Source organism: Streptosporangium fragile, assembly GCF_039534445.1.
Taxonomy (GTDB): domain Bacteria; phylum Actinomycetota; class Actinomycetes; order Streptosporangiales; family Streptosporangiaceae; genus Streptosporangium; species Streptosporangium fragile.
This window is the reverse complement of the sequence record NZ_BAAAVI010000026.1, coordinates 56704-111050: the sequence shown is the minus strand read 5'-3', so window position 1 is coordinate 111050 and position 54347 is coordinate 56704. Positions and strand designations below refer to the sequence as shown.

At 72.4% G+C, this 54347-nt stretch carries 51 protein-coding genes (1 of these 51 running past the window's edge); 29 read left to right on the top strand and 22 right to left on the bottom strand.

What is annotated here, in order from left to right:
• Positions 1 to 1582 (top strand): LuxR C-terminal-related transcriptional regulator (locus tag ABD841_RS19350; protein ID WP_344973366.1); only part of this gene is annotated, 1582 nt, incomplete at its 5' end.
• Between the two features lie 232 nt (positions 1583 to 1814).
• Positions 1815 to 2732 carry a bis(hydroxyethyl) terephthalate hydrolase gene (bdeA, locus tag ABD841_RS19345; protein ID WP_425582005.1) on the top strand — a complete coding sequence of 306 codons (918 nt, stop codon included), beginning with the start codon at positions 1815 to 1817 and terminating at the stop codon, positions 2730 to 2732.
• A gap of 125 nt (positions 2733 to 2857) precedes the next feature.
• Here bdeA and ABD841_RS19340 read toward each other — a convergent pair whose 3' ends face one another.
• Positions 2858 to 3898 (bottom strand): class I SAM-dependent methyltransferase, encoded by a 1041-nt coding sequence (locus ABD841_RS19340; protein WP_344973363.1) that lies wholly within the window; start codon positions 3896 to 3898, stop codon positions 2858 to 2860.
• A 258-nt stretch (positions 3899 to 4156) separates the two neighbouring features.
• Here ABD841_RS19340 and ABD841_RS19335 point away from each other — a divergent pair, with 258 nt between their 5' ends.
• Positions 4157 to 5029, top strand: a complete 873-nt coding sequence (locus ABD841_RS19335; RefSeq protein WP_344973361.1) for a DUF3152 domain-containing protein — start codon at positions 4157 to 4159, stop codon at positions 5027 to 5029.
• A gap of 153 nt (positions 5030 to 5182) precedes the next feature.
• Here ABD841_RS19335 and ABD841_RS19330 read toward each other — a convergent pair whose 3' ends face one another.
• The 3 genes from ABD841_RS19330 to ybiA form a co-directional block, all read right to left on the bottom strand.
• Entirely contained in the window at positions 5183 to 5749 is a 567-nt protein-coding gene (locus ABD841_RS19330; protein WP_344973358.1) for a hypothetical protein, read from the bottom strand.
• 79 nt (positions 5750 to 5828) lie between these two features.
• The gene (locus ABD841_RS19325; RefSeq protein WP_344973355.1) at positions 5829 to 6371 is read right to left on the bottom strand and encodes a hypothetical protein; all 543 of its coding nucleotides are present in this window, start codon (positions 6369 to 6371) and stop codon (positions 5829 to 5831) included.
• Between the two features lie 78 nt (positions 6372 to 6449).
• Complete coding sequence (gene ybiA / locus ABD841_RS19320) at positions 6450 to 7034, bottom strand: riboflavin biosynthesis intermediates N-glycosidase (RefSeq protein ID WP_344973381.1); 585 nt, start codon at positions 7032 to 7034, stop codon at positions 6450 to 6452.
• Positions 7035 to 7301: 267 nt separating this feature from the next.
• Here ybiA and ABD841_RS19315 point away from each other — a divergent pair, with 267 nt between their 5' ends.
• The 4 genes from ABD841_RS19315 (at position 7302) to ABD841_RS19300 (ending at position 10162) form a co-directional block, all read left to right on the top strand.
• A complete protein-coding gene (locus ABD841_RS19315; protein WP_344973352.1) occupies positions 7302 to 7655 on the top strand; it encodes a hypothetical protein in 354 nt (117 codons plus the stop codon).
• Complete coding sequence (locus ABD841_RS19310) at positions 7652 to 8419, top strand: alpha/beta hydrolase (protein WP_344973349.1); 768 nt, start codon at positions 7652 to 7654, stop codon at positions 8417 to 8419. The genes ABD841_RS19315 and ABD841_RS19310 overlap by 4 nt, the downstream gene beginning before the upstream one ends.
• 176 nt (positions 8420 to 8595) lie before the next feature.
• The gene (locus tag ABD841_RS19305) at positions 8596 to 9645 is read left to right on the top strand and encodes an NAD-dependent epimerase/dehydratase family protein (RefSeq protein WP_344973345.1); all 1050 of its coding nucleotides are present in this window, start codon (positions 8596 to 8598) and stop codon (positions 9643 to 9645) included.
• Positions 9646 to 9715: 70 nt separating this feature from the next.
• Positions 9716 to 10162 (top strand): FAD-dependent oxidoreductase, encoded by a 447-nt coding sequence (locus ABD841_RS19300; protein WP_344973342.1) that lies wholly within the window; start codon positions 9716 to 9718, stop codon positions 10160 to 10162.
• 100 nt (positions 10163 to 10262) lie between these two features.
• On the opposite strand, the gene ABD841_RS19295 is transcribed toward ABD841_RS19300, so the two are convergent.
• Positions 10263 to 11954 carry a DEAD/DEAH box helicase gene (locus ABD841_RS19295; RefSeq protein WP_344973339.1) on the bottom strand — a complete coding sequence of 564 codons (1692 nt, stop codon included), beginning with the start codon at positions 11952 to 11954 and terminating at the stop codon, positions 10263 to 10265.
• Between the two features lie 1063 nt (positions 11955 to 13017).
• Here ABD841_RS19295 and ABD841_RS19290 point away from each other — a divergent pair.
• Positions 13018 to 13923, top strand: a complete 906-nt coding sequence (locus tag ABD841_RS19290; RefSeq protein ID WP_344973335.1) for a DUF72 domain-containing protein — start codon at positions 13018 to 13020, stop codon at positions 13921 to 13923.
• Here ABD841_RS19290 and ABD841_RS19285 read toward each other — a convergent pair.
• The 7 genes from ABD841_RS19285 to ABD841_RS19255 all read right to left on the bottom strand — a co-directional run bounded on the left by ABD841_RS19285 (position 13916) and on the right by ABD841_RS19255 (position 20500).
• Positions 13916 to 14188, bottom strand: coding sequence for a WhiB family transcriptional regulator (locus ABD841_RS19285; RefSeq protein ID WP_344973333.1), 273 nt, complete (start codon positions 14186 to 14188; stop codon positions 13916 to 13918). The two genes, ABD841_RS19290 and ABD841_RS19285, sit on opposite strands and share 8 nt — an antisense overlap.
• A 223-nt stretch (positions 14189 to 14411) precedes the next feature.
• Positions 14412 to 14960: a cysteine hydrolase family protein gene (locus ABD841_RS19280; protein ID WP_344973331.1), complete on the bottom strand. Its 549-nt coding sequence runs from the start codon at positions 14958 to 14960 to the stop codon at positions 14412 to 14414.
• A gap of 89 nt (positions 14961 to 15049) precedes the next feature.
• Positions 15050 to 16708, bottom strand: a complete 1659-nt coding sequence (locus ABD841_RS19275; RefSeq protein ID WP_344973329.1) for a catalase — start codon at positions 16706 to 16708, stop codon at positions 15050 to 15052.
• 250 nt (positions 16709 to 16958) lie between these two features.
• Positions 16959 to 17369, bottom strand: coding sequence for a ChaB family protein (locus ABD841_RS19270; protein ID WP_344973327.1), 411 nt, complete (start codon positions 17367 to 17369; stop codon positions 16959 to 16961).
• Positions 17370 to 17445: 76 nt separating this feature from the next.
• A complete protein-coding gene (locus ABD841_RS19265; protein ID WP_344973325.1) occupies positions 17446 to 18474 on the bottom strand; it encodes a DNA topoisomerase IB in 1029 nt (342 codons plus the stop codon).
• A gap of 170 nt (positions 18475 to 18644) precedes the next feature.
• Positions 18645 to 19529: a DUF2268 domain-containing putative Zn-dependent protease gene (locus tag ABD841_RS19260; RefSeq protein WP_344973323.1), complete on the bottom strand. Its 885-nt coding sequence runs from the start codon at positions 19527 to 19529 to the stop codon at positions 18645 to 18647.
• Positions 19530 to 19735: 206 nt separating this feature from the next.
• Positions 19736 to 20500 (bottom strand): hypothetical protein, encoded by a 765-nt coding sequence (locus ABD841_RS19255; protein WP_344973321.1) that lies wholly within the window; start codon positions 20498 to 20500, stop codon positions 19736 to 19738.
• Positions 20501 to 20625: 125 nt separating this feature from the next.
• Between ABD841_RS19255 and ABD841_RS19250 the strand changes: the two genes are divergently transcribed.
• The 9 genes from ABD841_RS19250 (at position 20626) to ABD841_RS19210 (ending at position 29229) form a co-directional block, all read left to right on the top strand.
• Positions 20626 to 21630: an AAA family ATPase gene (locus ABD841_RS19250; RefSeq protein WP_344973319.1), complete on the top strand. Its 1005-nt coding sequence runs from the start codon at positions 20626 to 20628 to the stop codon at positions 21628 to 21630.
• A gap of 326 nt (positions 21631 to 21956) precedes the next feature.
• Positions 21957 to 22859, top strand: a complete 903-nt coding sequence (locus tag ABD841_RS19245; RefSeq protein ID WP_344973317.1) for a DUF58 domain-containing protein — start codon at positions 21957 to 21959, stop codon at positions 22857 to 22859.
• Positions 22856 to 23803, top strand: coding sequence for a VWA domain-containing protein (locus ABD841_RS19240; protein WP_344973315.1), 948 nt, complete (start codon positions 22856 to 22858; stop codon positions 23801 to 23803). The genes ABD841_RS19245 and ABD841_RS19240 overlap by 4 nt, the downstream gene beginning before the upstream one ends.
• A gap of 32 nt (positions 23804 to 23835) precedes the next feature.
• Complete coding sequence (locus ABD841_RS19235; protein ID WP_344973313.1) at positions 23836 to 24447, top strand: class I SAM-dependent methyltransferase; 612 nt, start codon at positions 23836 to 23838, stop codon at positions 24445 to 24447.
• Between the two features lie 195 nt (positions 24448 to 24642).
• On the top strand, positions 24643 to 25203 hold the full coding sequence (locus ABD841_RS19230) for a TrmH family RNA methyltransferase (protein ID WP_344973311.1): 561 nt from the start codon (positions 24643 to 24645) through the stop codon (positions 25201 to 25203).
• A 311-nt stretch (positions 25204 to 25514) separates the two neighbouring features.
• A complete protein-coding gene (locus tag ABD841_RS19225) occupies positions 25515 to 26312 on the top strand; it encodes a glycerophosphodiester phosphodiesterase family protein (protein ID WP_344973309.1) in 798 nt (265 codons plus the stop codon).
• A 58-nt stretch (positions 26313 to 26370) separates the two neighbouring features.
• Complete coding sequence (locus ABD841_RS19220; RefSeq protein ID WP_344973307.1) at positions 26371 to 27726, top strand: MFS transporter; 1356 nt, start codon at positions 26371 to 26373, stop codon at positions 27724 to 27726.
• Positions 27727 to 27874: 148 nt separating this feature from the next.
• Complete coding sequence (locus tag ABD841_RS19215) at positions 27875 to 28219, top strand: RNA polymerase-binding protein RbpA (protein ID WP_344973305.1); 345 nt, start codon at positions 27875 to 27877, stop codon at positions 28217 to 28219.
• Between the two features lie 194 nt (positions 28220 to 28413).
• Positions 28414 to 29229: an isocitrate lyase/PEP mutase family protein gene (locus tag ABD841_RS19210; protein WP_344973303.1), complete on the top strand. Its 816-nt coding sequence runs from the start codon at positions 28414 to 28416 to the stop codon at positions 29227 to 29229.
• 45 nt (positions 29230 to 29274) lie between these two features.
• On the opposite strand, the gene ABD841_RS19205 is transcribed toward ABD841_RS19210, so the two are convergent.
• Positions 29275 to 30501, bottom strand: coding sequence for a PP2C family protein-serine/threonine phosphatase (locus ABD841_RS19205; RefSeq protein ID WP_344973301.1), 1227 nt, complete (start codon positions 30499 to 30501; stop codon positions 29275 to 29277).
• A 213-nt stretch (positions 30502 to 30714) separates the two neighbouring features.
• Positions 30715 to 30975, bottom strand: a complete 261-nt coding sequence (locus tag ABD841_RS19200) for a hypothetical protein (protein WP_344973299.1) — start codon at positions 30973 to 30975, stop codon at positions 30715 to 30717.
• 544 nt (positions 30976 to 31519) lie between these two features.
• Between ABD841_RS19200 and ABD841_RS19195 the strand changes: the two genes are divergently transcribed.
• Positions 31520 to 32866 (top strand): aminoglycoside phosphotransferase family protein, encoded by a 1347-nt coding sequence (locus ABD841_RS19195; RefSeq protein WP_344973297.1) that lies wholly within the window; start codon positions 31520 to 31522, stop codon positions 32864 to 32866.
• A gap of 41 nt (positions 32867 to 32907) precedes the next feature.
• On the opposite strand, the gene ABD841_RS19190 is transcribed toward ABD841_RS19195, so the two are convergent.
• The gene (locus tag ABD841_RS19190) at positions 32908 to 33090 is read right to left on the bottom strand and encodes a hypothetical protein (protein WP_344973296.1); all 183 of its coding nucleotides are present in this window, start codon (positions 33088 to 33090) and stop codon (positions 32908 to 32910) included.
• A 331-nt stretch (positions 33091 to 33421) separates the two neighbouring features.
• Here ABD841_RS19190 and ABD841_RS19185 point away from each other — a divergent pair, with 331 nt between their 5' ends.
• From ABD841_RS19185 to ABD841_RS19170, 4 genes are all read left to right on the top strand, one after another.
• On the top strand, positions 33422 to 34351 hold the full coding sequence (locus ABD841_RS19185) for a sporulation protein (protein ID WP_344973294.1): 930 nt from the start codon (positions 33422 to 33424) through the stop codon (positions 34349 to 34351).
• Between the two features lie 185 nt (positions 34352 to 34536).
• Positions 34537 to 35658: a S1 family peptidase gene (locus tag ABD841_RS19180; RefSeq protein WP_344973292.1), complete on the top strand. Its 1122-nt coding sequence runs from the start codon at positions 34537 to 34539 to the stop codon at positions 35656 to 35658.
• A gap of 64 nt (positions 35659 to 35722) precedes the next feature.
• Entirely contained in the window at positions 35723 to 36304 is a 582-nt protein-coding gene (locus ABD841_RS19175; protein WP_344973291.1) for a snapalysin family zinc-dependent metalloprotease, read from the top strand.
• 227 nt (positions 36305 to 36531) lie between these two features.
• Positions 36532 to 36975, top strand: a complete 444-nt coding sequence (locus tag ABD841_RS19170) for an SRPBCC family protein (protein ID WP_344973289.1) — start codon at positions 36532 to 36534, stop codon at positions 36973 to 36975.
• Here ABD841_RS19170 and ABD841_RS19165 read toward each other — a convergent pair.
• The 4 genes from ABD841_RS19165 to ABD841_RS19150 form a co-directional block, all read right to left on the bottom strand.
• Entirely contained in the window at positions 36962 to 37543 is a 582-nt protein-coding gene (locus ABD841_RS19165) for an FxsA family protein (protein ID WP_344973287.1), read from the bottom strand. The genes ABD841_RS19170 and ABD841_RS19165 overlap by 14 nt on opposite strands.
• A gap of 111 nt (positions 37544 to 37654) precedes the next feature.
• Positions 37655 to 38404, bottom strand: coding sequence for a polyprenol monophosphomannose synthase (locus tag ABD841_RS19160; protein WP_344973286.1), 750 nt, complete (start codon positions 38402 to 38404; stop codon positions 37655 to 37657).
• Positions 38404 to 40053, bottom strand: a complete 1650-nt coding sequence (lnt, locus tag ABD841_RS19155; protein WP_344973284.1) for an apolipoprotein N-acyltransferase — start codon at positions 40051 to 40053, stop codon at positions 38404 to 38406. Before lnt ends, ABD841_RS19160 begins: the two co-directional genes overlap by 1 nt.
• Positions 40054 to 40633: 580 nt before the next feature.
• Complete coding sequence (locus ABD841_RS19150) at positions 40634 to 42847, bottom strand: HelD family protein (RefSeq protein WP_344973282.1); 2214 nt, start codon at positions 42845 to 42847, stop codon at positions 40634 to 40636.
• A gap of 308 nt (positions 42848 to 43155) precedes the next feature.
• Here ABD841_RS19150 and ABD841_RS19145 point away from each other — a divergent pair, with 308 nt between their 5' ends.
• From ABD841_RS19145 to ABD841_RS19120, 6 genes are all read left to right on the top strand, one after another.
• Complete coding sequence (locus ABD841_RS19145; protein WP_344973280.1) at positions 43156 to 44355, top strand: ROK family transcriptional regulator; 1200 nt, start codon at positions 43156 to 43158, stop codon at positions 44353 to 44355.
• Between the two features lie 268 nt (positions 44356 to 44623).
• Positions 44624 to 45967, top strand: coding sequence for an ABC transporter substrate-binding protein (locus ABD841_RS19140; RefSeq protein WP_344973278.1), 1344 nt, complete (start codon positions 44624 to 44626; stop codon positions 45965 to 45967).
• Positions 45968 to 45973: 6 nt separating this feature from the next.
• Positions 45974 to 46921, top strand: coding sequence for a carbohydrate ABC transporter permease (locus ABD841_RS19135; RefSeq protein ID WP_344973277.1), 948 nt, complete (start codon positions 45974 to 45976; stop codon positions 46919 to 46921).
• On the top strand, positions 46918 to 47811 hold the full coding sequence (locus ABD841_RS19130) for a carbohydrate ABC transporter permease (protein WP_344973275.1): 894 nt from the start codon (positions 46918 to 46920) through the stop codon (positions 47809 to 47811). The genes ABD841_RS19135 and ABD841_RS19130 overlap by 4 nt, the downstream gene beginning before the upstream one ends.
• Positions 47808 to 49067: a 6-phospho-beta-glucosidase gene (locus tag ABD841_RS19125; RefSeq protein ID WP_344973274.1), complete on the top strand. Its 1260-nt coding sequence runs from the start codon at positions 47808 to 47810 to the stop codon at positions 49065 to 49067. Before ABD841_RS19130 ends, ABD841_RS19125 begins: the two co-directional genes overlap by 4 nt.
• On the top strand, positions 49064 to 50035 hold the full coding sequence (locus ABD841_RS19120; RefSeq protein WP_344973273.1) for an N-acetylglucosamine kinase: 972 nt from the start codon (positions 49064 to 49066) through the stop codon (positions 50033 to 50035). Before ABD841_RS19125 ends, ABD841_RS19120 begins: the two co-directional genes overlap by 4 nt.
• Positions 50036 to 50159: 124 nt before the next feature.
• Here ABD841_RS19120 and ABD841_RS19115 read toward each other — a convergent pair whose 3' ends face one another.
• The 3 genes from ABD841_RS19115 to ABD841_RS19105 all read right to left on the bottom strand — a co-directional run bounded on the left by ABD841_RS19115 (position 50160) and on the right by ABD841_RS19105 (position 53375).
• Entirely contained in the window at positions 50160 to 51095 is a 936-nt protein-coding gene (locus tag ABD841_RS19115; protein WP_344973271.1) for a nucleoside hydrolase, read from the bottom strand.
• A 91-nt stretch (positions 51096 to 51186) separates the two neighbouring features.
• Positions 51187 to 51675, bottom strand: a complete 489-nt coding sequence (locus ABD841_RS19110; RefSeq protein WP_344973269.1) for an Lrp/AsnC family transcriptional regulator — start codon at positions 51673 to 51675, stop codon at positions 51187 to 51189.
• Between the two features lie 47 nt (positions 51676 to 51722).
• On the bottom strand, positions 51723 to 53375 hold the full coding sequence (locus ABD841_RS19105; protein WP_344973267.1) for a sensor histidine kinase: 1653 nt from the start codon (positions 53373 to 53375) through the stop codon (positions 51723 to 51725).
• 128 nt (positions 53376 to 53503) lie between these two features.
• On the opposite strand from ABD841_RS19105, the gene ABD841_RS19100 reads away from it, so the two are divergent.
• Positions 53504 to 54347, top strand: partial view of a pirin family protein gene (locus tag ABD841_RS19100; RefSeq protein ID WP_344973266.1) — the 5' portion only. It continues 140 nt past the right edge of the window; only the first 844 of its 984 coding nucleotides appear in the window; its start codon is at positions 53504 to 53506; its stop codon lies off the right edge, out of view.

Sequence of the window (54347 nt, the reverse complement as noted above, 5' to 3'; positions counted from 1 at the left end):
GCCGTACCTCGCCTTCGAGCGGGCGGCCGAGCTCACCGCGCGCGACGACGCGCGGGCCGCGCGGCTGGCCGCCGCCGCCGACCACGCGTGGCACGCCGGGCTGCCGTGGCGTGCCCGCGCGCTGCTCGCCCGCCTGCACTCGGTGACGGTCCCGGAGGAGGTGCGGGGCCGGGCGGAGCTCGTCCGCGGCAGCCTGGAGCTGCGCAGCGGGAAGACCGACAGCGCCGGCGAGGGTCTGCTCGCCGCGGCCGAGGCACTGCTCGGCCGGGACCGGGTCAAGGCCGTGCGCGTGCTCATCCGCGCCGGGGAGGCCAGCTACCTGGCCGGCGACGACCACCGGTTCCTGGCCATAGCGCGGCGGGCCGCCGCGCTGCGCCGCCCGGACGACCCCGCGGCCACCCAGCTGATGTTCGAGTACCTGGCCGGTACGGCGGCGACCTTCCGCGGCCGGCACCGGGAGGCGGCCGGGCCGCTCCGCCGGGTGCTGGAGCTCGCCCCCTCGGTGCGTGACCCGTCGGTGCTGGTGTGGGCGGGTGTGGCCAGCCTGCTGCTGGGTGACGACGCGCGGGCGCTGCGGCTGTCGGCACGCGCCGTGCAGACCGCGCGGGCCCGGGGGGCGCTCGCCACGGTGCCGCAGGTGCTGGAGCTGATGATCCAGGCGGAGATCTGGATGGGCCGGTACGCCTCGGCCACCGCCAACGCCGTCGAGGGGCTCCGGCTGGCCCGGGAGTCCGGCCGGCTCAACAGCGCCGGGCAGCACCTGGCGTGGCTCGCCCTCACCTCGGCGGTCGAGGGCGACGAGGAGGCGTGCCGGATCAGGGCGACGGGCGCCATCGAGCTGGCCGGCGCCCACGGCCTGGGCCTCGCCGGGGCGGTCGGCAACTGGGCGCTGGCCCAGGCCGACCTCGCGGCGGGGCGGCACGCCGACGCGGCCAAGCGGTTGCGGGCCACGACCAGGGCCGACGGGACCAACGGGCACCTGGTCGTGCGGGTGATGGCGACCCCCCACTTCGTCGAGGCGGCGGTACGTACCGGCGATCGGGACCGCGCCCGCGCGGCGCTGCGGGTGCTCGACGACTGGGCGGGCAGCACCCGCAGCCCCGACCGGCGCGCGCTGGCCGAGCGCTGCCACGCGCTGCTGGCCGCCCCCGGCGAGGCCGAGGAGCGTTTCGCCGCCGCACTCGACCTGCACCACCTGGGCTTCTGCGAGTTCGAGACGGCCCGCACCCAGCTGCTGTTCGGCAGCGCGCTGCGCAGGAACCGCCGTCCCGGCGCGGCCAGGGAGCACCTGCACAGCGCGCTGGAGACGTTCGAGCGGTCCGGCGCGCGGCTCTGGGCCGGCCAGGCCCGCGCCGAGCTGCGCGCGGCCGGGGAGCCCGTCCGCGCGCCGCGCCCGGACGCCGCCGGGAAACTGACCCCGCAGCAGTACGAGATCGCGCGGATCGTCGCCGACGGCGCCACCAACCGGGAGGTTGCGGCCCGGCTCTTCCTGAGCCCGCGGACCGTCGAGCACCACCTGAGGAACATCTTCACCAGGCTCGGCATCCGTTCCCGGGTGGAGCTGGTCCGCCTGATGTCCTGACTCACCGCGCCACCGGCGGACCGGTGATTTCACCGATGCGCGCCAGGGGCTGACAACGAGAAAGTTGTCGCTGTCAGAACCCCGGGGCCGCGGGGCGCCACCGGCGTCCGCCCGCCGCATCCGTCGGCGGACGAGCACGCGCCGAACGGCTGTCAGCGCCGACGCCGTATCGCTGTGGTTCCCCTCCCCGCGGGAACCGTGGTTCCTCCCCCCAGGAACGGAGTACAGCAACGTGCAGCCGTACCGAACCACCCCCCAGGCTCCCGCGTCCAGGCGTTCCCGCCGGGCGACGGTGGTCGCCACGCTGACCCTGGCCTTCACCCTGCTCGGCACCGGCGGGGTGCCGGCCTCCGCCACCCAGGCCGCCGCGAACCCCTACGAGCGCGGCCCCAACCCGACCGAGGCCCTCATCGAGGCCGTCCGGGGGCCGTTCGCGGTCGCCGACACCGAGGTCTCCTCGCTCCTCGTGACCGGCTTCGGCGGAGGGACGATCTACTACCCGACGACCACCAGCGCGGGCACGTTCGGCGGGGTCGCCATCGCCCCGGGCTACACCGCGAGCAAGTCCAGCATGGCCTGGCTGGCCGAGCGGCTGGCCTCCCACGGCTTCGTGGTCTTCAACATCGACACCATCACCCGTTCCGACCAGCCCGCCAGCCGCGGGCGCCAGCTGCTGGCCGCGCTCGACTACCTGGTGCAGAGAAGCTCGGTCGCCAACCGCGTCGACGGCAGCAGGCTCGGCGTGATGGGCCACTCGATGGGCGGCGGCGGCACGCTGGAGGCCTCCGTCGACCGGCCGCAGCTGCAGGCCGCGATCCCGCTGACCCCGTGGAACCTGACCAAGACCTGGTCGGGCGTGCGGGTCCCGACGATGATCATCGGCGCCGAGAACGACTCGATCGCCTCGGTGACCACGCACTCCAAGCCGTTCTACAACAGCATCCCGGCCTCGTCGGAGAAGGCGTACCTGGAGCTCGACGGCGCCAGCCACTTCGCGCCCAACCTCTCCAACACGACGATCGCCAAGTACAGCGTCTCCTGGCTCAAGCGGTTCATCGACGACGACACCCGCTACGAGCAGTTCCTGTGTCCCGCCCCGCAGTTCGACCCGGACATCTCCGAGTACCGGGACACCTGCCCGCACGCGTAGACCCGTACGCGCACGCGATGGCGGCCGCCGCGCGGTGGCCGCCATCGGCGTGCCCCGGCCCCGGCCGGTCCCCAGTGGCGGCGAACCCCGGCCCGCCGGGGACGGCGGGCCGGGACGCGCGTCGTCTACGGCAGCAGCCGGTAGAAGCGCCAGAAGCCGAAGTCCTCGATCGGCAGGGTCTCGACGTCGCGGAACCCGGCCTCGACGGCGTAGCGGCGCAGGGTGGCGGGGCGCATCACGGTGCCGGTGCCGGCCGAGGGCCGGTGGGCCAGGCCGTCGGGCAGGCAGATGAGCAGGCTGAACCCGTAGAGCAGCCGCTCGGTGTCGTCGGCCGGCGCGCCGAAGGTCTCGGCGGCGGCCTCGTCCATGACGACGACCTGCCCGCCGGGACTGAGCGCCCGCCGGGCCGCGGCCAGCGTGTCCACCGGCCGGGGCATGTCGTGGAGGCACTCGAAGGCGAAGACGGCGTCGTAGGCGTTCTCCCGGAGCGAGTCGGCGTCACCGTGACGGAAGGTCACCCCCACCCCCGCCTCCTTGGCGTTGCGCTCGGCCAGCTCGATCGAGGGCCGGTCGATGTCGATGCCCTCGACGGTCGCCCGCGGGTAGGTCCTGGCCAGTGAGATGGTGGACCAGCCCCCACCGCAGCCGACGTCGACGACGCGGGCACCGGGCCGCCGGAGCAGGGCGTCGAGGTCGTCGACGCTCGCCAGGGCCGCCGGGAGGGCACGCTCGAACCAGGGCCGGTTCATGTCGGCCTGCGACTCGCGCACGTCCGCGCCGAACGTGGACCAGCCGACGCCGCCGCCCGTCCGGTATGCCTGCACCAGCGCGGGCATCTGCGCCGCGGCGCCGGTGAGCATGCGGGCCAGCGGCGCCAGGTAGGCGAGGCTGGACTCGTCGGTCAGCACCTCGGCCGCCGCGCCGGGCAGGGCGAAGCGGCCGTCCTCGCCGACGGTGAGGATCCCGCAGGCGGCCTGCTGCTCCAGCCACTCGCGGGCGTACCGCTCGTGGCCGCCGGCGCGGGCGGTCAGCTCGGCGGCGTCGGCGGGACCGTGCTCGGCCAGTGCCCGGTACCAGCCCAGCCGGTCCCCCAGGTGAATCGAGAACGTCTCCAGGGCGCCCAGCGCGGACCGGAAGACACGGTCCGCGAACTCGTCCGTGGTCATGTGATCTCCTTCCCGAAGCCGGTCGGGACGATCGGCGCCCGGCGCCGGCGGTGCGGCCGGGACCGGCGGGTCCCCGGCGGACCTGGGCGGGCACGGGTGTGGGCCGCGGGACTGCGGCATGGCTGCCTCCATGGATTCGGATCGGACTGCGACACGATCCATGGCAAAGCTGTCAATCCCCTGTCACCGCGCTGCCGTATGATCAGATACTCCCCTATCCGATCAAATGCGGCGACGGGGTAATAAGGTTTACGGCCTATGCTCAGCACCAACCAAAGACATGACCGTAAGCCCGTTCTGTGGTTTCTTGCCTTCAGTGTCGCAGCCACCTTCACGGTCGGCGTCGCCACCCTGCTGAGCGGCTCTCTCGACCCGTCCCCGGGCACGCGGACACCCCAGGTGGCCGCCCTGCCCGAGGTCTCGGTGACGCCCACCCCGCCGCCGGTCCCGTCGGAGAGCCCGGAGCCCACGGGCTCCACCCGCCCCTCCGGCGCCAACCCCTCCGAGCGCCCGCTGCTGCTGGCCAACGGGCGGCAGCAGCCGCTGAGGGTGAAGGTGCCCCCGTCCGCCACGGGCCGCTACGCCGTCGCGCGGGGCGAGGACCCGCCACCCCCGCGCAGCAAGAAGAAGGGCACGGTGATCCGGTACATCGTCGAGGTCGAACGCGGGCTGCCGTTCGACACCGAGGAGTTCGCCGACGAGGTGCACCGGATCCTCAACGATCCCCGGGGGTGGAAGTACCGTTTCAAACGCGTCTCGCGCGGCCCGGTGAAGATCCGGGTCTCGCTGTCGAGCCCCGGGACGGCCGACCGGCACTGCCTGCCCATGCAGACGCTCGGTGTCCTCTCGTGCTGGAACCGCGGGCGCGCGGTCATCAACGCGATGCGCTGGAACGAGGGCACGCAAGGGTACGGCCGTGACGTGGCCTCCTACCGGGAGTACGTCATCAACCACGAGGTCGGCCACGGGCTCGGCCACGGCCACGTCCCCTGCCCCGGCCCCGGCAGGCGGGCACCGGTGATGCTGCAGCAGACCAAGTCCCTGTACGGCTGCCGCCCCAACCCCTGGCCCTCCCCCGGCGCGGGTGCCCCCGCCCGCGACGACACCGCCCGCAAGGACGCCTCCCGGTAGGAGACCTCCCCGTGGGGGGCCGCCCGCCGGCGGCTCCGTCCGCCGGGAGCCGGTCGGGAGGCCGCCCGCGACGACTCGGCCCGGGGAGCCCGGACCGGCGCCGAGCGGACGGTCACCCGGCGGCGCCGGGGCGGCGGGGCGGCGGGGCGCTCATCAGCGGTGCAGAGGGTGGGCCGGGTCGAGCGGCTGCCCGGTCCCGGGGTCCAGGACGACCGTCCGGCCGCCCCAGAGCGACCTCTCATCGCCCGGCCGGTCGTCCAGGCGCACATGCGCGGGATCGACCCAGGTCACCTTGGGCAGCCCGTCGTCGTGTTCTTCGCTGAAACGTTCCACCAGGGGCCACTCACGCGTCAGCAGGCCGTCGTTCTTGCGGACCACGAGCGCCCAGTCGGGGATGATCCAGTCGTCGTACAGAACCCGCACTTCCAGGCCGCTGCCTGCGGGGCCGGGGATCCGGGCGTACACCTGCCAGGTGTTCACGTAGCCGACCAACGCCACCGTCGTCCAGATCATCCCGATCGCGATGACGGGCCCACGGGTTCCTCCGCCGAAGGCGAGCCCCCCGGAGACGATGACCAGGCTCGCGGCCAGCGTGCCCAGCAGGACCGGCCGGTCGAGGACCGCGTAGTTCCCGATGGCACCGATCAGGGCGGCCGCCACCGCGAGAAGCGCCAGGACGAAGAGGACACCTGCCATCCGCGTCCGTGAATTCGAACTCATGGCGGCACGCTACGCACCCGGTCTTGCGATCCACTGGTAGGTGGATCGGAGCGCGAACCGTCCCGGCCGGCGGACCCGGTCAGCAGGAGAAGTCCGGATCACTCGGCCGGCCGGTCTCGGGGTCCAGGAGGAGGACCTGGCCGTCCAGACTCGGGCGTGCGGGATCGGTCCAGGTCACTTCGGGGATCGCGGCGACTTTCCGCCCCCGGCACCCCTCCACGTCCCACTCGCGCGTCAGCCATCCGTCGTCCTTGCGAACCACCAGGAACCAGGGCGCGAACCAGTCCCAGTGCTCGTACTGGAACCGCAGTGTCAGGCCCGTACCGGCCGGACCGGGTATCACCTTGTCCGTGCCGCGGGAGGACAGCAGGGCGCCCACCGACACGGCCGCCCAGATCATCGCGAGCACGACGGTGAGCGCGACGGCGAGCCCCCGGGAATCCGGGCCGAGGACGAGCCATCCGGCACGGGCGATCAGAACCGCCGCCACCGCGATCAACGGGACCGGCTTGTCGAGGGCCGTGTAGTTCCCGGCGGCGCCGACCACGGCGGCCGAGACCGCCAGAACCCCCAGGACGAGGAGGACACGGGCGGACGTCCGCGTCCGTGAATTCGAACTCATGGCGGCACGCTACGGACCGGGTCTTGCGATCCACTGGTAGGTGGATCGGAGCGCGAACCGTCCCGGGGCGGGCCGGAGTCAGCCGCCGGAGCCGGAGGGGAGGACGCCGGCGCCCGCGGCGAGGGTGTCGCGGGCGTCCATGAGGGCGAAGCCGAGCAGGTTCAGGCCCCGCCAGGTGGCGGCGGAGGCCGCCCGCGCGTCGTCGGCGGCCAGCCCGATGCCCCAGACGCGGTCGTACGGGCTGGCCTCGACGAGGACCCGGTCGCGGGTGCCGAGCAGGAACTCCCGCAGGTCCGGGTGGGCGCCGAACTTGGCGACGTTGCCGCGCACCACGATGCCGTAGCGGTGCTCCGCCCACACGGCCTCGTCGAAGCCACGGACCTCGCGGCCCAGTTTCTTGGCCTCGCCGGGGTGACCGGCGGCGAGGATCCTGCCGGCGGTCTCGCGGTCGCCGAACAGCCACGCCTTGTGCGCCATCATGTAGTGCTCGGCCGTGGCGAAGACGTGCCCGCCGTCGGTGAAGGCGGCCTCCCACCACTGGCTGAGGCACCCGGTCCCGGCGCCGCCGCCGCGCGGCGGCCGGTTCCCCCAGAAGAACAGGTAGCGCGGCGGCCGCTCCCCGCGCTCGGCGGCGACGGCCGTCTCGACCGAGCGGGGCGGCACGCCGGGGCCGGACGTCCTGCTGAGACCGGACGCTCTGCTGAGATCGGACGTCTTGCTGAGATCGGACACCGTCATACGGTGACATGTCCGGCCGTCGACCGGCCACCGGTTTCCGGCCGCCGCCCGCGACACGGCGGAGCCGGCCGGACGGGGTCGCGCGACGCGGAAAATCATGTCACCGTGAAAGGGCCGGCCGGGGAGTCCCTTGATCACTCGTCGGCCGTCCGGACTACCGTACGGCCTGTGCGATCGAGGAGAGGAGCGCCCATGACGTCCGACGGTGACTACGGGGTACCGGGCTCGCTGGCCAAGGTGCTGGCCGACGTCGCCGCCGAACGAGCGGCCCAGGACGCCAGATGGGGCATCCAGGACATACCAGATGGCACCGGAGCGGACCGTACGGCCGCCGCCGACCGGGGCAAGGAGGAGACCGCCGAGGCGGCGCGCGAGGGCCGTCTCACCTGGCGGCACATCCTCCTCGAAGAGGTGCTGGAGTCCTTCGCCGAGGACGACCCGGACACCCTGCGGACCGAGCTGATCCAGGTGGCGGCGGTCGCCGTCAAGTGGGTGCAGGCGCTCGACCGCCGCGAGCAGCCCCTCGTCCTGCACGGACGGCCATGAACGCGGCCGAGATCGCGCTGACCGGCGCGCACGGGGTACGGCTGGCCGCGATCCGCGAGGGGGACAACCCCGAGGCGATCGTCGTGTTCGCCCACGGGTTCCTGTCCGACAAGCACGCGCAGGGCCGCTTCGACCGTCTCTCCGCCCGCTACGTCGAGGCCGGCTACTCCACGCTGAGGTTCGACTTCTCCGGCTGCGGCGCCAGCGGCAACGCGCCGATCACCGACCGGCGCCGGATCGACGACCTGCGGGCGGTGCTGGACCAGGTCGAGGCCTGGGGCTTCCGGCGCATCGCCCTGCACGGCCACAGCAAGGGCGGGTCGGTCTCGCTGCGCGCCCGCGACCCCCGGGTGTCCGCGATGGTGCTGACCGGCGCCCGCACCGCGCCGGTCTACTACGACTGGTCCAAGCACCTGCCCGCCGACGTCCTGGCGGGCATCCGCACGCGGGGCCGCGGGCGCAAGCCCGCCGGCGGCCCGCGCGCCTTCCACCTGCTCACCCAGCAGAGCCTGGACGACTTCGCCACCGGAGACCCGCAGGAGATCCTCTCCGCGGTCGACCGCCCGGTGCTGCTGATGTACGGGGACGCGCCGCACGACCCCGAGGAGCTCATGATCGCCGAGCAGGCGGCCCGCGGGATGAGATACCTCTCCGTCGAGTCGCGCCTGCTGACCATCCACGGAGCCGACCACAGCATGGCGGGGCACATCGACGAGGTCGCCGACCACGGGATCGCCTGGCTGCGGACCCACTGCCCGCCCTGAGCGGCCCGGCCCCGTTCCGAACGGCCCGATCCGCCCCCGCCGTGAGCGACCCGTCCCGAACGGCCCGATCCGCCCCCGCCGTGAGTGACCCGTCCTGAAGGCCCGCCGTGCTTCACCGTACGGCAAAACCGAGGCACCGGGCGGTTCACCGGTCTTCGGCTGGGCAGGCGGTAGGCATGCGCGTAGTAGTCGTCGGCGCGACCGGCAACGTGGGCACCAGCGTGGTGTCCGCCCTCGCGGCCGATCAGAACGTCACATCCATCCTGGGCCTGGCCCGCAGGCAGCCGGACTGGCACCCGCCCAAGACCGGCTGGCGCACCGCGGACGTCGTCACCAGCGACCTGTCGCCGCACTTCGCCGGGGCCGACGCGGTCATCCACCTGGCATGGCTGTTCCAGCCCACCCGCGACCCGGTGACGACCTGGCGGGCCAACGTGATCGGCAGCGTACGGGTCTTCGAGGCCGCCGCGCGGGCGGGCGTGCCCACGCTCGTGTACTCCTCGTCGGTGGGCGCCTACTCCTCCGGGCCCAAGGACCACCCGGTCACCGAGGACTGGCCCACCCACGGCTGGCCGGGCGCCTCCTACGGCCGGGAGAAGGCCTACGTCGAGCGGGTGCTCGACGTGTTCGAACGCGACCACCCCGGCACCAGGGTCGTCCGGATGCGGCCCGGTTTCATCTTCAAGCGGGAGTCGGCGACGGAGCAGCGACGGCTGTTCGGCGGGCCGTTCGTGCCCCAGCGGCTGGTGCGGCCCAGCCTGATCCCCTTCGTCCCCGACACCCCGGGGCTCACGTTCCAGGCGGTGCACAGCGCGGACGCGGGTGAGGCCTTCCGCATGGCGGTCACCCGGCCGGTGTCCGGCGCCTTCAACATCGCCGCCGACCCCGTGATCACACCTTCGGTCCTGGCCGAGTTGCTGGACGCCCGGCTGCTGCCCGTCTCCGCGTGGACGCTCAGGAGCACCGTCGCCGCCGCCTGGCGCATGCGCCTGGTCCCCGCCTCGCCCTACCTGGTGGACCTGGTGCTCAGGATGCCGGTGATGAACACCGACCGCGCCCGCACCGAGCTGGGCTGGGAACCGCGTCGCACCGCGGTCGAGGCGATGCGGGAGCTGTTCGAGGGCCTACGCGGCGCCGAGGGCATGGAGACCCCACCGCTCTCGCCCCGCGCCGGAGGGCCCGCCCGCCTCGGCGAGCTGGCCACGGGCGTCGGGAAACGGCCGTAGCGACAGGGTCGGGAAGCGGCCGGACGGCATCGCCGGAAACACCTCGCGGCGGGGGCACCAGCCGGAACCGGTGCCCCCGCCGCGAGGTCGTCGAGGTCGCGCCCACGGAAGTGGCGTAAGAGTTTCTCCAGCCGGCAAGCGTGGTGCCGGACATGAGAACGGCCATCGCGTGATCCTTCGTGATTGCGACATCAAAATCGAAGGAGAGGAAAGCGATGGCCGGGAACACCAGTGTGGACCCGATGGCGTGACTGGCGGAGCAGAGGTCGATGCCGAGCGCGCCCTGGCCTGGCGGGACTTCATGGTGTCCGACTACTCCGACGCGGGCCAGGAGCGGTGGCTGGCCGACAACGGCATCGACCTGCTGCGCGGCACCGGCCGGCTCGCCGGACCAGGTGTCGTGGAGGTGAGCGGCGTCCGCTACGGCGCCGATCACATCGTCATCGCCACCGGCTCGTCACCCGTCATCCCGCCCGTCCCCGGCCTGGAGGACCTGGCGGGCATCCGGGCCACCTGAGCTTGATCCGGTTGACGGACGCCTTGGGTCAGGGGTTCGGCCCGGAGGGGTGTCCATGAGCAGACCCGCCCAGACGAAGAGGCGCGGCATGGCCATCTCATCATCGTGTTCGCCTGCTGCGCGTGCCACGGTCACGGCGGACGGTCGGCCTCCTTCCCTTGATCGTGGTTCGCCGGAGGGCGGCGATCACCTCGTCGGCCGCGGCTTGCGGCACCTCCACCAGCGAGAACCGGTCGGCGATCTCGATCTCGCCGATGTCTCGCCCGCTCAGGCCCGACTCGCCGGCTATCGCGCCGACCAGGTCCTGCGGCCGGACTCCCGCGTTGCGTCCCAGGTTGAAGAACAGGCGTGCCATTCCACCCGCCGGGGCGCGAGTGTATTGCTCGCCATGGGAGGTGGCCTCCCGCTGCCCGCGTCGCTTCTCCACGGTGCGCGGGGCCGCCTCGGGGATCTCCTGATCGTCGAGTGCGGCCCCACCGGACTCGTGCGCCAGTTTGACCGCGGCGAGCGCCACTTCCATGAGATCGAACTCATCGGTGAGCGACTCGACCACGGCATGGAACGGCTCCAGGTCATCCTGCAGGAGGCATTCCTCCAGCGCGGCACGGGTCAGCTCCATGCGGCGCGCCCGCAGGTCGGCGACGGTCGGCAGCCGCTCCACCCGGATCCGCTGGTTGGTCACCCGCTCTATCGCCTTGAGCATGCGGTGCTCGCGCGGCTCCACCAGGGTCAGAGCCACTCCTTCGCGGCCGGCGCGGCCCACCCTGCCGATGCGGTGCACGTACGCCTCGGGCGCGGACGGGACGTTGTAGTTGACGACGTGCGTGAGATGTTCGATGTCGAGGCCCCGCGCGGCCACGTCGGTCGCGACGAGCAGGTCGGCGGTCCCGGCCCGCAGCCGCGACATCACTCGATCGCGTTGCTCCTGCTCCATCCCGCCGTGCAGCGCCTCGGCACGATGGCCGCGCCCGTTCATGGCTTCCGTGAGCTGGTCGACCTCGTCACGAGTACGGCAGAAGATGATCGCAGCGGTCGGCGCCTCGATGTCGAGAAGGCGGCCGAGTGCCGCCGGTTTGTGCGCCCTGGCCACCAGGTACGCGCTCTGCTCCACCAACGGCGTCGCCTCGCGCCCCTCCGCCGCCGCATGCCCCATCTCTATCCGAACCGGGTCGCGCAGGTGACGGCGAGCGATCCCGTCGATGCGCGGCGGAAGCGTCGCGGAGAACAGCACGGTCTGGCGATCCTCGGGAGTCGCCGCGAGAATCTCCTCAAGGTCGTCGGCGAACCCCATGTCGAGCATCTCGTCCGCCTCGTCCAGCACGACGGTGCGCAGCCCCTCCAGGTCGAGCGTTCCCCGGCCGATGTGATCGAGGACTCGTCCCGGTGTCGCGACCACGACGTCCACTCCGCGCTTGAGTGCCTGCAACTGCCGGCCGATGGGCGCCCCGCCATAGATCGGCAGGACGCGGGCGGCCAGGGTTCGGCCATACCGATGGAACGCCTCCGAGACCTGAATGGCCAGCTCACGCGTGGGCACCAGCACCAGCGTCACAGGCCCGGCGCCACCGGAGTGCGGCATACGCTGGAGCGCGGGCAACGCGAACGCCGCGGTCTTCCCCGTGCCCGTCGCCGCCTGCCCGAGCAGATCACGCCCCTGCACCAACGGGGGGATCGCCTCCCGCTGGATCGGAGTGGGCTCTTCGTACCCCAGAGCGGACAGCACGTCCAGGAGCTCAGATCGGAGCCCCAGATCGGCGAAGGTGCCCTCGCCTCCGGATGCATTCATGGTCATAGCGGACTCCTCACGAACTCCCACGCCCACCTCGACACCTCTGCTGTTCAGTCGTCTCCCGGAAGGGCCCCAACGCCCCCAAACCCCCGGGCCCCTGTACGTGCCGTCCGGCGACAGGCCGGCGCGGGAGCATCAGGGTGCTTACCCGTCCCGCCGAGCATGGCAGACGCCGCTGTCCCGTCGCGCGCAGTACCGCAGCTCTACCCTTGCAAAGGGCCCGGGAACATCTCCAGTCTGTCCTCGAAAGCGGATCGCCATGCGATGGGTTCGAGGCTGAGTCACCCCGACCGGACTCACGCCGGCAGACGACACCGTCACAGCCGACCGGCCGTGGCAGCTGTCCGAACGCCTCACCGGCGTCGCCTACGGGCTGCCCCCGCCGCGGCACACCCGTCGTAGCGGTTCCCAGCCGCCTCCCCGGCGCAGGTCCGCCGGACGTCATGGGGTCGACCAGGCCCCGGCCCGCCCAGCGCTGGCGGCCTTCGATGCGGCCGTGCCGAATCGGCGGGCTTCGCTGTCGGCTCCGGCTGAATCGTGGCCCCGGCACGAATTCCGTGGTCTTCCAGCGGCCCGCACTACCGATCATGGCGTGCGACGCTCCCGGAGTTGCCCGCAGCCCTGTTTCCGCGCCGGGCCCGCGTCCATACCGGACAGGTGTTCCAGCCGGGGAGATCGATACGGATCCGGGCCGGAGCCATGATTCAGCCGGGGTCGGCTGATATCCCCGGCAACGTGCGGGTACGGGCGACACACTCGACGCCACCGGCCGGCTCCGGCTCCGAAAGCCCGCCGATCACCGGACCAGGAAGCGCCACTCGGACGCGCCGGCGACTGGACCGAGGAGCGCCGTGAGGACGCGCCGGCGACTGGACTGAGGAGCGAAGGAGCGAAGCGGATGAGCGACGAGGGAAGGAGCCGGACCAGAGCGTCCGAACCGCGACGCGCAGCGTCGCCATGGACACAGAGCGACGAGGGAAGTCACCGGGTCAGAGCGTCCGAGCCGCGACGCGCAGCGTCGCCGGCAACACAGGCAGGCATCGCCATCGGGCGGAGCAGGATCCTCGTGGGCACGGCCTCGTGGACGGACCGGTCGCTGCTGGAGTCGGGCTGGTACCCGAAGGAGGCGTCCACCCCGGCGGCGCGGCTGGCCTTCTACGCGTCGCGGTTCCCGCTGGTCGAGGTGGACGCCACCTACTACCACCCGCCCGCGCGGCGCACGGCGGAGGCCTGGCGGGATCGTACCCCGCCGGACTTCACCTTCGACGTCAAGGCGTTCTCGCTGCTCACCGGGCATCCCACCCGGCCCGAGTCCCTGTACAAGGATCTGCGGGAGCGGCTGGGCGCCCCGCCCGGGCGCAGCCTCTACTCGAAGGACGTGCCCGCGGAGATCCTCGACGAGGTGTGGGACCGGTTTCTCGACGCGCTCGTGCCGCTGCACGAGGCGGGCAAGCTGGGGGCGATCCTGCTGCAGTTCCCGCCGTGGTTCCCGGCCGGTGCGGGTAACCGGCGCCGCATCGTGGAGGCCGCCCGGCGCTGCCGGCCGATGCGCGTCAGTGTGGAGTTCCGCAACCACACCTGGATGGACGAGAAGAACCGCGAGGCGACGCTGGCCTTCCTCGCCGAGCACGACCTGCCCTATGTGGGGGTCGACATGCCCCAGGGGTACCCGTCGTCGGTCCCGCCGGTGCTGGCCGCGACCTCCGGCCTCGCCGTGGTGCGCCTGCACGGGCACTCGGAGAAGTGGACCAGCAAGAAGATCGAGGAGCGCTTCGGGTACGTCTACCGGGAGGACGAGCTGCGGCACTGGGCGGCCAGGATCAGTGAGCTCGCGGAGCACGCCGAGGTCACCCACGTGCTCTTCAACAACTGCTGCCGGGACGGCTCCCAACGGAACGCGGCGCGGCTGTGCGAGATTCTCCTCGAAGCGGACGGCGCGATGGACGGGACTCGGAGCCGGGTGGTCACCTGACCCGGCGTCGCTGGCGCGCGATGGCGGCTCTGCGCTCGTCGGGGGTGGTGCCGCCCCACACGCCGTACATCTGCTGGGTGCTCAGGGCGTATTCCAGGCAGCGGCCGAGGACCGGACAGCGGCGGCAGACGGCTTTGGCCCGCTCGTACTGCTCCCGGCCGGGCCCTTCGGAGGATACGGGGAAGAAGAGCTCTGGGTCCTCCGTGAGGCAGGAGGAGCGGCGGGACCAGTGAATGATCGGAATGACGTTGTTCTGAACAGACATGGCGATCCAATGGGAGTGGAAGCGGCTGAGACTTGCGGATCGGCTTGTGGACCGCGTGCCCGCTGCAGTGGCGTTCATACCTTTTATGAGGAAAAATCGGGCGGCCTTGACCTTTGTTTCCGTCCGTACCGAATTCCCGGCCCACCGGGGAGGTCCCTCGGGCCGGGAGCGGAACGCCGGCCCGGAGCACCGGGGCGGCGACACCGTACGGAACGGAAGCCGGTCACCGTCCGTCGAGGAGGCACCGCTCCGCGGTGACGATCTCCGCCCCCATGTTCCGCTCCATCATCCGCAGCGCCGCGTCCCCGAGGTCGTCGTGGATGTGCGCGACGCAGTCGCGCGGTATCCGGATCGCGAAGTGACGGACGTAGGCGTCCAGCGCGCTGTACAGCACGCACTGCTCGGTCACCTGCCCGGTCAGCACCACCGTCTCGACCCCCGCGCGGTGCAGGAGGTACTCCAGTGAGGTGCCGAAGAAGGCGCTGTGCCGCACCTTCGGCAGGAAGGCGCAACCGGGCGGGGGCAGCAGGGGCTCCACCAGGTCGGGGCGCCTGCCCTTGCGCGCGAGCGCCTCGATGTCGTCCCGGGTCGCCGAGAAGTCGCCGTGGTTGTCGTTGACGTAGACCAGCTCGACGTCCTCGTGCTCCTGCGCCCGTCCGATCAGCCCGGCCAGCGGCCGCACGATCTTCGCGACGTTGCGCTCCAGCAGTTCCGCGTCCTCATGGTCGTACGGGTTCAGCATGTCGACGACGATCACCGCGGTCTTCCCCATGCCCCTTCCTTCCTCTCTTCCCCCTCCTCCCCGCACGGCACCGGGACGGCCGCGTGGGCCGGCCCGGTGGCCACGAGCGCCGGGGACCGTTACCGGCCGCCGACCGCGCGCTCGTCGGGAACGCAGTGGGTCATCTTCAGCCCGGCCACGTCGCGCGGGCCGTTCTTGCCCAGGTTGGAGAGCCGCTCGCGGTCCTCGTCGGTCAGGTCCTGGCTGGCCAGCGGCTCCAGATGGGCGACGTCCTCGGCGCCGATCCCGAGGCCCTCGCCGATGCGCTTGCCGAGTTCGTCCTCGACCAGCAGGAAGTGCCAGACCATCCGCTCCTGGATGGGGCGGTCACACTCGGACAGCAGGGTGACGAAGTTGTGCACCAGGTCGTCCCGCTCCCACTGCTCCATCAGCAGGTAGCGCTGACCGGCCTGCTTGTAGTCGTTGGTCCGGGGAATGCGCTTGCGGGTCAGCCTGCCGGAGAGGACGGGGCCCTGCTCGTCGTGGGTCGGGTACTGCGCCTCGCGGAGCCCGCCGGTGATGGACGGCTCGTAGTTGACGTGCGGGTTCTCCCCCGCCCCATCGACGTGGTAGGTCATCAGACCGTCGCGCTGGTTGGTGCGCACCTGGGCGTTCTTGGCCTGGTTGACCGGGAGCTGGAGGTAGTTGGGCCCCACCCGGTAGCGCTGGGTGTCGCTGTAGGAGAACGTCCGGCCCACGAGCATCTTGTCGTCGGAGAAGTCGAGCCCGTCGACCAGGACGCCGGTGCCGAAGGAGATCTGCTCGTTCTCGGCGAAGTTGCTGGCGACGTTGCGGTTCAGCACCATCCGGCCGACCGGCAGGGCCGGGAACTCGTTCTCCGGCCACACCTTGGTGTCGTCGAGCGGGTCGAAGTCCAGCTCCGGGTGCTCGTCGTCGCTCATGATCTGCACCAGCAGCTCCCACTCGGGGTGGTCGCCGCGGTCGATGGCCTCGTGCAGGTCCTTGGTGGCGTGCCCGAGCTCGTACGCCTGCACGGCGGCCGCGTCCTCGGCGGTCATGCTGCGCACGCCCTGCCTGGGCATCCAGTGGTACTTGACCAGGTGCGTCTCGCCCCGGTCGTTCACCCACTTGTAGGTGTTGACCCCGAAGCCCTGCATGTGCCGGTAGTCGGCGGGGATGCCGCGCGGGCTGAAGAGGTTCACCAGCATGTGCATGCACTCCGGCGTCTGCGACATGAAGTCGAAGATCCGGTTGGGCTCCTGCCGGAAGGTCACCGGGTCCGGCTTGAGCGCGTGGATGACGTCGGGGAACTTGATGGCGTCCCGGATGAAGAAGACGGCCAGGTTGTTGCCGACGAGGTCCCAGTTGCCGTCCTCGGTGTAGAACTTCACCGCGAACCCGCGGGGGTCGCGCGCGGCCTCGGAGGAGTCCCTGCCTCCGATCACGGTGGAGAAGCGAACGGCGACGTCGGTGCGTTTGCCGGGCTCCTGGAACAGTTTGGCCCTGGTGTAGCGGCCGATCGGCTCGTCGCCGAGCTTGCCGTAGGCCTCGAAGAAGCCGTAGGCGGTCACGCCGCGGGCATGGACCACCCGCTCGGGGATGCGCTCGCGGTCAAAGTGGCTGATCTTCTCCAGGAACTGGTAGTTCTCCAGTGTGGCCGGGCCTCTCGCGCCCACCGTGCGTTGGTTCTGGTTGTCGTAGACCGGGTGCCCCTGCCGGTTGGTCAGCACCGGGCGATCATCGCCCGGCCGGGGTCCCATGCTCGACACGTCCGTCATGATGACGTTCCTTCCCTGCGGCGGTCGCTTCCGGCGTGCCGGGTCCGCCCCGGCACACGAGCCTCCTTATCCGGCAAAAAGCGGCTTATAGCGGAACAGAGAAAGAATCTCCATAAAAAGGAACGGGATCTGGAGGCCCCAGATCCCGCCCAGGACCGGCCACACCAGCCCGAAACCACCCAGAACAGAGCGGATCGCCTCAGGTCATCCCCACCGGGAACCGGGCCGGTCCAGCCGGGCGCCGCCGGGGTCAGCGGGACTTCGCCGTGGCACGGCGGCCGGCCGTGGCCCTGCGGTTGGCCTTCTTGATCGCGTCGACCAGCTGCTGCTTGGTCATCGTGGAGCGTCCCGGGACGTCCAGGCGCTTGGCCACGTCGTACAGATGCTGTTTGGAGGCGTTGGCGTCCACCCCCTCGGCGGTCTTGCCCGACCTCGGCCTGCTCTGGGCCGCGCGGGCGTCGGACGGGCCCTTACGCCCCTTGGGCTCCCAGTGGTCGCCGACCTTCTCGAAGGAGTGCTTCAGCGCGGCGAACGCGGTACGGTGCGCCCGCTCGCCCTCCCCGTAGGTCTCCACCGCGGAGTCGTGAGCCTTGATCCAGGTCTCCTGAGCCTTCTTCGGGGAACGCTGCAGGGTGGACGGCAACTCTTCGCGTGCCGGCATGGCGTGATCACCTCTCTTCGCGTGGCAGAGCCTCACCGGTGCCCTGCCCGCGCGATCGCCGATCATGCGGGACGGATCACGCGGGATGATCTCCGGTTACGCCGGGGGTGCGCCGCAGCAGCGAGATGACCGCCTGCTCCACGCCGCCGTGCGTGGCCAGCTGCCCGAACCCGACGTCGGCGCCCAGCCGGCCGAGGGCCTGCGCGATGGTCCTGCCCCGCTCGTACGCCTCCACGACACGCGGGTCCACGTAGGAGGCGCGCGCCACGGCCGGGGTGTTGCCCAGGTAGTCGGCCACCTCCTTCATCACCCGGTTGACCGCCCGCCTCCTGCCGGTCCTCGATCGGGCCCGGGAGGAGACCGCCAGTCCGACCGCGGCCAGCACCGTGGCGTGCCAGGTCCTGAAGTCCTTGGCCGAGGTCTCCATCTCCAGGGTCTCGCGCAGGTAGGCGTTGATCTCGTCGCTGCGCACGTCCACCCACCGGGAGCCGTCCTTGTAACGCAGCAGCTCGCCCTCCTCGGCCGACCGGTGCAGCGCGGTCACCACCTTGCACACGTCCGCGTCGACGATCTCCAGTTCCCGGAACTTGCCGCCCTTGGCCGGGTAGCCGCACATGACGCGCCCGCCCGAGCAGGTGACGTGCTCCACCCGGAGCGTGGCCAGGCCGAAGGAGTCGTACGACTCACCGCCCACCCGGAAGAACCCGATGTCGAGCATCCGCGCCGCGGCGGCCAGCACCCGCTCGCGCGTCAGCCCCCGCTGCTCCAGGTGCTCGGCCACCCGCCGGCGAAACTTCGGCAGCCGCTCGGCCATGTCCAGCACCCGGTCGAACTTGGCCCGGTCCTGCTCGCGGCGCCAGACGTCGTGGTACCGGTACTGGCGCCGCCCCGCCGTGTCGGTGCCGACGGCCTGGATGTGCCCGTCCGGCGACCGGCAGATCCACACGTCGGTCCAGGCGGGAGGTATGGCCAGCGCCCTGATCCGGGCGAGGGTGCGGCGGTCGCGGACCTGCGCGCCGCCGGGGCGGTGGTAGCTGAACCCCTTCCCCCTGCGCCGTCGCACGATGCCGGGTTCAGCCGGACTGCTCTGCCGTAGTTCGCTCACGAGCCGCCCTTACCCAGGTGGAGGCCTCCCATGACGCCCTCGGCAGGAGGCCTCTCCCCGGACGGGCGCCGGACGCCCCCACCCGGCACTCCGCCGGGCATCGAGACCACACCGGACGGCGATGCCCGTCGGGCGCCGGGATCCCGCCGGACGTCCCCGCCGGGCGGCGCTCACCCCGCCGACGTGGCCACCCCGGCGGCGGTCAGGATCGCCGCGGACGGCAGCACCGTGCTCTCGGCGACGGTCAGACCGGAGGCGGCCAGGTAGGCGTCGACGATGCGCAGCCCCACCCCGTACCCGCCCATGTCCGGCACCCCGATCGGCTCCTGGCCGAACCGGCGCGCGGCACCGTCGCCCAGCACGTACGCCGAGGTGTACATCATGCCGGCGCGGTCGATGTCGGCGGTGATCCTGGCGTAGGCGCGCTCCAGCTCCGGGCCGGTCACCATGCCGGACCAGGGGCCCATCGCCTCGGCGCCGGACAGCTCCCTGACGAACGCCTCGGCCAGGCCCTCGGCCACGATGTGCTCGCCGACCGTGACCGTCATCGGGTTCCACTCCACGTTGCAGTAACGCACCTGGTGGTGGAACTCGTGCACCGCGCAGTGGGCGATCCGGCCGATCACCTCGTCGGAGGGCCAGCCGATCAGGTAGAGCCAGCCGGGCGAGCCGCCCATGCCGTAGTAGCCGCCGGTGGTGGTCATCAGGTACTCGTCGTCGGGGTTGCCGAGAACGAACATGACCTGGAGCCGCTCCGGCCCCTTGATACCCGGCACCGCCTCGCCGAGGCGCTTCCAGGCGGCCCCGAGGGCGTCCTCGATCCGGCCATGGACGTCTTCCTCGACCAACCGCCGCAACGCGGGCAGGTAGCGGTCGTCGTCGCGGTCCACCCGGAACCCGCCGCCCGAGTGGTGGAGGTCGACGAGGTCGCCGGGCACCGGGATCGCCTCCCGCATGGGGGTTAGCATGTCGCGCAGCGCCTGCGGGCGCCGCTCCAGAGGGAGCCCCGCCAGCTCCAGCATGGTCCGCGGGGTGTCGTGAACGATGATTTCCATGGCCACGACGGTAGGGACTCACGTTACGTGAGGCTCAAGTCATTTCCGCGAGCCCGCGGGACGGACCTCCCGGCATCCCCCCGCACCGGGCACGCCGGACGCGCGCCCGCGAAGCGTGGCCCGTCCGGACCGGGCCCCGGAGCCGAACCTCCGGAGCGGACCCGCCGGAGCAGGGCCTACGCGGAGGCGTGCCGGAGCCGGGCCCGTCAGATCGGCGCCCCCTCGTTCTCGTCGCCCTGCTCGGGGCCCGGAGTGCCGGTCCCGCTCTGGCTGGGAGACGGTGACGGGGTCGGCTGACCCGGCTCCGGCGTCGACGGCACCGGCGGCGGGGTCGGCACGAACACCGTCGGCGGCAGCGGCCTGGGCGGCTGCTCGATCTCGTCGTCCCGGCGCAGCAGGAACCAGACCATCAGGGCCAGCAGCACCAGCAGCACGGTCAGCACCGCCCCGGCCACGGCCACCGCCCGGCGGGTCTCGGTGGGCGGGGGCGCGGGCTTGGGCGGCGCGGGCAGCGCGGGCGACCGGTCGCCCACCCAGTGCGGCGCGAAGTCGGGACCGTGCTGCTCACCGATCAGCGTGCCGCTGACCAGCACCGGCTCGAGGAACCGCTCGGCACCGGCCCGGTCCGGCTCGTACGGGGTGGCCACCCACGGGGCGCTGCCACCGTCCATGGCCAGCACCTGGGGGGCCGCGTCGGCCACCGCGGTACGCCCGCGCGCGGCCCTGGCCACCCAGCCGCGCACGCCGGAACGGCTGGCCGCGACCTCGCGGATCCCGGTGACGAACCGGTCGCGGGCCGCCGGGTCGAGCGCGGCCCCCCGGGTCAGCACCGCGACCGAGACGGCACGGCCGTCGGGGGCCTGCCCGAGATACACCAGCCCGGCGGGCCCCACGCGCAGGCGGGCCTGCAGCAGGAACGGCCCCAGCTGGGGCGGATCACCGAACTGGAGCGGAGTGGCCACGTCTGCCATGAAAGCACACCCGGGCGATCACGCGGTGCCGCCCGGCGACCGGCGCCGGGCGGCGGAAGGTACTGTCAGGAAATACGGAGCCGACCTGCCGTGCGACCCGGCATTTCATTTGGTGGAATATCAACATGACCGTCGCGGAAGAACTGCCGAGCGAGATCGACACCGGACTGCTGCGCGACGCGCTGACCGAGGTCCGGCGGGTCATCGTGGGGCAGGAGCACATGGTGGAGCGGCTCCTCGTGGCGCTCCTCGCCCGGGGCCACTGCCTGCTGGAGGGGGTGCCGGGCGTCGCCAAGACCCTGGCCGCCTCGACCCTGGCCACCGTGGTCGGCGGCGAGTTCGCCCGCATCCAGTTCACCCCCGACCTGGTCCCCAGCGACATCGTGGGCACCCGGGTCTACCACCCCTCCCGGGAGGCCTTCGACATCGAGCTGGGCCCGGTGTTCGTCAACTTCCTGCTGGCCGACGAGATCAACCGGGCCCCGGCCAAGGTGCAGTCGGCGCTGCTGGAGGTCATGGCCGAGCGCCAGGTGACCCTCGCCGGGCAGACCCACCCGCTGCCCAAGCCCTTCATCGTGCTCGCCACCCAGAACCCGATCGAGTCCGAGGGCGTCTACCAGCTCCCCGAGGTCCAGCGCGACCGGTTCCTGTTCAAGGTCCGCGTCGACCACCCCAGCGCCCACGAGGAACTGGAGATCCTGCACCGGATGAGCGTGACCCCGCCGACCCCCAGGGTGGTGCTCGACCCCACCCGGCTGGCCGCGCTGCAGACGATGGCCGACCAGGTCTCCGTGCACCAGTTGGTCGCCGACTACGTGGTCAGGCTCGTGATGGCCACCCGCTCCCCCGCCGAGTACGGCCTGGCCGAGCTGGAGGAGAACATCGAGATCGGGGTCAGCCCCCGCGCCACCCTCGGCCTGGTCGCCGCCGGCCGCGGCCTGGCCCTGCTCCGGGGCCGCGACTACCTGCTCCCCGACGACGTGCGGGACGTGGCGGTGGACGTGATGTCCCACCGGCTGATGCTCACCTTCGACGCCCTGGCCGACGGGGTCGACCCCGAAGACATCGTCCGCCGGATCCTCGCCACCGTTCCGCCTCCCCTGGTCGTCTGGAACCAGGGCCCCCGATGACCGGTCCGAGAAGCGAAGGAGCCCGCGAAGGTGCGCCGACGACTGGACTGAGGAGCGAAGGAGCGGAGCGGATGAGCGACGAGGGAAGGAGTCGGGTCAGAGCACCTGAGCCGCGACGCGCAGCGTCGCCAGCCAACACCGAGGGAAGGAGCCGGGTCAGAGCACCTGAGCCACGACGCGCAGCGTCGCCAGCCAACACCGAGGGAAGGAGCCGGGTCAGAGCACCTGAGCCACGACGCGCCGGCGTCGCCGACCAACACAGCGTCGCCACCACCACAGATCTGAGCACGGCCGAGCAGGCACTGCGCCGCCTGGAACTGACCATCGTGCGGCGCCTCGACGGGTTGCTGCACGGCGCCCATCAGGGACTCATGCCCGGCCCGGGAACGGAGTTCGGCGACAGCCGCGTCTACGTGCCCGGCGAGGACGACATCCGCCGGATGGACTGGGCGGTGACGGCCCGCACCACCGTGCCGCATGTGCGTGATCTGATCGCCGACCGGGAGTTGGAGACCTGGGTGCTGGCCGACCTCTCGCCCAGCATGGACTTCGGCACCGCCCAGATGGAGAAGCGCGATCTGGTGGTGGCCGCGGTCGGCGCGATCGGTTTCCTCACCGCGCGCATCGGAAACCGCTTCGGGGCCTATGTCCTGCATGACGAGCACATCCACCGGATGCCGGCCAGAGGAGGCCGCCCGGCTCTGTACGGCCTGCTGCACTCGCTGATGGACGCCCCCCGGGGCCGTACCGTCGCCGACGCCCCCGACCTGGCCGAGGGGATCGAGCTGCTGGCCTCGGCGCGGCGCAGACACGGGCTGCGTGTGATCATCTCCGACTTCCTCGACCCCGAACCGACCCTCGACCCGGACGTGGAGCTGTCCTGGGAGCGGCCGATCCGCCGGCTGGCCGCCCGTCACCAGGTGCTCGCCGTCGAGGTGATCGACCCTCGTGAGCTTGAGCTGCCGCCTGTCGGGCTGGTCAGCCTGACCGACCCGGAGACGGGACGGAGCCGTGAGGTCCGGCTCACGCCGAAGATCCGCCGGGCCTACGCGGAGGCGGCCGCCGCGCAGCGGGCGACGAACCAGATGGTGCTGCGCCGCTGCGGGGTGGCGCACCTGGTGCTGCGTACCGACCGCGACTGGGTCTTCGACGTCGCCCAGTTCGTGCTGCGGCAGCGGCGCATGGCGCACCTGGCGCATCGGCCGTCGAGGTCAGGAGCGACACGATGACCTTTCTCTCCCCGGTCTGGTTGTGGCTGTTCGCCGCGCTGGCGCTGCTCGTGGCGGGCTACGTCGCCGCGCAGTTCGCCCGGCGCCGCTACGCGCTGCGCTTCACCAACCTGCCGCTGCTGACGCTGGTGTCCCCGTCGGGGCCCGACTGGCGCCGGCACGTCGCCCCCGCGCTGTTCCTGCTGATGATGGGCCTGCTGATCATGGGCGCGGCCCGTCCCGCCGACTCGGTGCGGGTTCCCCGCGACCGGGCGACGATCATCATCGCGTTGGACGTCTCACTGTCGATGGAGGCCGGCGACGTCCCGCCCAGCCGGCTCGTCGCGGCCAAGGAGGCAGCCCAGAGGTTCGTCGCGGATCTCCCGGAGCGTTTCAACGTCGGGCTGGTCGCCTTCGCCCGCTCCGCCTCGGTCGTGGTCTCCCCCACCACCGACCACCAGGCGGTGGCGACCTCGTTGGGCAACCTGAGCACCCGGGCGGGCACCGCCATCGGCGAGGCGGTGTTCAGCTCCCTCGACTCGGTGCGCTCCTTCGACCAGCAGGCGGTCACCGATCCGCCGCCCGCGGCGATCGTCCTGCTGTCCGACGGGGACAACACCTCGGGCCGCTCGGTGGCCGAGGCGATCGAAGCGGCGATGAGCGCGCGGGTGCCGGTCTCCACGATCGCGTACGGCACCCAGGACGGCACCGTCTCGATCGACGGCCGCGAGGTGAACGTACCGGTGAACAAGGCAACCCTGCAGACCCTGTCGGACGGCACCGGCGGCCGGGCCTACGAGGCGGAGTCGGGCAGTCAGTTGCGCGAGGTGTACGAGCAGATCGGCACCTCGCTGGGCTACCGGACGGTCAACCAGGAGATCACCCAGTGGTTCGTGGTGGCGGCGGTCCTGGTGGGGCTGGTGACGGCGGGGACGGCGCTGCTGCTGGGGTCGCGGCTGCCCTGAGCCGGTCGCGGCCGTTGGTAACGTTCTACGACGTGGCACATTACTTCGAGGAGCGTCCGGGGACCGCCAGCCGTCCCGGCTCGGTCACGCTCGTCCTGCCCGACCTGCACCTGAGGCTGGAGACCGACAGCGGGGTCTTCTCGCCTGAGCGCGTCGACCAGGGCACCCGGATCCTGCTGGAGAGCGTGCCTCCCCCGCCGCCCCGGGGCGATCTGCTGGACCTGGGCTGCGGCTACGGGCCGATCGCGCTGACGATGGCCGCCCGCGCCCCGGAGGCGACCGTCTGGGCGGTGGACGTCAACCGCCGGTCGGTGGAGCTGTGCGCGCGGAACGCCAGAGCCGCCGGCCTTGACAAAGTAAGATCACTGCACGTCGACGAGGTCCCACCCGAGGTACGCTTCTCGGCGATCTGGTCCAATCCGGCCATCCGCATCGGCAAGGCGGCGCTGCACGAGATGTTGACGCGCTGGCTGTCCCGCCTCACCCCGGGCGGCGTGGCCCACCTGGTCGTCCAGAAGCATCTGGGGTCCGACTCCCTGCAGCGCTGGCTGAACGAGCAGGGCTGGCCCACCGAGCGCGCGGCCTCCCGGTCGTCGTACCGGGTTCTGCGGGTGGGGGCCCGGCAGGCGGACGCATCCGGGTGAGGTGCCGGGCGGGGTGCCGGGGCGCGGGAGGAGGCCCGGTGGGAGAGACCGCGGCGCCGGTGTGAGCCGCGAAGGCGATGAAACGGTGAAGACGGGGGCAGGCGCGGCGCGGGGCGTCCGCGCCGCGGAGCGCGCGACGGACGGGCAGCGGCCGCGCGTGGCGGACGAGGAACGGCGAGGAACGGTGAACGACCGATGACGGCAAACCCGCGCAGGCAGCTGCGCCCGACCGACGTGAAGCGGCTCAACCGCACGTGGCGGAGGAACACCGAGGGGCGGCTCGCCCTGATCGTGGAGTCGGTGACCGGCCCGTTCAACATCGGTTCCATCTTCCGCACGGCCGCGGCCTTCGGGGTGGAGCAGATCTGGCTGGCCGGCAACGCCACGCCCCCGACCAACCCCAAGGCGCAGAAGACCGCGCTGGGCACCGACCGCCTGGTGGCCTGGGAGGAGCCGGTCCCCGTGCTGGAGGCCGTGCGCGCCGCCAAGGAGGAGGGGTTCACGGTGGTCGCCGTGGAGCTGACCGGTGACGCGTTGCCTCTGCACGAGGCCAAGCTGGACGGCGACGTGTGCCTGGTGGTGGGCAGCGAGGACCACGGCTGCTCCCCCGCGCTGCTGGAGGTCGCCGACGGGGTCTGTTACATCCCGCAGGTCGGCCGGGTGGGGTCGTTCAACGTCGCGGTCGCGACGGCGATCGCGGTGGCCGAGGTCCGCCGCCGGGAGTGGGCGGGCAAGGCTCTTCCCTCCGGCGGATGAGCCTCGCACCGCTCACCATCCGGAGCTCGGGGCGGGCGGATCGGGCAGGACCGTCCCGGGCGCCGGTTCCGGAACCGCCCCGGGCACCGTTCCAGGACCGCCCACGGGTCCGCACGGCCCGGTGCGCCCGCGCGGTCCGATGCTCCACGCGGCCCGGTGCCCCGCGCGGCCCGGTGCACCCGCGGCGGCGCCGGGATCCGCGAGGCGAGAGGGCCCATGAGGCCCGGCCGCTCCGCCCGTCGGATCCCGTGATCCAAATGTTCACCCGGCCGCGATGACGAGTCCGGGCCGGAAGAGGCATACTCCTGCACGTGCAGCGCCGTTACGCTTTTCTCGATCATCCGGGCCCGTTGGCCTTCGCCCACCGGGGCGGGGCCGCCGAAGGCCGGGAGAACACCGTTCCCGCCTTCACCAGGGCCGTGGAGCTCGGTTACACCTACCTGGAGACCGACGCGCACGCCACCTCCGACGGTGTCCTGCTCGCCTTCCACGACCACACCCTCGACCGGGTGACCGACCGGCGGGGCCGCGTCTCGGAGCTGCCGTACCGGGTGGTGCGCCAGGCGCGGATCGGTGGGGTGGACGAGATCCCGCTGCTGGAGGACCTGCTGGGCTCCTGGCCCGAGGCACGGTTCAACATCGACGTCAAGGAGGCCTCGGCCATCGCGCCGCTCGCCGAGGCGATCAGGCGGACCGCCGCCTACGACCGCATCTGCCTCACCTCCTTCTCCGAGGAGCGGCTGGCCCGCGCCCGCGCCGCGATGGGCCGGGACGTGTGCTCCTCGCTCGGGCCGCGCGGCGTGGCGACCCTGCGCGCCGCCGCCACCACCTCCGGGTACGGCCGGCTGCTGGCCCGCCTGGCCGGCGCCGGGGTGCCGTGCGCCCAGGTGCCGGTGGGCTTCCGCGGTCTGCGGATCACCACCCCCGCCCTGATCCGCACGGCGCACGCCCTCGGCATGCAGATCCACGTGTGGACCGTCAACGACACCCGGGTCATGGAGCGCCTGCTCGACCTCGGTGTGGACGGTGTGATGACCGACAACATCTCCGGCCTCCGCGGCGTGCTGGAGGCCCGCGGACAGTGGCACCCCGGCAGCCTCGCCGCGTGAGCACACGACAGGCGCGCGAGCACCGCTCCCCCGATCCCAGCGAACCGAGGATCCGCCCATGACCTCCGAACAGGTCGTCGAGGACAGCCCCCAGGCCCGCCGCCGAGAGCAACGCGGCTGGTATTTCTACGACTGGGCCAACTCCGCTTTCCCCACCACGGTCCTGACGGTCTTCCTGGGCCCGTACCTGACCACGATCGCGGAGACCGCCGCCCGGGGCCGCCCGTACGTGGACGTGCTCGGGTTCGACGTGCGGCCCAGCGCCTACTACTCGTTCGTGGTGGGTGTCGCGGCCGTCCTGCAGATCGTCCTGATGCCCGTGGCGGGGGCCCTGGCCGACCACACCGGCCGCAAGAAGGAACTGCTGGGCCTGTTCGCCTACCTCGGCGCCGGGGCCACCCTGTGTTTCTGGTTCGTCGCCGACGGGCGCTACCTGCTGGGCGGCGCGCTGTTCGTGACGGCCAACGTCGCCTTCGCCGCCGCGTTCGTGATCTACAACTCGTTCCTGCCCGAGATCTCCACGGCGGACGAGCGCGACCGGGTCTCCTCGCAGGGCTGGGGCTTCGGCTACCTCGGCGGCGGCCTGCTGCTCGCCGTCCATCTGGCGCTCTTCCTCGGCCACGAGTCCTTCGGCGTCACCGAGGGCGAGGCCGTGCGCCTCGCGCTGTCCTCGGCCGGCCTGTGGTGGGGCGGGTTCACGATCATCCCGCTGCTGCGGCTGCGCAACCGGCGGGCGATCCCCCCGGGGGGTGAGAACGCGGCGCAGGCCGTCGTCGGCAGCTTCCGCCAGTTGGGCCGCACGATCAGGGAACTGCGGCGTTACCCGCTGACGCTGGCCTTCCTGGTCGCGTACCTCATCTACAACGACGGCGTGCAGACCGTCATCTCCTTCTCCGCCACCTATGCCGACAAGGAGCTGGGGCTGGGCCAGGACGTGCGGATCGGCGCGATCCTGATGGTGCAGTTCGTCGCCTTCTTCGGGGCCGTGCTGCTCGGCCGGCTCGCCGTCTCCTACGGGGCGAAGCGGGTCGTCATGACCGCGTTGGTCGCCTGGGTCGCGGTGGTGGGCGTGGCGTACTTCCTGCCGAAGGGGGCGGCGTTGCCGTTCTTCGCGCTGGGGTTCGCCATCGCGATCGTCATGGGCGGGACCCAGGCCCTGTCACGGTCGCTGTTCTCCCACGTGATCCCCGCCGGCAAGGAGGCGGAATATTACAGCCTCTACGAGATCAGCGACAAGGGCTCGACGTTCCTCGGCTCGTTCACCCTCGGGCTGGCGCTCCAGCTGACCGACAGCTACCGCCTCGGCATCGTCTCCTTGGTGATCTTCTTCGTGCTCGGCCTGACGCTGCTCGCCCTGGTCGACCTGCCCAAGGCCATCAGAGCCGCCGGGAACCGGGTGCCGGAACACCTCTGAGGAGCGCCGCCGGACGCACCGCCGCACAGACCGGGTCAAGAACGCGCGATTGGATCACGCCGTCTGTGGGAATCCACACACGGTATCAAGCGTTGTACGCCGTGGGAGACGAACCCCTCACGACGGGGCCCTCAGGAGGCATTCAGACATGGGCGAGCGTGCGCTACGCGGTACCCGGCTCGGGGCGACCAGCTACGAGAACGACCGCAACACCGATCTGGCCCCGCGCCAGGAGGTGTCCTACACCTGCCCGAAGGGCCATCGATTCGACGTTCCGTTTGCCGCCGAAGCCGAGATCCCGGCGACCTGGGAGTGCCGGATGTGCGGCGCGACCGCCCTGCGGGTCGACGGGGAGGTGCCGGAGGCCAAGAAGGCCAAGCCGCCACGGACGCACTGGGACATGCTGCTGGAGCGCCGCACCATCGAGGACCTGGAAGAGGTGCTCAACGAGCGGCTGGCGATCCTCCGTGCCCAGCGCCGCAAGAGCGCCTGATCGGAGGCGGCGAGTTCCACGGAGACGGAGGCCTCCGGCACCCCCCGGGGTGCCGGAGGCCTTGGCGTCCCGGCCCCGCTCCACAGAGTGGGACGTCCCCGCGGCAGGCGCTCGGCGATCCGCACGAAGTGGTCCGTGGGTTTGGGAGGCGAGTGGCCCTTATATCCGATCAACGTCCTGTTAGGGTCGCTGCCATGACGACGCAAGCCGCTACCGACAGCATGGCGAGGTCCCGGGGCGGGCGGGGGGCCGCGGCGCTGCGGGCGTTGCACGTGCCGGGGCGGCCCCTGGTGCTGCCCAATGTCTGGGACGCGGCGTCGGCCCGCGCCGTCGAGGCCGCCGGGTTCCCCGTGATCGCCACCGGCAGCGACGCGGTGGCCGCGGCGCTCGGCTACGACGACGGCGAGCAGACGCCGGTCGAGGAGATGTTCGCCGCGGTGGCCAGGATCTCCCGCGCGGTCACGCTCCCCGTCACCGCCGACATCGAGCGCGGCTACGGGATGAGGCCCGCCGAGCTGGTCGCGCGGCTCGCCGAGGCGGGCGCGGCCGGCTGCAACCTGGAAGACTCCGACCCGCGGACGGGCGAGATGATCGACGCCGAGGAGCAGGCCGAGTTCCTGGGCGCGGTCCGCGCGGCCGCCGTCGAGGCGGGCACCGACCTGGTGATCAACGCCCGCGTCGACACCTATATGAACGGTTCGGGGACCCCCGAGGAGAGGCTCGCCGAAGCGGTGCACCGCGGGCGCCGCTACCTGCGGGCCGGGGCCGACTGCGTCTACCCGATCTTCGCGATCGAGCCGGAGGCGATCCGCGCGCTGGCCGAGCAGATCGGCGGCCCGATCAACGTGTTCTTCCGTCCCGGCGCGCCGTCACCGGGCGAGCTGGCCGAGCTCGGGGTGGCCCGCATCAGCTTCGGTCCCGGCCTGCACCGGGCCGCCCTGGCGCATACGGCGCGGATGCTCACGGAGATCCAGGCCGGCCGGGACCCCTACCCGGTCGCCGCCTCCTGACCGGGCTCCCCGGGCCCCGGGTCCCGGACCGGCACGGGCACCGGCTCAGACGCGCAGCCTGTGCTGGGTGACGCCGCGCCACTCCGTGAACAGGACGGTCGCGTCGTCCTGCAACCGGCCGTCGTGATACTCCAGCACGCTGTGGGTCAGGCGGCGCAGGGTCTCCGGGACGGGCAGGCCGTCGGCGTTCCGCCGGATGATGAAGTCGACGAACCGCTCCAGGCCGAACTCCCTTCCCTCCCGGTTGCGGGCCTCGGTGACGCCGTCGGTGTACAGCAGCACCCGGTCTCCGGGCTCGAGCTGTTCCCGGTGGAGGGTCACGGGCAGGCCGAGATCGAGGCCCATGGGGTGGGCGGGACGGCCCTCCAGGACGGCGACCCAGCGCCCGCCCCTGATCACCACCGGTGGATGGTGTCCACGGTTGACCCACCGGAACGTGCCGGTCCGGGTGTCCAGCTCGGCGAGGATCGCCGTGACGAACCGGGTGGCCCGGCCGAACTCCTTGATCAGCACCTCCTCGATCCCCTCGCTGACCTCGGTGAGATCGAGCCCCTGGCGCCGGTGGTTCCGGGCGGCGGCGACCGCGAGGTTGGCGGTCAGCCCAGCGGCCACGTCGTGCCCCATCGCGTCGAAGATCGCCAGCTGGACGGTGTCGCCGGCCAGCGCGTAGTCGAAGGCGTCGCCGCCGACCTCGTACGCGGGTTCGAGAGCGGCGGAGATCACCACATCGGCGTTGGCGAAGGTGAGCGGCGGCAGCAGGTTCCACTGCATCTCCGCGGCGACGGTCATGGATCCGGTCCGTACCAACCGGGCGTAGGAGTCGCTGTGGTTGCGTTTGCTCACCAGGAGCAGCGCCGTCACCGACGCCAGGTGCCGCATGTTCTCCTGGGCCGACTCGTCATCGGGCCCGGCGGTGACGCGGAGCACCCCCAGCCGCTCGGTGCCGTCCAGCAGCGGCACCCACCACCGGTTCGCGCCGTCGCCGACGGCCCGGTGCAGAACCCGCACCTCCTGGTAGGCGCGGCCGGCCAGGGTGCCGTCGATACGGAGCTCGGCGGGCTCCGGGTCCGCGTCCCGGCCGGCGTCGGGGCCTCGGCCGGTCAGCAGGCGGAGCACGTTCTGCTGGAGGTCGACCAGGTAGATCAGCGCATCGTCCAGACCGGCCTGGGCGGCATGCTCCCGGACCATGGCCGGCAACTGCTCGACGGCGCTCAGGTGGCTGCCGTCCAGCAGCCCCGAGAGCATCCGGGCGCGTCTCTCGCAGGACTCCATGCTCCTGTCCCCGCCCACCTGCGAAACTTCACGCCCGCTCACGGTCGCCCCGGGGAGAGCTCGGGCCCGCACCGCGTGGCGGACGCCCGGAAGGAGCCTGACACCTACCGGGATCCCCGCCCGGGAAGGGCGGTGTCCCTGCCGGGGCCGGACGGCCCGGCACGACGGCGGGCACGGCCGGGCGGCCCGGCCGTGCCCGCCGTCGTGCCGGGGTCACCATTCGTCGGGGGACAGGTCGATCCCGTTGACCCGGTCGTAGATCACCGCGTCGTCGGCCAGCCGGATCACCCGCACCCTCCGGGCCAGGCCCGCCGTCTCCAGGCTCCGGGCCGAATGCACGGCGTACTGCGGGAAGTGATAACGATCTCGGGTGGTGCCGTGCGGGTCATCCCGCTCGCAGACGACCTCGTAGCGGTCGCCAGGCCATACGGGAGGCAACGCCGTGTTTCGTCCCTGACCGGCGAGCATGGTCATCGGCCCGCCTCCTCTCTCTGAGGGTTCACTTTAAATGATCGGAATAGACGCCATGTCGTCATTTAAGTCATTCTTAATCACCCATTATGGCCATTCGATGGAGTAAAGCGGTAAAGCGAGCATCTCTCTAACTGGTTGACCAGCCAGTCAGGAGACATCTCCCCCCTCGCACCCTCACCTCCCGCGATGCCACCCCTTCCGCGTCCGGCGCCGAACCGATCGCCCCGGCCCACCCTGGCGCGTTCCAACTATGTCCTGTCCGCCGGTCGCTTTCCATGCCTCCCCCCGGTCATCTCGCCACAGGCGCATCCCGCCGACGACCTCCTACGTTATGACGGGCACCGGATCGCCGTCCGGCCTCCCCCGGCGTTCCGCCCGGCGGGACGCGGACCGGCTCACGCGCAAGGTGCCTCACCCGCGCTCCGGCCGCTCGGCCCGGCCGCGTCCACCGGTGAGCGGGCGGGACGGGGACGTCCGCCGGTGAGCGGGCGGGACGGCGGATAAATCCGTCGCGCCGGGGCCTGCGGCCGAGCACACTGACCCGATGAGCGAGATATCGGGCCGCATGGTGAGCGCCCTGGTGACGACGGGAACCGAGTTTCTGGGGACGGTCGGCCCGTTCCCCGTGGCCAGTCCCTGGTGGACGGAGGTCGCCCCCGTCGTGGCGCATCTGGAGGAGGTGCTGCGGACCCCGGTGGCGGTGCTGCGCCTGGTCGACGTTCAGGGCGGGGCGGACGGCCGCCCCCGTGAGGGCCACACGACCTACCATGTAGAGGCCCTGCGCCGCCCGGCGGCCCTCCCCGGCGTCCTGCGGCCTGCCGGGAGCGGAGCCGGACGGGGGCACGGGAACGGACACGGAACCGGGCCCGGCCGCGAGGACGGGCACAGGAACGGACGTGAAGCCGGGGACGGACACGGAGACGGGATCTCCGAGCTGACGGGACCCGTGCCGCACCGGGCGGACTGGGCCACGGCGGCAGGCGTCCGGGCGGCCCTGGCCTGGGCGGAGAGCGCGCTGCGCCTCGCGGGACGGCCCGCCGACGGGCCCGTACGGCAGGTGAAGACGTGGAACCTGGCGGCCCTTTTCCGCATCCCGACGGGCCGCGGCCCGGTCTGGCTGAAGATCACCCCAGAGTTCGCCGCCGACGAGGCGCGCGTGATCGAGATCCTCGCGGCGGAAGACCCGGACCTGGTGCCCCCGGTCGTGGCGGCCGATCCGCGGAACCGGCGGGTGCTCCTGGAACACGTGCCCGGCGACGACTGCTGGAACGCCCCCGGCGAGGTCGTCCGCGAGGCGGTGGGCCGTCTCGTGGCGGCGCAGGCGGCGATCGCCCGGCGCTGGGCGGGCGGGAGACCGGATGGGCTGCCCGACCGCACGCCCCCCGTCCTGGCCGGCCTGGTCCACGAACTGCTCGACGGTGAGGCGGGCCGCGACCTCTCGGCCGGGGAACTGCGCCTGGCCCGCGAGCTGGCCGACCGGCTCCCGTCGATCGTCGCCGCGCTGGAGGCCTGCGGCCTGCCGTACACGCTGGTGCACGGCGACTTCCACCCGGGCAACTGGCGCTCCGACGGGCACGGCACCGTCGTGCTGGACCTCGCCGACGGCCACTACGGCCACCCCGCCCTCGACGGCCTGCGCCCGCGCGACTTCCTGCCCGGCGAGCGCTGGGACACCGCGGCCGCCGCCTGGCGCGAGAGCTGGGCGGCCCAGGTGCCGGGGTGCGACCCGGAGCGGGCGCTGGCCCTCGCGGAACCGCTGCAGCACCTCGCCTACGCGGTCCGTTACCAGGAGTTCCTGGACAACATCGAGCTCAGCGAGCGGCGCTACCACGAGGGCGACCCGGCCCACGCCGTCCGCGCGGCCCTGGCCGCGGCGGCCGGCATGGGCTGAGGGAAGCCGGCGGCAGGGCGGGCGGGGCGGTCACCCGGTGGTCACCCGCGCAGCGCGGGGGCCTCCTGGAAAGGGTAGACGTGGTCCAGGTCGTGGCCGGGCGGGAGCACGCAGCGGCGCTCGCCCGGCTCGACGTGGTCGCATCGGAGCGCGTCGATGCGGCGTGGCAGCGACGTCTGCTCCTCGCGCCCGGATCCACCGTCGCCGGCGGCTTCGTGCGTCATGGGCGCGTGTCCTCCTGTGACGTTCGGGGTGGGACGTCCGGACGGGCGGCCCGCGCGGAACGCTCCGGAGAACCCCCGCGGGGTCACCGGCCGTCCGGACGACCGTATGTGCGAGGTCACAATCTATCCCCGCGAGTTCCGGCTGCCCAGAACCAGACATTTGACGCAGACACAATTGATCACTGTCAAGGTCCGCGGCATATGTACCGAACGGCAGATGAACAGTTTCCGGATTTCCCCACGACACGCCGGGGGCGGGAACCGCGGTCACCGGCCCCTCGTTCGCCGTTGCAGTTGCGTCACCACGACAAACGACAGGAGAGAGGTACCCGTGGTCTTCAAACGGCTGCTGGGAGCGTTCGGCGTCGGCGGTCCCTCCGTGGACACCGTCCTGACCGTCTCACGTGTCTCACCCGGAGGCACCCTGACCGGTGAAGTCCGGATCAAGGGCGGCGACTTCGACGCGGAGATCGAGCACATCACCCTGGGGCTCGTCGCACGCGTGGAGGTGGAGCACGGCGAGGGCGAGCACAGCGGCCTCGGGGAGTTCGCCAGGAGCGAGGTCTCCGGCCCGTTCACGCTACGCGCCGGCGAGGAGCGTGCCATCCCCTTCCAGATGCCGGTGCCCTGGGAGACGCCGCTCACCGAGGTCCAGGGCCAGCCACTGCACGGCATGGCCCTGGGGGTGCGCACCGAGCTGGCGATCGCCAAGGCCGTCGACAAGGGCGACCTCGACCCCTTCTCGGTGACCGCCCTGCCCTCACAGGAAGCGGTTCTGACCGGTTTCGCCGACCTCGGCTTCCGCTTCCGCAGCGCCGACCTGGAGGTCGGCCGGCTGTACGGGGTCGACCAGCGGCTCCCCTTCTACCAGGAGATCGAGTTCCTGCCCCCGCCGCAGTACGCCGGCCGGGTCAACGAGGTCGAGCTGACCTTCGTGGCCACCCCCGTCGGACTGGACGTCATCCTGGAGGCCGACAAGCGCGGCGGGCACGGTTCCGGCCACGACTCCTTCGGCCGCTTCCAGCTGTCCCACGAGCAGGCGCTCCAGACCGACTGGACCGCCGAGATCGGCGGCTGGCTGGAGGCCCTGAGCGCCCGTCACGGCGGATACGATCACGGGCACCATGACGACTACGGGCACCACGGCGGGGCCGGCCTGGGCGGCGCCGTGGCGGCCGGCGCGGCGGGCCTGGCCGCCGGCTTCGTCGCGGCCGAGGTGATCGACGAGGTCGGCGACTTCTTCGAGGGCGACGAGGAGTGACACCCGGGCGGGCCGCTCTCCCGGCGGAGGGGCGGCCCGCCCGGCTTCCCCCGCTCCCGGCCCGCATCCCACGGCCCCGGCTCATGGCACCGCTGACCCCATAACACCGCGATAGGGATTTTTTGGGAGATCCCTACCCCGGCGCTCCGCCAATACCTTGACAGCACCCCTCACAAGGAGTGCTTATGTTACGTCGAGGTACCCTGCTGGCCGGCGCCACCACCGTGGCCCTCTACCTGGCCGCCACGGTGGCCCCCGCCAGCGCCGAGCCCATCCCCCTCACCCCCAAGCCCGCTCCCGCGATGCTCGAAGCCCTCCAGCGCGACCTCGGCCTGACCGCCGAGCAGGCCATCCAGCGACTGGCCAACGAGGAGCGCGCCGCGGCCTCCGAGTCGGCTCTGGCCGCGACGCTCGGCGACAAGTTCGCCGGCGCCTGGCTCAACGGCGACGCCTCCCAGCTCTCCGTCGCCACCAGCGACGCCGCCGCGGCGGACGCCATCAGGGCCAAGGGCGCCCAGCCCGTGGTCGTCGGCCGGACCCTCGCCGAGCTCAACGCCGTCAAGGACCGCATCGACCAGGCGCCCGCGGCCGCCAAGGCCGGCGCGTCCGTCTGGTATGTCGACGTCACGACCAACAGCGTCGCGGTCCTCGCCAAGGACCAGGCGGCGGGCGAGGCCCTTGTCGCCGCCGCCGGCGTCGACAAGAACGCGGTGCGCGTGGCGGTCTCCCCCGAGCAGCCGCAGGCCCTGATCAACATCGTCGGCGGCAACGCCTTCTACATCGGTTCCAGCCGGTGCAGCATCGGCTTCTCGGTGCGAAGGGGCACCACGCCCGGGTTCGTCACCGCGGGACACTGCGGCAGGAGCGGCGCCACCACCAGCAACCCGTCCGGCACCTTCCAGGGCTCGTCGTTCCCCGGCAACGACTACGCCTGGGTCGCCACCCCCGGCCACACCCCGACCCCCTACGTGCGGGGCTCCGGCGGCGCCAACGTGCTCGTCAGCGGCTCCACCCAGGCCACGGTCGGCTCCTCCATCTGCCGTTCCGGCTCCACCACCGGCTGGCGCTGCGGCGTCATCCAGCAGCACAACGCCACAGTGTCCTACCCGCAGGGCACGGTCACCGGTCTGACCCGCACCAGCGCGTGCGCCCAGCCGGGCGACTCCGGCGGGTCGTTCATCTCCGGCAACCAGGCCCAGGGCGTGACCTCGGGCGGCTCCGGCAACTGCAGCGTCGGCGGAACGACCTACCACCAGCCGGTCAACGAGATCCTCTCGGCGTACGGGCTCACGCTCGTCGTCGGCTGATCTCGCCTCCTCACCAGCTGCTCCCCATGAGCAACCCCCCGATGGACGAGGAGGCACGGCAGAGATGACGAAGACCATGCGCCTCGGCGTGGCCCTGATCCTGGGGCTGGCCTTCCTGGTGACGGCCGCCCCCGCCCAGGCCGCCCCCGCCCAGGCGGCGTCCGCCCGCGGAACGACCGCGCACGCGGCGGCGGTCCGAGTGCTTAGGTACGACGCGAGCAGGGCGGCGGAGTTCCGGTCGGCCGTCGACCAGGCGGCCCAGATCTGGAACTCCAGCGTCACCAATGTGCGCCTGGTGGCCGGCACCCCCGCGGACGTCGTGGTCCTCGCCGACAACGGCTGGCCGCGCGCCCTGCCGACCGGTCTGGGCCGCGGGACCGTGTGGATGGGCCGGCAGGCGACCTCGCAGGGCTACAACCCGCTGCGGATCGCCACCCACGAGCTCGGCCACATCCTGGGCCTGCCCGACCGGCGCACCGGCCTGTGCTCGGACCTGATGTCCGGTTCGAGCGCGGGTGTGAGCTGCACCAACCCCTACCCGAACGCGGCGGAGAAGGCCGAGGTCCAGCGGAACTTCGCCGGGTTCGCCCCGGCGATCGACTTCGGTGAGATCTTCGTCGACATCCCGGAGCTCGCGGTCCCCTAGCCGCCCGCGAGTACCCCGCAGGCCCGGCCGGTCCCCCGGCCGGGCCTGCGGCCTTTCCGGTCCTCCCCGCCCCGGCCTTCCCCGCTGCCCGTCCGGAGCCCTCTCCGGGTGACCACGCGCCACCGCTCCGCCCACCCCCGGAGCGGCCTTCGTCCCGGGAGCGGCCTTCCACCCCGCACGCGCTTCGGCCCATGCATCACCCGGGAGTCACAGGGAACGACCGTAGCGTGACCCGCTCCCGCATCAGCGTCTCAGTGGACACCCACGCCCGTCCCGAGCAGGTGTTCTCCGTTCTGACCGACTGGCCCCGGCATGACGAGTGGATGGTCCTGACCCGGGCCCGGGTCGACGCCGGGGACGGCCGCAGCGCCGGCAGCCGCCTGGCGGCCTTCACAGGGGTGGGCCCGGTCGGGTTCCTCGACACCATGGAGATCACCGAGTGGGATCCGCCCCGGAGGGTGGCGGTGCGGCACACCGGACGGCTGGTGCGCGGCACCGGGGTCTTCCGTGTGCTGCCCTGCGAGGGCGGCGGCAGCACGATCGTCTGGGAGGAGGAGCTGGAGGTCCCGCTCGGGCCGGTGGGGCGGCTCGGCTGGCGGCTGCTCAAGCCGCTCAACGCGGCGCTGTTCCGGCTCTCGCTGCGCCGCCTGGCCGAGCTCAGCGACCGGTGAGGCCGCGCGTGGAGTCACCGCCGCCGGAGGCGCCCGGGTCGGCCGGCTCGTCGCGGATGACCTCACCGTGGATGACAGAGCCGGAGCCCGGGGTCCCGCCGCTCTCGCGCGCCGGGCCGAAGGGCGGGCCCGCCGCGCCGAACGGCGAGCCCAGGGGGCCGAAGGGCGAGCCGAGGCCGGGGCCCGCGGCGGTGTGCGCGAGGCTGCGGATCCGGCGGGCGAGGAACCAGGCGCCGAGCCTGCGCACCGCCGGCCGGGTGAACGGCAGGATGCACAGGAAGCCGAGGACGTCGGTGAGGAAGCCGGGGGTGAGCAGCAGCGTGCCGCCCGCGACGACGAGGGCGCCGTCGGCGAGCTCGCGTTCGGGCATCCGCCCGCTGCTCAGCGCGGCCTGAAGGTTGCGCCAGGCCTTGCGGCCCTCGCGGCGCACGATCCAGGCGCCCAGAAGACTGTCGGCGAGCAGGAGGGCGACCGTCGGCCAGCCTCCGATGACCTCGCCGACCTGGATGAGCAGCCATATCTCCAGGATCGGCACCACGAGGAAGGTCAGGAACAGCACAGAGCGCATCTCGTCCTCAACTCACGCGACAGCCGTATGACAGGGACAACGTGCCGGGGTGGCGGCGCGTTCCGCGTTCGCTCAGCGTGGACGGCCCGGTCTTCCCGCCACCCGCGCGGGTCAACGGTGACGGCGGCGGCGCAGGCGCGCGGGCAGGCCGGTGACGCCCCACATGGTGATCCGCCAGAAGGCCTCCGCCATGATACTGCGGCTCATCTTGCTGGCTCCGGCCACGCGCTCCACGAACGTGATGGGCACCTCGGTGACGCGCAGCCCGTTGCGGGCCGTGCGCAGGGTCAGGTCGACCTGGAAGCAGTAGCCCTGCGACTGGACGTCGTCCAGCCCTACCTTCTCCAGGGTGGCGGCGCGGTAGGCGCGGAAGCCGGCGGTGGCGTCGCGGACCGGCAGGCCGAGCATCATCCGGGTGTAGACGTTGGCGCCGCGCGACAGGAACTCCCTCGAGGCGGGCCAGTTGACGACCTTGCCGCCGGGGACGTACCGGGAGCCGATCGCCAGGTCCGCGCCGTCGGCCAGCGCGTCCAGCAGCTTGGGCAGCTCCTCGGGCTGGTGGGAGCCGTCGGCGTCCATCTCCACGAGGACGCCGTAGCCCTCCGCGAGACCCCAGTGGAAGCCCGCGATGTAGGCGGCGCCCAGGCCCTGCTTGCCCGGCCGGTGCAGCACGTGGACGTGGCCGTCCCCGGCCGCCAGCTCGTCGGCGACCTCGCCGGTGCCGTCGGGGCTGTCGTCGTCGGCGACGAGGAGGTGCGCCTCGGGCACCGCCTCGCGCAGCCGCCTGATGATCACCGGGAGGTTCTCGCGTTCGTTGTACGTCGGGACGATGACGAGCACCCGACCAAGCATCTGCTCCATCACGCGTCTCCCACCTGGTGATCATCCTCCCGCTTCACAGTGTGCGCCACGCCACCCGCCCGGCGCCGCAGGGCGGCGGCGACCGCACCCGCCCCCACAAGTATCAGGGCCCATTCCGGCAGCGCGCCCACCCGTGTGGCGACGGTCCGCTCGGTCCTGACCGGGACGGTCAGGACGTTCATCGCGGGCACCAGCTCATCGGTCCGCCAGGCGATCGAACCGTCTGGGGTCACATATGCCGATATACCCGTGATCGCGGAGGTAACCACCGCGCGGTTGTGCTCGATCGCGCGCAGCTGCGACATGGCGAGCTGCTGCGGCGGAAGGTTGGTCCGCGCGTAGGTGGCGTTGTTGGTCTGCACCACCAGCGGGGTGGCGCCGGTCCTGGCGGTGTCGCCCACGATGTCGTCGAAGGCCACCTCGTAGCAGTTGATCGCGCCGATGGTCACCGGGCCGAGTTCGAGGTCGCCGTCGCGGGTGCCCGGCACCGACTGCTTGCCGACCAGGCCGGCCCGCTCGAACAGGGCCAGCACGAGGTCCTTCATCGGGGTGTACTCCCCGAAGGGGACGAGCTGCTGCTTGTCGTAGTAGGCGCCGGGGCCGGTGACCGGGTCCCAGACCAGACTGCGGGTCGCGCGGTTGTTCTCCCCGACGCCGACCACGGCGCCGACCAGGACGGGCACCCCGATGTCCTTGACCGCCGCGTCGATCTCGGAGCGGGCGAACTCGTTGCGCATCGGGTCGATGTCGGTGGAGTTCTCCGGCAGCACGACGATGTCGGGCCGGGGCGTCGTGCCCGCCCGCACGGCGCGCGCCATCTCGTGGAGCATGCGGGTGTGGTTGCGGAGGACCACGGCGGGCTCGTCGCCCAGGGGGTGCATGCCCCGCCCGGGGACGTTGCCCTGGATGACCCCCACGGTCACGGTCCTGCCCTCGTCGGCGTACCGGGGGACGGCGACGGTGGCGGCCGGCACGGCCAGCGCCCCGGCCAGCGGCAGCGCGGCCGCCCTCCCCCAGCGCGCGGGCGAGGACGCTCTCGGCCCGGGCACCGGCCGGAGCCCGGGCACCGCCCGCAGCGCCGCCGACGCGAGCAGGCCGCCGCACAGGGCCACCGCGAAGCCCACCAACGGCGCCCCGCCCAGGGCCGCGTACGGGGTGAAGACCGACTCCCCCTGGCTGAAGGCCAGCCGCACCCAGGGGAACCCGCCGAAGGGGAACTCACCCCGGGCCCACTCCATCGCCACCCAGAGCGCGGCGCTCCACAGCGGCCACAGACGCAACCGGGCCACCAGGGTCACCCCGACCCCCCAGGCGGCGTAGAAGGCGCTCTCGATGGCCACCAGGCCCAGCCAGGCGTCGGTGCCGATCGGGCTCACCCAGTGCAGGCCGGGCAGGAGCAGACCCAGCCCCGTCAGCAGGCCCAGCCATGCCGCCCGACGCGGCCGCACGCCGCGTACCGCGAGCAGGGCCAGCGCCACGCCGACCGGGGCGAGGTACCAGAGCCCGACCGGCGGGAAGGCGAGATACATGAGCAGGCCGCCCGCGGCCGCGCCGGCGACCCGGGCCGGCAGCGCCGCGCGCGGGGTTCCGGCGGGCCCTGCCGTCATGGATGTGTCCGGTGCCGGGACGGCCGTCTTGTCCTGCACCACGGGCGGGGCTCCTTGCGATGTCGGGCGGGTGGGAACCGGGTCTTCTAGCCCGAACGGTACCGCCCGCCGGGCACGCCGCCCAAAGCTGCCCGGCCCGTCATCCGGGGAAACGACGCGAAAACAGGGGGAAACCGTGGTGAACGCCAGGGGGAACGCCGCGGAGACGGCAACGGGGCGGCCGGAGGTTCTCGCGGATACCTCCGGCCGCCCCGACGCTTGCGGCGCTCGCACGGGAGCGGGAAGAGGGCCCGGACGACCCTTCGGACCGGTTCCGTCCCGTCGGCGGCGAGCGCGGATAGCCGTTGTCTACTGGGTGCCCGGACCCCTCCTGGGTCCAACCCCCCGCCCGGAAGGAGTGCCCCGCCCCGACAGATCGCCGGCCCTGCGCCTGGCTGTACGGACGAGGTGACCCCCCGTCACGGCGCAGAACCGAAGATGTCGTAAGGCGGCCGACCGGCCAGTCCCGTGCTGGACTGGGCAGCAAACTACCGAGCCCAGCGCAGATGTCAACCGTGTCACCAACAGCGGAAACATCAAGTTTCCGCAGCTGGGACATGATCGACGAGAGCCGTCAATGGTCTCATGTGATCGGATGTCTCTCAAGTCGAGCGAGAGCGGCGGGTAGCGGACCGTCGTGCACGACGCCAAGGCGCTGGGTGGCGCGAGTCAGCGCCACGTAAAGATCACTCGCCCCGCGTGGCGACTCGCCCAGGATCAGCTCTGGTTCGACCACGATGACCGCGTCGAATTCGAGCCCCTTGGCCTCGGCGACGGTCAGCACCGCTGCCGGCGCGTCCAGGGCGGCGGCGCCCGGGCCGACGACCGCGCCGTCGACGGCGCGGGTCACGATCTCGCCGAGTTCCTCCCTCCGCGATTCCGGGACGATCACGACGAGCCGGCCCTCCTCGACGACCTCGCGCTTGACGACGTCGCCGAGCGAGGCGACGGGCGAGGCGGCCCAGGGCCGGGCGCCCGTCTCCCGGACCGAGGCGGGGGCCTTCAGCCCGGGGTCGACCAGGGCGAGCACGTCGGCGGCCACGGCCATCAGCTCGGCCGGGGTGCGGTAGTTGACGCTCAGGTGCTCCTCGCGCCGGCGGCCGGCCACGTACGGGTCGAGCATCCGGCCCCAGGAGCGGGCCCCGGCCACCGAACCGGTCTGGGCCAGGTCCCCGACGATCGTCATCGACCGGCTCGGGCAACGACGCATCACCATCCGCCAGGCCATCGGCGACAGCTCCTGGGCCTCGTCGACGATGATGTGGCCGAAGGCCCAGGTGCGGTCGGCGGCGGCCCGCTCGGCGGTGGTCAGGTAGACGTCGTCGTTGAGGTGGCGGGCGGCGAACTTCTCGGCGTCCATGATCTCCGACAGCCCGGTCAGCTCCAGCACCTCCTTGGCGTAGGCCAGCTGGTGCTGCCGCTCGTCGAGCGCGGCGGCCCGTGCCGCCGCCTGCTCCTCCTCGGCCATCCAGGCCCCGGCCCGCAGCACCGCGGGGTCGATGTCGCCGAGCAGCTCGGCGGCCTCGTCCAGCAGCGGCACGTCCGACTCGGCCCACCAGCTCTCCCCCGGGCGGGGTGGCTCGCGCAGCATCAGCTCGCGCTCGGCCTCGGTGAAGGCGGCGGCGGCGTGGCCGAGGCGCTCACGGGAGGTGAACAGCCCGATCAGCAGCTGCTGCGGTGTGACGTAGGGCCACAGCCGGTTCAGCGCGGCCTTGACGGGTCGCTCGGTGCGCAGCTCCTCGCGGAGGTCGGCCAGCTCCTCGTCTCCGATCATGCCCCGGCCGAGGCGCCGGGCCGCCTGCCGGGCGAGCGCGTTGAGAAGGTGGCGGACGAAGACGGCCCGGGCCTCGTTGTGCGTCCTCCGGGAGCGGGACGCGCGGCTGCGCGCGGCCTCCAGGACGTTGGCCTCCAGCTTGAGCGTGTAGCGGTCGAGGGGGATCTCGACCGGCTTGCGCGGCACCCGCTGGCGTTCCCGGACCGCCCGCGCCACCACCTCGGCCATCCGGGCGTCGCCCTTGACCGCGGCGACCTCGGGGCGCTCCCGGCGCCGGGGGACGACCCCCGGGTACAGCTCCCCGACGGTCGACAGCAGGACGTCCGTCTCCCCCAGGGAGGGCAGCACCTGCTCGATGTAGCGCAGGAAGGTCAGGTTGGGGCCGAGGACGAGCACGCCCCTGCGGGCCAGCTTCTCGCGGTGGGTGTAGAGGAGGTAGGCCGCCCGGTGCAGCGCCACCACGGTCTTGCCGGTGCCGGGACCGCCCTGTACGACCAGCACGCCGCCCAGGTCGGAGCGGATGATGCGGTCCTGCTCCGCCTGGATGGTGGCGACGATGTCGCGCATGCGCCCGGTGCGCCGGGCGGCGAGTGAGGCCAGCAGCGCGGCCTCGCCGTTGAGGGTGGCCACGTCCGCCTCGGAGAGGCTGTCGAGGTCGAGCAGGTCGTCGTCGATTCCGATGACCGTGCGCCCCTTGGTCTGCAGGTGGCGGCGGCGGATGACGCCCATCGGGGCGGCGGGGGTGGCACCGTAGAACGGCTGGGCCACCGGGGCCCGCCAGTCGATCAGCAGCCGCCGCTGGTCGTCGTCGGCCAGGCCGATGCGGCCGATGTAGAGAGAGGTGTTGTCGGCGTTGTCGATCCGGCCGAAGCACAGGCCGTTCTCGACCGACCACAGGCGCCCCAGACGCTCGGCGTACATCCCCGCGAAGGTGTCGCGCTCGGATCGGTTCTGGTGCGTGCCACCGCTACCGCCCTGCGCGAGCACCCCGTCCAGCTGGCGCTGGGTGCGCTCGCGCAGCACGTCGAGCCGTGCGTAGAGGCCGGAGACGTACTCCTGCTCCCTGGCCAGCTCGATTTGACGGGTCGCCGTCGCTCCATTATCGTTGGTAGTAATGGGACACTCCGGGCCATTGTGCTAGTTGTGATGACAAACCACCACCTTAGCAGGTCCGTCGAGACGATTATCCCGCCTTCCGTCATCACAGCTTGGTTGCGGCGCCCGATCCTCGCTTGACGAGAATCCAGCGGGTTCCCTACATTCACACGAAGTTAGGAAAGTTTCCTAACTCTGCTGGACCGGCAGATGTCGTGGACGCACGCGGAGGACCTGTGAACCAGCCCATGCCGGGCACGCCGAGCCTGCTGCGCGCGATCAACGACCGTGCCGCCCTGCAGGCTCTGCTAGAGCGCGGGCCGCTGACCCGGCCGGAGATCGGCGCCCTGACCGGCCTGTCCAAGCCCACCGCCTCGCAGTTGCTCACCCGTCTGCAGGAAGCGGGGCTGGTCGTTCCGGACGGCATCCGCGAGGGCCTCCCCGGCCGCACCGCGGAGGTCTACCGGCTCAACCCGGCCGCCGCGTACGTCGCCGCGCTGGACGTCACTCCCGCGCACATCGACGCCAGGATCGCCGACATCACCGGAACGGCGGTCGGCGAGCACCGGCTGCCCACCCCGGGTCGCTCCGGCGGCGGCGACGTGGTCGAGAGGGTCCGCGCGGCGCTGGAGGGCGCCGGGGCGCCTGCGGGACTGCGCCGCGTGGTCATCGGCGTGCAGGGCGCGCTCGACCCCCGCACCGGCAGGCTGGGCTACGCCACCAGCAAGGACATGCCGGGCTGGCACGTGCCCGACCTGGTCCGCACCCTCGGGGACGGCCTGGGCGTGCCGGTCTCGATCGAGAACAACGTCAACCTCGTCGCCCAGGCGGAGCAGGCGCACGGCGCCGGGCGCGGTCACCGGGACTTCGTGCTGCTCTGGGCCGACGAGGGCATCGGCTCGGCGCTGGTGCTCGGCGGGCGGCTGCACCGGGGCGCCACCGGCGGCGCCGGCGAGGTGGGCTACATGCCCACGCCGGGCGCCCCGACGGCCCGGGAGGCCGGGCGTTACGGGCACCACGGCTACCAGGCCCTCACCGGTGGCACCGCGGTCGTGAAGATCCTCAGGTCGTACGGGGTGCGCGCCACCGCCCCCGCCCAGGCGGTGCGCAACGCCGTGGAGACCGCCGCGGGCACCGGCAGGCGCGCCGAGGACGCGCGCGCCGGGCTGCGCGACGTGGCCGGCCGGCTGGCCATCGGGCTGGCCGCGATCACGTCCGTCGTCGACCCCGAGATCATCGTGCTGACCGGGGGGACACTCCTGGCCGGCGGCGACACCCTGGGTGAGCTCGTCGAGCACGAGTTGCACGCGCTCACCATCCCGCGCCCCCCGGTGCTGCTCTCGACCGTCGAGGGCAACCCCGTCCTCGCCGGGGCGCTCGACCTCGCCCTCGCGACCACCCGTGAGGAGGTCTTCAGCTCCACCCTGCCCTCCTGAAAGCCCTCCCCGAGGGGATCTCTCCCTTAAGCCCCCGAAAGGCCCTCCTGAGGCTCTCCTGACGGCCTCCCGGTCGGCCACCTCCCGGAACACCACCCCGCTCCTCCCGCGGCCGCTCCGACGGCCCCGGGCCCTTCCGAAACCCCTCCGGATGCCCCCGGCACCCCGGACGACCTCCCCTGCCCCGACGCCCCTTCCGGCGCCGCCACCGGTGACGGGGCTCCCCGTACATCCCTCCTGTCACCCCCACCCCCAAGGAGGCATCGTCGTGCATCGACGCTTCATCAGCCTGGCCCTGGCCGCCGCCACGGCCACGGCCCTGACCGGCTGCACCGCGGGCACGGAGAGCGCGCCCGCGCTCGGCTCACAGCCCAGGCCCTCGGGCTCGGCGTCCGCCGCGCTCCCGGCCGCCACCGTCGAGCTGTGGCACGGGTTCTCCGCCCCCGCCGAGGTCAAGGCGTTCGAGGACGCCATAGCCGGATTTCGTACGAAATTTCCGCAGATAACCGTCAAGCTGGTCAAGGGCGTCCAGGACGAGCAGATCACCCAGGCGGTGCGCGGCGGCAAGGCCCCGGACGTCGCCTCCTCCTTCACCACCGACAACGTGGCCCAGTGGTGCGCCAGCGGAACGTTCCAGGACCTCACCACGGTCATCAAGCAGGACGGCATCGACCTGTCGGTGCTGCCGCAGGTCGCCCGCTCCTACACCGAGTTCCAGGGCAAGCGGTGCGTGATGCCGTTGCTCGCCGACGCCTACGGGCTCTACTACAACAAGGCGCTGATGAAGGGCGCCACGCCGCCCAAGACCCTGTCGGAGCTGACCGAGCTGGCCAAGAAGCTCACCGTGCGCGACGCCGAGGGCAACATCGAGGTCGCCGGGTTCATCCCCAGCTTCCAGTACTACGAGAACTCCGCCTCGCACTTCGCCCCGATGGTCGGCGCCACCTGGTACAAGCCGGACGGCACCTCGGCGATCGGCTCCGACCCGGCCTGGAAGGAGCTGCTGCGCTGGCAGAAGGAGCTCGTCGACTGGTACGGCTACGACAAGCTCGACAAGTTCCGCAAGAGCCTGGGGCAGGAGTGGTCGGCCGACCACCCGTTCCAGAAGGGCAAGGTCGCGATGGTCCTGGACGGCGAGTGGCGGAACGCCATGATCGCCAATGAGGCCGAGGACCTCGACTACGGAACCGCGCCGCTCCCGGTCGCCGACGCCAAGCCGGAGCTGTACGGCAGCGGCTTCACCGCGGGCACCGTGATCGGCGTGCCCAAGGGCGCCAAGAACCCGCAGGCCGCCTGGGAGCTGGTGAAGTATCTGACCACCGACACCTCCGCGCTGGTCACGCTCTCCAACGCGCTGCGCAACGTGCCCACCACCAAGGCCGCGCTGGAGTCGCCGGACCTGAAGAAGGACGCCAACTTCCAGACCTTCCTCGACATCTTCGCCCACCCGAAGACGAGCACGGTCCCGGCGACCGTCAACAGCGCCTTCAACCAGGACCTGTTCCAGGAGTTCCTCGTCCGGTGGGAGAAGGGCTCGGTCAAGGACCTCGACGCCGGGCTCGCCGAGGTCGACAAGGGCATCAACGACAAGCTGAAGCTCTCCGGGGGCTGATCCTCGATGAGCATCGTCCACGCGGCGCCGTCCCGGTGGCGGCGCCGCGAGGGCCTCAGGGCCCTCCTCTGGATGTCGCCCTGGCTGGCCGGGTTCGCGGTCTTCTTCGCCTACCCGCTGGCGGCGACGGTCTACTTCTCCTTCCACCGCTACGACCTGATGACGCTGGAGTTCGTCGGTCTCGACAACTACCGCTACTTCTTCGCCGACGGCCGGGCCTGGGTCTCCGTCAGGAACACACTCTGGTTCGTGATCTTCATGGTCCCCGCCCAGGTGATCTTCGCACTCGGGATGGCGCAGCTGCTCACCCGGATCAAGGCGGGCGCGGGTTTCTTCCGCACGGTCTTCTACCTGCCGTCGCTGATCCCGCTGACGGCCGGCACGGTCGCCTTCGTCTTCCTGATGAACCCCTCCGGCCCGGTCAACCGGATCCTCGGATTCCTCGGGCTCCCCGGGCCCGACTGGTTCGGCGACGCGGACTGGTCCAAGCCGAGCCTGGTCCTGCTGGCCCTGTGGGGCATCGGCAACACCATGATGATCTTCCTGGCCGCGCTGCTGGACGTGCCCAAGCACCTGTACGAGGCCGCGGCCATCGACGGGGCGGGCGCCTGGCGGCAGTTCCGCAGCATCACGCTGCCGACCATCTCCCCGGTGCTGATGTTCTCCGCGGTCACCGGCGTCATCTACGCCCTGCAGTACTTCACCCAGGCGATGATCGCCTCCCGGGTCGCCTCCGGGGCGACCGACTCCGCCGGAAGCACCTTCGTGCCCGGCTACCCCGACCTGTCGACGCTGACGCTGCCCCAGTGGCTCTTCCACGTGGGCTTCCGCGACTACACCATGGGTTATGCCTGCGTGCTGGCTCTGCTGCTGTTCGCCGCGTCCATGCTCTTCACGCTCATCCTGCTCCGCCGGTTCCGCGCGTTCACCGACGACGAAGGAGGAGACCGGTGACCACCCTGGCCACCCGGCCCGCCGCGCCGGCCGCCCCCCTGGCCCGCCCCGGGGCGCGCGGCCCGCGCGTGCGCCGGGCCCTGTACTGGATCGCCACCCACGCCCTCGCCGTGGCGCTGGCGCTGATGTTCCTCGGACCGCTGGCGTTCGTGACGCTGACCGCGCTCATGACCGACGACCAGGCACTCACCGGCGATCTGTGGCCCGACACCTGGAACTGGGGCAACTTCGTCGACGTCTTCACCAGGTCGCAGCTGCTGACCTGGGTCGTCAACACCTTCATGTACGCCGGGCTCGGCACCGCGTTCATGCTGCTCTCGTCGATCCCGGTGGCCTACGCGCTGGCCCGCTTCCGCTTCCGCGGGCGCCGGACGGCCTTCCTCGCGGTCATCACGATGATGATGCTGCCGCCGCAGGTCGTCGCCGTCCCCGTCTTCCTCATCTGGGCACGCCTCGACCTCACCGGCACGCTGTGGCCGCTGATCCTGCCGATGCTGCTCGGCGACGCCTTCTCGATCTTCCTGCTCCGGCAGTTCCTGGTCACGATCCCCAAGGAGTACACCGAGGCGGCCCGGGTGGACGGCTGCTCGGACTTCCGGACTCTGATCAAGGTGATCCTGCCGATGGCGCGACCGGCGATCGCGGCGGTGGCCCTGTTCCAGTTCTTCTACTGCTGGAACGACTACTACGGCCCGTTGCTGTACGCCCAGACCGAGCAGGCCAACTGGACGCTCTCCCTCGGGATCGCGTCCTTCCGGGCGCTGCACAGCGTGCAGTGGAACCTCACCATGGCGGCGACCCTCCTCGTCATGGCCCCGGTGCTCATCGTGTTCTTCTTCGCCCAGAGAGTCTTCATCGAGGGCGTCACACTGACAGGAGTGAAGGGTTGAAACTTGCCGTAGTCGGGGGCGGCTCGACGTACACGCCGGAGCTGATCGACGGATTCGCGCGTCTGCGCGACGAACTGCCCCTGACCGAGATCGCCCTGGTCGATCCGGACGTCCACCGGCTGGAACTGGTCGGCGGCATGGCGCGCCGGATGCTGGCGCACGCCGGCCACCCGGCCCGGGTGACGACCACGACCTCCGTGGAGGAGGGCGCCGCGGGCGCCACCGCGGTGCTGCTGCAGCTCCGCGTCGGCGGCCAGGCGGCGCGCGACGTGGACGAGACGCTGCCGCTGGAGTGCGGCTGCGTCGGCCAGGAGACGACCGGCGCGGGCGGGCTGGCCAAGGCGCTGCGCACGGTCCCGGTGGTGCTGGACATCGCCGAGCGGATCCGGGCGCAGGCGCCCGGCGCCTGGATCGTCGACTTCACCAACCCGGTGGGCATCGTCACCAGGGCGCTGCTGGAGGCCGGCCACCGGGCCATCGGCCTGTGCAACGTGGCCATCGGCTTCCAGCGCCGCTTCGCGGCCACGCTGGGCGTCGCCCCGGAGCGGATCTCCCTGGGCCACGTGGGCCTGAACCATCTGACCTGGGAACGCGCGGTCCACCTGGACGGCGTGGACGTGCTGCCGCGGCTGCTGGCGGAGCACGGGGACGAGATCGCCGACGACATCGGCCTGCCCGCCGCGCTGATCCGCCACCTGGGCGTGGTGCCCTCCTACTACCTCCGCTACTTCTACGCGCACGACCTCGTGGTGGAGGAGCAGCGGGCCAAGCCGTCGCGCGCCGCCGAGGTGGCCGCGATGGAGACCGCGCTGCTGGAGATGTACGCGGACCCGGCGGTGAACACCAAGCCCGAGCTGCTGGGCAAGCGCGGGGGCGCCTTCTACTCCGAGGCCGCGGTGGCGCTGATCGCCTCGCTGCTCGGCGACCGCGGCGACACCCAGGTGGTCAACCTGCGCAACGACGGCACGCTGCCGTTCCTGCCCGACGAGGCGGTCATCGAGGTACCGGCCAGGATCAGCGCGACGGGCGCCGAGGCCCTGCCGGTCGAGAAGGTCGAACCGCTCTTCGCCGGGCTGATCGCGCACGTCACGGCGTACGAGACGCTGGCGCTGGACGCCGCGCTGCGCGGCGGCGAGCGGCGGGTCGCGGACGCGCTGCTGGCGCACCCGCTGATCGGGCAGGCCGCGCTCTCGGACGACCTGGCCCGGCGGCTCGTCGAGGCCAACCGCGCGCACCTGCCGTGGGCGACCGCGTGAGGACGATCCTGGCCGTCGACGGCGGCAACAGCAAGACCGACGTCGCCCTCGTCGCCGAGGACGGCACCGTGCTGGCCACCGGGCGCGGCGGCGGCTTCCGGCCGCAGGCCGAGGGGGTGGCGGCCGCGGTCGACGTGATCGCCGAGGCCGCGCGCACGGCGCTCGGCCCGCGGGCGGCGCCGCCGTACGCCACGCGCGTGGCCGCCTACGTGGCGAACGCGGATCTGCCGGTCGAGGAGGAGGCCATCCGCGCGGAGATCCTCTCCCGCGGGTACGGCGCGGACGTGGTCGTCGGCAACGACACCTTCGCGCTGCTGCGCGCCGGGGCCTCCGGGCCCGCGGGGGTGGCCGTGGTGTGCGGGGCGGGCATCAACGCCGTGGGGGTCTCCCCCACCGGCGCGGTGGCCAGGTTCCCGGCCCTGGGCCGGATCACCGGCGACTGGGGCGGCGGGGCGCACCTGGGCGAGGAGGTGCTCTGGCACGCCGTCCGCGCCGAGGACGGGCGCGGCCCGGCCACCGCGCTGGCGCCCGCGGTCCGCGACCACTTCGGCACCCGGACCGTCGAGGAGGTGTCCCTCGGCATCCACTTCGGCGAACTGCCCGCGGGCCGACTGAACGAGCTGGCGCCGGTGCTGATGGCCGTCGCCGCGGGGGGCGACGCGGTGGCCCGCGGGCTCGTGGAGCGGATGGCCGAGGAGGTCGTCGTGCTCGCGGAGGTGGCGCTGCGCCGCCTGGACCTGCTCGGCGTGCCGATGGAGGTGGTCCTCGGCGGCGGGGTGCTCACCGCCCGCGACCCGCTGCTGGACGACCTGCTGGAGCGGCGCTTCGCCGAACGGGCCCCGCACGCCAAGCTGATCGTCGCCGGCGCCCCGCCCGTCATGGGCTCGGCCCTCCTCGGCCTGGACGCCCTGGGGGCCGCCGAGGAGGCCAAGGCCCGCCTGCGGGCCCACTTCCACGCCCTGACCTGACCGGGCCGCGGCCGCGGGCCTGAGCCCCGCGGAACGGCCGCACCGCCGGAGCCCGGGTGCCCGCGCACCCGGGCTCCGGCGCGTGGAGCGGTGCGGGCGGCCCCCGCGCGAGCGGAGCGGGGGATCATCCCTGGAGTCCCTCGCCGACCCGGGCGTAGACGGCCAGCAGCAGTTCCCAGAAGCGGTCGACGTCGAGTGAGGTGCCGACCAGGGCGTTGGGGACGCGGTCCCGGAGGCGGAAGTCCGTCACGGTCATGCCGGAGGTGAAGCGGCCCGCCGTCTCGACGTCGACGACGGCGGGTTCGAGTGTGATCAACGACGGGTCGATCAGGTGGGCGACGGCGCAGGCGTCGTGGATCGCGGGCCCCTCCTCGGCGGTGATCATGCCGTGGAACCGCACGCACGGCAGGAGCAGGTCGGTGCCGAGCCTGCCCGTGGCGGCCATCCGGTCGGCCACCGCCCGCGTGGCCACGGCCCTGCGGCTCACGTCCAGACCGATCATGGTGACCGTCCAGCCGGCCGCGAAGACGATCGCGGCGGCCTCCGGGTCCGCGGCGATGTTGAACTCGGCGGCGGGCGAGAAGTTGCCCCGGGTGTACGACCCGCCGAGGATCGTCAGCCCCCGTGCCCACTCGACGACCCTGGGCTCCCGCAGGACGGCCAGGGCCACGTTGCTCAGCGGGCCGATGGCGACCAGGTCCACCCCGCCCGGGTCGGCCCTGAGCGTCTCGATGATGAGGTCGACGGCGTGCCCGCCGGTCGCCGGGAGGGCCGGTGCGGGCAGCCGCGCCTCGCCGAGACCGGTGACGCCGTGCACCCCGGCCGCGTTCACCCGGCTGCGCAGCAGGGCGCCCGCGCTGCCCGCCGCGACGGGGACGCCGGTGAAGCCGAGGAACTCACGCAACCGCAGCGCGTTGTCGGTGGTCCGCTCCAGCTCGACGTTGCCGCCGACGGTGGTGATCCCGGCGATCTCCAGCGCGGGGCTCCCGTGGGCGAGGACGATCGCCAGCGCGTCGTCGATGCCCGGGTCGCAGTCGATGATCACTTTCCGGGAAGGCACCCGTTCAGCTTGGATCACGCCCCGCCCGTCCGGCAAGACGGGAGCGGCCACCGGCCGGGGGCGTCCGGCCGGATGCCCCCGTGCCACCGGGTCAGGGCTGCCGGTCGGGCCTGTCGTCGCCGGGGGCGGGCCCGGGACCGGCCGGCTCGGGCGGGCGGTGCTCGTACGGCGTGCTGAGCACGACCGTGGTGCGGGTCGAGACGTTGGCCGCGGTGCGGATCTGGCTGAGCAACTCCTCCAGCGCGAGCGGCGAGGCCACCCGGACCTTGAGGATGTAGCTCTCGTCACCGGCCACGCTGTGGCAGGCCTCGATGGCGCTCAGGTGGGCCAGCCGCTCCGGGGCGTCGTCGGCGGCGGCCGGGTCTATCGGCTTGATGGACACGAACGCGGTGAGCGACAGCCCGATGGCGTCGTAGTCGACCAGGGCCGCGTACCCGCGCAGGACCCCGCGTTTCTCCAGCCGGCGCACCCGCTGGTGCACCGCCGACACCGACAGCCCGGTCTCCTTGGCGAGATCGGTGAAACTCATCCGGCCATCCCTGGCCAGCAACGTGACGATACGGCGGTCGATCTCCTCCATCCGATCAACGGTAACGGCACCCGGATACCGCCCGCGCCGCCCGGGTGTCACGGCGCGGCGGCGGACCCGCCGGGCGTCCCCGCGACCGGGGCCGCCCGACCGCCCGCGCGGGCCCCCTCCCCGGCGGCGTCGGCGGAGTCCTCCCCCGTCGCCTCGGTGGAGGGGGCGACGGGCAGCGTGAGGACGAAGCGGGCGCCCTCGGTGTGCTCGGTGTCGAGCCAGATCCTGCCGCCATGCTGTTCCACGATCTTCCGGCAGAGCGCCAGGCCGATCCCGGTGCCCTCGTAGGCGTCGCGCTGGTGCAACCGCTGGAAGATCACGAAGATCTTGTCGGCGAAGGTGGGGGCGATGCCGATGCCGTTGTCGGTGACGGCCATCCGCCACTGCCCGTCCTGCCGCTCGGCCTCGATCCGGACGCGGGGCGCGCGGCCGGGAAGGCGGAACTTCAGCGAGTTGCCGATCAGGTTCTGCCAGAGCATCACGAGCTGGGTCCGGTCGCCGACGACCACCGGCAGGTCGCCGACCTCGATCTCGGCCTGCGACTCCTCCACCGCGGCGGAGAGGTTGGACAGGGCCCTGCCGACGACGTCGTTGAGGTCCGTCTCGACGGGGTCGTGGTTGACCCGGCCGACGCGGGAGAACGTGAGCAGCTCGTTGATGAGCACCTGCATGCGCTTGGCGCCGTCGACGGCGAAGTCGATGTAGGTGTTGGCCCGCTCGTCGAGCTGGGCGGCGTAGCGCTGCTGCAGCATCTGGCAGAACGAGGCGACCTTGCGCAGCGGCTCCTGCAGGTCGTGCGAGGCCACGTAGGCGAACTGCTCCAGCTCGGCGTTGGAGCGCTTCAGCTCCTCGGCCTGGGCGGCGATCCGCATCCGGGAGTTCCGGGTCTCCTCCAGCTCGCTGACGACGCGCCGGCGCATCGCCTCCACATCGCGGGCCAGCTCGGCGAGGTCGGCGGGCCCGCCGGTGTCGACGTGGTGCTCGAAGTCGCCCCGCGTCACGCGGCGCGAGGCCGCGCGCAGGCGGGCCAGCGGGCGCAGCACCGCGACCCTCAGCAGGACCGCGACCGCGATGATCGTGGCCAGGAAGGCGACCAGGATGGCGGAGAAGGTGACGTTCTGCACCGTGCGGGCGGCGGTCATGTCGGCGCGGGCGGCCTCCCTCACGCGGGCCCAGGCGGCGCTCTGGGCGTCGAGGGCCTGCCTGACGGCCTCGAAGGACCGCCTGCTCTCCTCCAGTTGAGCCTCGGTGACGGACTCCGCCCCCGAGGCCCGGACCGAGGCGATCATCGGCTCCGCGTACCGGGCACGCCATCCCTGCGCCAGCCGGCTCAGCGTCTCCAGTTCCCGCAGCGGCTCGGCCCCGGGGTTCACCCGCTTGATCTCCGCCATTCCGGTGCTCTCGTCGCGCAGGCCCTCCGCGTACGGCTGGAGGAAGGCCTCCTCGCCGGTGAGGACGAAGCCCCGCACCCCGGTCTCCTGGTTCAGCAGGGCCGTCTGCAGGCGCTCCGACTGGATCCTGCCGACCGAGACGCGGTCGATGAGGAGGTCGGACGCCTCCGCCGCGCTGCGCAGGACCACGGCTCCGACGACCGCGGAGACGCCCAGCAGGACGGCCATGGCGAGCAGCACGGCGTCGAACCACGTCTGCGCGCTCCAGCGGCCCCACCGGGGCCCGGCGGAAGGTGTGGCGGCGGTCATCGGCTCTCTCGTCTCACGCGTTCTCCGTCCCGCGGGGGCCGCGGCCACCCGGCGGTTGACGAAAGATACCGGAAAGCGCGAGGACCCGGGTGGTGCGGCCGGGAGACGCCTGGCCGTACAGTCGCGGAATGAGCAACCTGGAGAGAGACCCGCAGGAGGCCCCCTGCGGCGGCCTGGCGGATGTGGCGACGGAACCCGTGAACGAGCTGCTGATCGGCCGTGACGTGGTGCTGGGCGGCACCCGCGGGATGAAGGTCACCAGGACCCTGCCCAACCGTGACATCCGAATGGTCGGCGCGTGGTGCTTCGTCGACCACTACGGCCCGGAGAAGGCGACGATGCGGGTCCCTCCGCACCCGCACACCGGCCTGCAGACCGTCAGCTGGCTCCTGGCGGGCGAGGTGACGCACCGCGACAGCGTCGGCAGCGAGCAGGTGGTCAGACCGGGGCAGCTCAACCTGATGACCGCCGGGCGCGGCATCTCCCACTCCGAGCACTCCCCCGCCGCGGTCGAGCTGCACGGGGTCCAGCTCTGGGTGGCGCTGCCGGCCGCCGCCCGCGGGATCGCCCCGGCCTTCGAGCACCACCCGTCACTTCCCGTGCTGACCTCGCCGGGCGTCAGGGTGACCGTCATCATGGGCGAGCTCGGCGGTGCCACGTCGCCGGCGACGGTCCACACCCCCCTCGTCGGGGCCGAGGTGGTCCTCGACGCCGGGGCCGAGGTGGTCCTCCCGCTCCGGCCGGGCTTCGAGTACGCCGCGCTGGCGCTGTCCGGGAGCGTGCGGGTCGACGGTACCGACCTCGCTCCCGGCCCGCTGCTCTACCTGGGCAGCGGGCGCTCGGAGCTCTCCCTGGCGGCCGGGCCGGGGGGACGGGTGCTGCTGCTCGGCGGCGAGCCGTTCGAGGAGGAGATCGTCATGTGGTGGAACTTCGTCGGCCGCAGCCACGAGGAGATCGTCCGGTTCCGGCGGG

What these genes read in the sequence shown, in the direction of transcription:
- ABD841_RS19270 (WP_344973327.1), bottom strand. Translation starts at nt 17,369, where the DNA reads ATGCCGGCACGCGAAGAGTTGCCGTCCACCCTGCAGCGTTCCCCGAAG.
- ABD841_RS19195 (WP_344973297.1), top strand. Translation starts at nt 31,520, where the DNA reads ATGAGCGAGATATCGGGCCGCATGGTGAGCGCCCTGGTGACGACGGGA.
- ABD841_RS19165 (WP_344973287.1), bottom strand. Translation starts at nt 37,543, where the DNA reads ATGCGCTCTGTGCTGTTCCTGACCTTCCTCGTGGTGCCGATCCTGGAG.
- ABD841_RS19175 (WP_344973291.1), top strand. Translation starts at nt 35,723, where the DNA reads ATGACGAAGACCATGCGCCTCGGCGTGGCCCTGATCCTGGGGCTGGCC.
- ABD841_RS19285 (WP_344973333.1), bottom strand. Translation starts at nt 14,188, where the DNA reads ATGTCTGTTCAGAACAACGTCATTCCGATCATTCACTGGTCCCGCCGC.
- ABD841_RS19200 (WP_344973299.1), bottom strand. Translation starts at nt 30,975, where the DNA reads ATGACCATGCTCGCCGGTCAGGGACGAAACACGGCGTTGCCTCCCGTA.
- ABD841_RS19305 (WP_344973345.1), top strand. Translation starts at nt 8,596, where the DNA reads ATGCGCGTAGTAGTCGTCGGCGCGACCGGCAACGTGGGCACCAGCGTG.
- ABD841_RS19180 (WP_344973292.1), top strand. Translation starts at nt 34,537, where the DNA reads ATGTTACGTCGAGGTACCCTGCTGGCCGGCGCCACCACCGTGGCCCTC.
- ABD841_RS19220 (WP_344973307.1), top strand. Translation starts at nt 26,371, where the DNA reads ATGACCTCCGAACAGGTCGTCGAGGACAGCCCCCAGGCCCGCCGCCGA.
- ABD841_RS19240 (WP_344973315.1), top strand. Translation starts at nt 22,856, where the DNA reads ATGACCTTTCTCTCCCCGGTCTGGTTGTGGCTGTTCGCCGCGCTGGCG.
- ABD841_RS19325 (WP_344973355.1), bottom strand. Translation starts at nt 6,371, where the DNA reads ATGAGTTCGAATTCACGGACGCGGACGTCCGCCCGTGTCCTCCTCGTC.
- ABD841_RS19205 (WP_344973301.1), bottom strand. Translation starts at nt 30,501, where the DNA reads ATGGAGTCCTGCGAGAGACGCGCCCGGATGCTCTCGGGGCTGCTGGAC.
- ABD841_RS19335 (WP_344973361.1), top strand. Translation starts at nt 4,157, where the DNA reads ATGCTCAGCACCAACCAAAGACATGACCGTAAGCCCGTTCTGTGGTTT.
- ABD841_RS19295 (WP_344973339.1), bottom strand. Translation starts at nt 11,954, where the DNA reads ATGACCATGAATGCATCCGGAGGCGAGGGCACCTTCGCCGATCTGGGG.
- ABD841_RS19250 (WP_344973319.1), top strand. Translation starts at nt 20,626, where the DNA reads ATGACCGTCGCGGAAGAACTGCCGAGCGAGATCGACACCGGACTGCTG.
- ABD841_RS19230 (WP_344973311.1), top strand. Translation starts at nt 24,643, where the DNA reads ATGACGGCAAACCCGCGCAGGCAGCTGCGCCCGACCGACGTGAAGCGG.
- ABD841_RS19315 (WP_344973352.1), top strand. Translation starts at nt 7,302, where the DNA reads ATGACGTCCGACGGTGACTACGGGGTACCGGGCTCGCTGGCCAAGGTG.
- ABD841_RS19255 (WP_344973321.1), bottom strand. Translation starts at nt 20,500, where the DNA reads ATGGCAGACGTGGCCACTCCGCTCCAGTTCGGTGATCCGCCCCAGCTG.
- ABD841_RS19330 (WP_344973358.1), bottom strand. Translation starts at nt 5,749, where the DNA reads ATGAGTTCGAATTCACGGACGCGGATGGCAGGTGTCCTCTTCGTCCTG.
- ABD841_RS19310 (WP_344973349.1), top strand. Translation starts at nt 7,652, where the DNA reads ATGAACGCGGCCGAGATCGCGCTGACCGGCGCGCACGGGGTACGGCTG.
- ABD841_RS19190 (WP_344973296.1), bottom strand. Translation starts at nt 33,090, where the DNA reads ATGACGCACGAAGCCGCCGGCGACGGTGGATCCGGGCGCGAGGAGCAG.
- ABD841_RS19260 (WP_344973323.1), bottom strand. Translation starts at nt 19,529, where the DNA reads ATGGAAATCATCGTTCACGACACCCCGCGGACCATGCTGGAGCTGGCG.
- ABD841_RS19340 (WP_344973363.1), bottom strand. Translation starts at nt 3,898, where the DNA reads ATGACCACGGACGAGTTCGCGGACCGTGTCTTCCGGTCCGCGCTGGGC.
- ABD841_RS19135 (WP_344973277.1), top strand. Translation starts at nt 45,974, where the DNA reads ATGAGCATCGTCCACGCGGCGCCGTCCCGGTGGCGGCGCCGCGAGGGC.
- ABD841_RS19105 (WP_344973267.1), bottom strand. Translation starts at nt 53,375, where the DNA reads ATGACCGCCGCCACACCTTCCGCCGGGCCCCGGTGGGGCCGCTGGAGC.
- ABD841_RS19275 (WP_344973329.1), bottom strand. Translation starts at nt 16,708, where the DNA reads ATGACGGACGTGTCGAGCATGGGACCCCGGCCGGGCGATGATCGCCCG.
- ABD841_RS19215 (WP_344973305.1), top strand. Translation starts at nt 27,875, where the DNA reads ATGGGCGAGCGTGCGCTACGCGGTACCCGGCTCGGGGCGACCAGCTAC.
- ABD841_RS19210 (WP_344973303.1), top strand. Translation starts at nt 28,414, where the DNA reads ATGACGACGCAAGCCGCTACCGACAGCATGGCGAGGTCCCGGGGCGGG.
- ABD841_RS19280 (WP_344973331.1), bottom strand. Translation starts at nt 14,960, where the DNA reads ATGGGGAAGACCGCGGTGATCGTCGTCGACATGCTGAACCCGTACGAC.
- ABD841_RS19160 (WP_344973286.1), bottom strand. Translation starts at nt 38,404, where the DNA reads ATGGAGCAGATGCTTGGTCGGGTGCTCGTCATCGTCCCGACGTACAAC.
- ABD841_RS19110 (WP_344973269.1), bottom strand. Translation starts at nt 51,675, where the DNA reads ATGGAGGAGATCGACCGCCGTATCGTCACGTTGCTGGCCAGGGATGGC.